Raw genomic sequence first — 41,715 nt, 5'->3', positions numbered from 1 at the left:
AGCGCACCACGTCGGGGCCGTTCAGGTAGTTCCAGATATCGACCACCGGCTTGCCCTTGGTGTCCAGATCCTTATAGGCGCCGTGTGGCGCGCACAGGATCAGCAGGTCGGCTCGCGCGATCACCTCGTCCAGCGGCAGCAGGTCGGGCAGGTTGGTGACCAGCGGATCGGTGACCAGCACGTCGCGGGCTTCCAGCGTCAGGTCCTTGCGCATCTTGAAGGACAGCGAGGCGCGGGTGTCGTCGCTGTTGGCCTTGAAGGCCATGCCCAGCAGGCCGACGGTCATCTGCTTCAGCGGATAGGTGTTCCTGAGCCGCTCGATGATGTGCAGGATCAGCCCTTCATTGACCAGCATGGCCGAATGGCCCATCGGGAACGAGTTGCGGGCGAAGGCCGCCAATTGCATGGTGTCCTTGAACAGGCACGGCCCGGCGGTGAAGCCCGCCGACGGCATGTCCTTGGCCCGCGGGTAGTTGTGGGTCATGGCATGCAGGATGCGGTAATAATCGACGCCCGCCTGGTCGGCGATCATGTAGAACTGGTTGGTGATCGCAAAGCTCATATAGCGGTAGGCATTGTTGAACAGCTTGGCGAACTCGGCCTCCATCGGCGGCAGCTCGATGATCTCGGGCACCACCTTGTCGAACAAGGCCCGCGCCCGGGCCAGCGCTTCCGGACTGGTGGCGCTGACGATCTGTGGGGTGGTGGCCAATTCCTTGATGGCCCAGCCCTGCACCACGCGCTCGGGGCAGAAGGCCACCAGGATGGATCGATTGCGGTCGGCCAGGGTGCGGTGCAGCCAGTCGGTGGTGCCGGGATAGACGGTCGAGCGCAGGATCAGCAACTGGCCGTCGCCGATCCACGGCAACAGCGAATCGATGCACTGCTTGACCGCCTTGTGGACGGGGTTCAGGAATTCGTCGACCGGGGTGCCGATGGTGATGATGACGGTTTCGGCACGCGCCACCGACGAGATGTCGGCGTCCAGCGTCAGCCGGCCGGTGTCCAGCGCCTCGCGCAGCAAGTCGTCGGAACCGTGTTCCAGGAAGGGCATGCGGCCGGCGCGAATCTCGGGGAAGATCGCCTCGTTCAAGTCATGGACCAGGACCTTCAAACCGGCGTGGCAGAAGGACAGGGCCAGGGGCAGGCCGACATGGCCGGCGCCGCCGACGATGCACAGGTCGAATTCCTTGCTGACGGTGGTCTGCATGCGTGTGTGATCCCAAGGCCTTAGGTCGTTTCATCCCCTCGCGGGCGCGCCGATCATAGGGCGATCTGTGGTACTGTCAATTGTTGCGGTTTTGCTGTCGGCTTGCCGTAAAGCCTTGCCAGAGCGGCCGTCACGCCGTAAGAACAGACCGTCCAGCGCATGGGATAAGTAGGCATGAAGTACGGTCGCAAGCGGGTTTTGGTGACAGGTGGCGCAGGCTTCCTGGGGTCGCATCTGTGCGAGCGGCTGCTGGCCGACGGCGCCGATGTGCTGTGTGTCGATAATTTCTTCACCGGCACCAAGGAAAACATCGCCCACCTGATCGGCAATCCGTATTTCGAGCTGATCCGGCACGACGTCACCTTCCCGCTTTATGTCGAGGTGGACGAGATCTACAACCTCGCCTGCCCGGCCTCGCCGATCCATTACCAGCGCGATCCGGTCCAGACCACCAAGACCAGCGTGCATGGCGCCATCAACATGCTGGGGCTGGCCAAGCGGGTGAACGCGAAGATCTTCCAGGCCTCGACCTCGGAAGTGTATGGCGATCCCGAAGTGCATCCCCAGACCGAGGATTACCGCGGTTCCGTCAATCCGATCGGCCCGCGCGCCTGCTACGACGAGGGCAAGCGCTGCGCCGAGACGCTGTTCTTCGATTATTGGCGCCAGCATGCCTTGCGCATCAAGGTGGCCCGCATCTTCAACACCTACGGCCCGCGCATGCATCCCGACGACGGCCGGGTGGTTTCGAACTTCATCGTCCAGGCGCTGGAAGGCCGCCCGATCACCATCTATGGCGACGGCAGCCAGACCCGCTCGTTCTGCTTCGTCGACGATCTGATCGAGGGCTTCGTCCGCCTGATGAACTCCCCCGACGACGTCACCGGTCCGGTCAACCTGGGCAACCCCTACGAGATGACCATCCGCCAGCTGGCCGAGTTGGTGATTTCCATGACCGGGTCGAAGTCCGAGCTGATCACCAAGCCGCTGCCGGCCGACGACCCGCTGCAGCGCCAGCCCGACATCAGCAAGGCCAAGGCGCTGTTGGGCTGGACGCCTGGTGTGGCGCTGGAAACCGGCCTGACCCGGACCATCGAGTATTTCCGCGCCCGCGTGAACTGACGCCCCCCCTTTGTACGTTTCCGTTGCGAGGTTCCGCATGAAGCTGTCCATCGTCATTCCTTGTTACAACGAGGAAAAGACCCTTGAAGCCATCGTCGACCGGGTTCTGGCCGCCGACCGCTGCGGCCTGGACCTCGAGATGGTCATCGTCGACGACGGCTCACGCGATCGCTCGGTCGAGGTGATGAAGGAACTGGCCGCCAAACATCCCGAGATTTCCACCCAGTTCCACGGTGTCAACCAGGGCAAGGGTGCCGCCTTGCGCACCGGTTTCAAGCAGGCTACCGGCGATATCGTGCTGGTCCAGGACGCCGACCTCGAATACAACCCCAACGATTACCCCAAGCTGCTGCGGCCGCTGATCGACGGCCGCGCCGACGTGGTGTTCGGCTCGCGCTTCAAGGGCGGCGAGGAAAGCCGGGTGCTGTATTTCTGGCATTCGATGGGCAACAAGCTGCTGACGCTGGCGTCCAACATGTTCACCGATCTCAACCTCACCGACATGGAAACCTGCTACAAGGCCTTCCGTCGCGAGGTCATCCAAAGCGTCGACATCGTCGAGAACCGCTTCGGCTTCGAGCCCGAAATCACCGCCAAGATCGCCCATATGCGCCCGCGCCCGCGCATCTACGAGGTCGGCATCTCCTATGCCGGACGAACCTACGAAGAGGGTAAGAAGATCGGCTGGCGGGACGGCGTGCGCGCCTTCTACTGCATCGTCCGCTACAACCTGTTCTCCTGATCGGCCATGTGCGGCATCGCGGGATCGACCAGACCCGATCCGGCGGTGCTGGAGGCGATGGCCGCCCGGCTGGCCCATCGCGGGCCGGACGGACAGGGTGTGTGGACCGGTGACGGGATCGGCCTGGTCCATACCCGCCTGGCGGTGATCGACCTGTCCACCGGCGGCACCCAACCGATGCGCAGCCCGTGCGGACGCTGGACCATCGCCTTCAATGGCGAGATTTATAATTACCGCGAATTGCGGGCCGAACTGGAAGCGGTGGGCGAGGGGTTCGCCACACACAGCGATACCGAAGTGCTGCTGCGTCTGCTGATGCGCGACGGGCTTGACGCCCTTGCCCGTCTGGCCGGCATGTTCGCCTTCGCCTTGTGGGATGCGCAGGCGCGCGAGCTGCTGCTGGTGCGCGACCGCCTGGGGGTCAAGCCGCTGGTCTATGGCCGGCTGGCCGATGGCGGTATCGCCTTCGCGTCGGAGATCGACGCCCTGCGGGCCCATCCCGGTCTGGATTTGGGCCTGGACCGTGTCGCTCTGTCCGACTATCTCGCCTGCCTGTATGTTCCGGCTCCGCGCACCATCCATGCCGGCATTTCCAAGCTGCCGCCCGGCCACTGGCTGCGTTGGCGGGGTGGCGCCATCGAGACCGGGCGCTGGTGGCGCCCCCAGGTCACCGGCGATCGCCGCCCCAGCCTGGACGAGGCGGCCGAAGAGGTGCTGCCGCTGTTGCGCCAGGCGGTGGCCGCCCGCCTGGTCGCCGATGTCGAGGTCGGTTGTTTCCTGTCGGGCGGCATCGATTCCTCGGTGATCGCCGCCTTGATGGCCGAGGAACGCAAGCGCCAGGGCGGGCCGCCGCCCAAGACCTTCACCATGACCTTCGCCGAGGCCGCCTATGACGAGCGCGACGCCGCCCGCGCCGTGGCCGACCATATCGGGGCCATCCATACCGAGCTGCCGGCCCAAGCCGAAACCGCCGGCTTCCTGGACGACATGGTCCGCCATTTCGGCGAACCGTTCGGCAATCCCACCGCGCTTCTGATCCGCGACCTGTCGGGGATGGCGCGCCGCCATGTCACCGTGGCCCTGGCCGGCGACGGCGGCGACGAGGTGTTCGCCGGCTATCCGCGCTACCAAGGGGGCGTATTGCAGGCCCGTCTGGCCCGCACCATACCGCGCCCACTGCGCCGTCTGGCTGCCGGCGCCGCCGGGCTGATCCCTGAAAACAGCGCCGGCCGCCATGTCTGGCGCCGGGCGCGCGAATTCCTGTCCGCGCTGGGGCTGGAACCGGCCGAGGCCTATGCCTCGTGGGTGGAGTATTTCGATCCGGGCGAGCGGGCGGAATTGCTGGGCCAAGACGGCGTTCCCGGCCGGCCGCTGGCGCAGGTCTATGGCGCCGCGCCGTCGGCGCATCCGCTGGATTCCATGCAGCAGACCGACCTGGAAACCTTCCTGCCCGGCAATCTGCTGGCTTATGGCGACGCCATGAGCATGGCCGTCGCCCTGGAAGTTCGTCTGCCGTTGATCGACCATCGGTTGGTCGAGGCGGTGGGGCGGATGTCCGCCGACCTGCGCATGGCCCAGGGCAAGAAAACCATCCTGAAGGCGGTGGCGCGGCGCCTGTTGCCGCAGTCGATCGTCGACCGGCCGAAGCTGGGCTTCAATCCGCCGATGGGAGTGTGGCTGGGGACCTCGCTGGCGCCGTTGCTGCGCGACCGCCTGACTCCGGCACGGATGGGCGAATTGGGTCTGGCCTGGGCGCCGGTTCGCCGCCTGCTGGATCAACAGGCCGGCGGCCGCCGGGACCATTCGCTGAAATTATGGTCGCTCTTGGTGCTGGAAGCGTGGGAACGCGGCGCTACAGCGCCGCGCTGAGAACCTGGGCGATCCGTACCGCCGCCCGGCCGTCCCACAATTCCGGCGCCCGGCCAGCCTTGCCGCCGGTGGCCAGCACGTCCTTGAACGCCGACATGATGGCGGCGGAATCGATGCCGACCAGGGTGTTGGTGCCGTCGGTCACGGTGATCGGCCGTTCGGTATTTTCGCGCACGGTCAGGCAGGGCACCCCCAGGGCGGTGGTTTCCTCCTGCAGGCCGCCGGAATCGGTGACCACCACCTTCGCCGCGCTCATCAGGCCCAGCATGTTCAGGTAACCCTGCGGTTCCAGCAGCACCACGCGCGGGCCGGTCAGTTTGGCCATCAGGCCGGCCGCCTCGATGCGGGCGCGGGTGCGCGGATGGATCGGGAAGACGATCGGGGTGGCGGCGGCTATCTCGGCCAGGCAGCCGACCAGGCGGGCCAGCACCTCGGGCACATCCACGTTGGACGGCCGGTGCAGGGTGACCAGGGTGTAGCCGTCGGCGAAGGCGGCATCCTTCAAGGTCACCGCCGCCGGCACCGAGCGGCCGACATGGGCCTTCAGGGTGTCGATCATCACGTTGCCGACGAAATGCACCCGGGCCGGGTCGATGCCCTCGCGCTCCAGGTTGGCCAGCGCCGAGCGTTCGGTGGTGAACAGGAAATCGGAAATCTGGTCCGTCAACACCCGGTTGACTTCCTCGGGCATGGCGCGGTCGTACGAGCGCAGGCCGGCCTCGACATGGACCACCTTGATGCCCTTCTTGGCGGCGACCAGGGCGCAGGCGATGGTCGAGTTGACATCGCCGACCACCAGAACGGCATCGGGCTTGATCTCGTCCAGCACCGGCTCGAAGCGCTGCATGATCATGGCGGTCTGCACCGCATGGGTGCCCGAGCCGACTTCCAGGTTGACGTCGGGGCGCGGCAGGCCCAGGTCGGTGAAGAAGCTGTCGTTCATCGCAGCGTCGTAATGCTGGCCGGTGTGAACCAGCGGAGCCTTGATGCCGGAAGCTGTCAGGGCGGCGATCACCGGGCCGATCTTCATGTAGTTGGGCCGGGCGCCTACCACGCACAGGACGGTTTTCACGGCCGGGTCTCCATCAAAACTTCCGCACGGCCACCAGCTCGGGCGGCATGCGGACCTGGCGGATATATTGGGCCAGGGCATGCATCACCGACTGGTGGGCATCCTCGATCACGCCGTAATTGTCGGCGCTCACATGGACGTTGACGTCGGCCAGCCGGCCCGACCGGCCGCCATTGAACCCGGTCAGCGCGATGGTGCGCATATGATTGTCCTTGGCCCATTGGACGGCGCGGACGATGTTTTCCGAATCGCCCGAGGACGAGATGGTGATCAGCACGTCGCCGGGCCGGGCGAACAGCCGCAACTGGGCGGCGAATACTTCGGCGTATTCCTGGTCGTTGCCGATGGCGGTCAGGATCTCGACGGTGGCCGACAGCGAATGGACGCGCGGGCGCAGGCCGGTATCGGCCGAGATGCCGCGGGCGTGGTCGCAGACCAGATGGTTGGCGATGGCCGCCGAGCCGCCATTGCCGCAGGCATAGATGGCGCGGTCCTCGGCCAGCGCCTGGCCCAGCAGGCTTTGCGCCCCGTCCAGGCGGTCACGCGGGATCGAGGCGAGCGCGCCGCCGATCTGCACAGCATAGGCGTCGAAGAAGGCGGCGATCGAGGGGAAAGGCTGTTCGGGAAAGGTCATGGCGGCTCGTATAGCAGAAAATCAGGCGTGCGGCAGCAGGGATGGCGCCTGGGCCAGGCTGTCGGGCGTACCGATATCGATGAAGGTGCCGCTGGCCAGGTGGGCGTGGATCGAGCCGGCCGGCAATGCGGCCAGGAAATCGCGTTCGATCGACGGTCCGCTCGAACCGGCCAGCAGGGCCAGCGCCTCCTTGGAAAACAGCACCGCCCCGCCATTGATCCAGCCCGAACCAGCGAAGGCGGGGTCCTTTTCGACGAAGGCGGCCAGGGTACCGTCCGGGCCGATCTCGACCCGTCCATAGCGCGACACGTCGGGCACCTCGACGCACAGGATCGAACACAGCCGCCCATGGCTGCGGTGGGCGGCCAGGAAGGAAGCGAAATCGACCTCCAGCCAGGTGTCGCCGTTCAACAGCATCACCGGATCGGTCGTCAACCGGGGGGTGACAAGGCGCATGGCGCCGCCGGTTCCCAGCGGCTCGGTCTCGACGATGGTGTCGACCGGCAGCGGCGGCGGGTTGGAATCCAGGTGGGCGGTGACCTTGTCGGCCAGATGGCCGAGCGACAGCACCGCGCGGCCGGCGCCCAGCCGGGCCAGATGATCGAGCAAATGGTCCAGGAACGGCCGGCCATTGATGGGGGCCAGCACCTTCGGGGTGTCGCCCAAAACCCCCCTGATGCGGGTGCCCAGGCCGCCGGCCAGCACCACCACCTCGATTCCGTCCAGACCCACCATGTCGCGCTTATCCCGGGAACTCGGATGGCGGACCCTAGCAGATGCGCCGCCCGGCTTGAAGAGGGGCAAAGTCCGCATTATTCCCTTATGGGTTCATTTCGCATCCAAAGGGGTGACTTTCATGGGCATGGCGCGTACCGCGATGCTTCTGGCCGCGATGACCGGCCTGTTCCTGACGATCGGCTGGCTGGCCGGTGGTTCCGGCGGCGTGGTGATCGCCTTCCTGATGGCGCTGGGCATGAACGCCTTCGCCTATTGGAATTCCGACAAGATGGTGCTGTCGATGTACGGCGCCACCCAGGTCGACCGCCATTCGGCCCCGGGGCTGGTGGCCATCGTCGAGCGATTGGCCCTGCGGGCCGGCATGCCGATGCCGAAGGTGTTCATCATCGATTCCGACCAGCCCAATGCGTTCGCCACCGGGCGCGACCCCGAGCACGCCTCGGTGGCCGCCACCACCGGCCTGCTGGACCGCTTGAGCCCGGAAGAGGTCGAGGGCGTGATGGCCCACGAACTGGCCCATGTGAAGAACCGCGACACCCTGATCATGACGGTGACCGCCACCATCGCCGGCGCCATCGGCATGATCGCCAACATGCTGGCTTTTTCCTCGATGTTCGGGGGAGGCCACCGCGAGGAAGGCGAGGAAGGCGGCGGCGGCCTGGGGCTGATCGGCGGCATCGTCATGATGATCCTGGCGCCCCTGGCGGCCAGCCTGGTGCAGATGGCCATTTCGCGCACCCGCGAATATGCCGCCGACGCCGAAGGGGCGCGAATCTGCGGCAACCCGCTGTGGCTGGCCAGCGCGCTGGAAAGTCTGGAACGCGGCGCCAGCCAGACCCCCAATTGGCAGGCCGAGCGCAATCCCGCCACCGCCCATCTGTTCATCGTCAATCCGCTGTCGGGCCAGGGCGCCGACAATCTGTTCTCGACCCATCCGGCCATGGCCAACCGCGTCGGTCAATTGCGCGCCATGGCCGCCGAGATGGGCATGACCTGGGATGGGCGCATGGGCGAGCGCGGGCATGGCGGCGGCTCGATGATTCCGCCGGCCGGCAATCCGTGGGGCGGCAATGGTTCCGGCAGCAAGGGTCCGTGGGGATGATGGCATCGGCCAAGGATTTGCTGTAAGGGAGGGGGATGCGACAGCCTTCCTCCTCCTCCGCCGATCCCCGCGCCGTGGCGCTCGATCTTCTCGACGCCGTGCTGGTGGGCAAGCGCCTGCTGGACGAGGCACTGGACTCCGAAAAGCGCCTTAGTCCGATGAGCGAGCGCGACCGCGGCTTCACCCGCCTGCTGGTCGCCACCACCTTGCGCCGGCTGGGCCAGATCGACGACGTCATCGGCCGCTGCCTCGACCGTCCGGTCGGGGCCAAGGCCCAGCGGGTGCACGACATCCTGCGCATCGGCGCGGCCCAATTGCTGTTCCTGAAGACGCCGCCCCATGCCGCCATCTCGACCTCGGTCGATCTGGTCAAGGGCGGCAAGCTGAACGGCTTCGCCAAGCTGATCAACGCCGTGCTTCGCCGCATCGACCGCGACGGCCGCGACTGGCCGAAGACGCAGGATGCCGGCCGTCTCAACAGCGCGGCCTGGATGTGGGAATCGTGGGTCGCCACCTATGGCGAGGACATGGCCCAGGCCATCGCCGGCGCCCATCTGACCGAGGCCCCGATCGACATCACCGTCGCCGGCGATCCGGCCGATTGGGCCGAGCGTCTGGGGGCGGTGCTGCTGCCGACCGGCTCGTTGCGCCGGCCGTCCGGCGGCGACATCACCGTGCTGCCCGGTTTCACCGAGGGCCAATGGTGGGTGCAAGACATGGCCGCCGCCATTCCCGCCCGCCTGCTGGGCGACGTCAAGGGCCAGAATGTGGCCGATCTGTGCGCCGCCCCGGGCGGCAAGGCGCTGCAATTGGCCGCTGCCGGCGCGACTGTCACCGCGGTTGACAAGTCGGCCAAGCGGCTGGTGCGTTTTCGCCAGAATTTGAAGCGCCTGGGCCTGGATGCCGCCATCGTCGAGGCCGACGCGGCGGCGTGGCGGCCCGATCAGCCTTTCGACGGGGTGCTGCTGGACGCGCCCTGCACCGCCACCGGCACGCTGCGCCGCCATCCCGACGGGCTGTGGCTGAAGGGGCCGGGCGACGTCGCCTATCTGGCCGACCAGCAGCGCGCGCTTCTGACCAACGCCCTGGCCATGCTGAAGCCGGGCGGCATCCTGGTCTATTGCGTCTGCTCGCTGGAGCCCGAGGAAGGCCCGGCCCAGATCGCCCGCCTGCTGGCCGAGCGCACCGACCTGGCGCGCCGTCCGATCGCAGCCGCCGAATTGGGCGGGCTGGCCCAGCTGATCACCGCCGAGGGCGATCTGCGCACGCTTCCTTGCCATCTTGCCGAACAGGGTGGCATGGATGCATTCTTCGCCGCACGCCTGTACAAGACCTCGTGACGAAAGGCCGCCGATGACTCCCGCCCAATTCCTGCTGGCCCAGATGGACGAGCATGCCCAGGTCCTGGCCGCCACCCGCGACGCGGTGGCCCAGCCGTTCGAGCGCCTGGTCGAAGCCTGTGTCAAAAGCCTGGGAGCCGGCGGCAAGATCTTGTTCTTCGGCAATGGCGGCTCGGCCGCCGACGCCCAGCACCTGGCTGCCGAGATGGTGGTGCGTTATCGCATCAACCGCAAGGCGCTGGCGGCCATCGCGCTGACCACCGACACCTCGACCCTGACCGCCTGCGCCAACGATTATTCGTTCGAAGGCATCTTCTCGCGCCAGGTCGAGGCGCTGGCCCGGCCGGGCGACGTGTTGATCGGCATCTCGACCTCGGGCAAAAGCCCCAACGTGGTCAAGGCGCTGGAGGTCGGCAAGGCGATGGGCTGCATCGCGGCCGGTTTCGCCGGTGGTGACGGCGGCGTGATGAAGGATCTGTGCGAGCCTTTGCTGGTGGTGCCGTCCAAGATCGTCGGCCGTATCCAGGAAATGCACATCCTGATCGGCCACGCCCTGTGCGACCGCGTCGAAGTGCTGGCCGGCGGTCCCGGCACCCAGGCGCATTGACCATGGCCAGGAAATTCGCGCTGATCGACCGCGACGGCACCATCAATGTCGAGAAGCATTATTTGTCCGATCCCGATCAGCTGGAGCTGTATCCCGGGGTCGGCGCCTCCATCCGGCGTCTGAACGAAGCCGGCTGGGGGGTGGTGGTGATCACCAACCAGTCCGGGATCGCGCGCGGCTATTTCGATATGGCCCGGCTGGATGCCATCCACGCCCGCCTGACCGAGCTGCTGGCGGCCGAGGGTGCGCGCATCGACGGCATCTATCTGTGTCCGCACGGCCCCGACGACGATTGCGATTGCCGAAAGCCGTTGCCCGGCATGGTCGAGCAGGCGGTGGCAGAACACGGTTTCGACCCCGCCCAAGCGGTGATGATCGGCGACAAGGAAGTGGATGTCGAGCTGGGCCTGGCGGTGGGGGCCGACACCTTCCTGGTCCGCACCGGGCACGGGCACAAGCATGTGGACGGGACCAAGGCGGCCCATGTGGTGGACGATCTGGGCCAGGCGGTGGCGGTGATTCTGGGGGGATGACGTGTGGGATCAAGCGGCGCTTGAACGGCACCTGGCCGCCCTCGGCCTGACGGCGGGGGACCATGTGCTGATGCGGGCGTCGCTGCGGCGCCTGGGCGCCGTCGCCGGCAACCGCGCCGACATGCTGATCGATGCCACCTTGCGGGTGATCGGGCCGACCGGCACTCTGGCGGTCCTGGCCTTCCATCCGGTGGTCCCCTTTCCCAGTCTGCGGCGCGGCCTGGCGGCAATCGCGCCGGATGCCCCGCCCACCAGCGGCGGCTTGGCCATGGCCTTGGCGGCGCGGCCCGAGACGCGGCGCAGCACCCATCCCGCCTGTGCCTGGGCGGCCATCGGCGCCGGTGCCGAGGCATTGCTGGCCGGTCACGACGCGGATGCGCCCTGTTTCCACCCCATCGCCGCCTTGCTGGAGATGGGGGGCAAGTTGGTCAATGTCGGCAACGTCGCCGACAGTCCCGGTTTTTCCACCGTCCACTACGTTCAGGACCAATTGGGTCTGTCGCGCCGCAACGTGCTGGCCGGGCGGATCGGCCTGCGCACGGCGTCCGGGATTTACCATCTGCAGGATTTCCCCGGGTGCAGCCAAGGGTTCGGGCGGCTGTACGGCGCCTATGTCGAGGCCGGCATCCTGCGGGCCGGGCCGGTCGGCGACGCTTACGCCATCGCCGCCGCCGCCCGCGACCTGATGGCGGTCGAGCGGCCGCTGCTGCAGGCCGACCCCACGGCGCCCCTGTGTCGCGATCCCGGCTGCATGCATTGCCGCGGCCTGGTCACCTACAACAAGCGTGACTGGCCGGCCTTCTGGGCCGGCTGGGCCTGGCGCAAGCTGACGGGGAAGCGATGACGCGGGACGCCTATCTCGCCCGGCTGGTGGGGCTGTGGCTGGGACTGCCGGCCGACCGCGAGCCGCCCGCCCTGCCCGACGATCTGGCGGCGCTGCTGCTGCGCGACGAGGAACGTCGCTCGGCCCATCGCGATTCGTCGGGCTGTTGGGAATTTCCCTTTTCCGACAACTTCCATCGCGGCCGTCTGTTCGAGCCGGAAATCGACGCGTGGTTGGCCGACCAGCGTCGGCGCCTGTCCTCGGACGGGGTACGGCTGGAGCCATTGTGGCCGGGCGGCCACGCCTTCGCCCTGGCGCTCAGCCACGATGTCGACGAGTTGTCGCATCAGGTGACGGTACGCCAATGGCTGCGAGCGACGCGGCTGCGGCTGGCGGTCGATGGCGGGCGTACCCGGTTGCGGGCGGTCGTGGCGGGATTGCCGGTCAGCCTGTGGCAGTTGCGTCAGGTCAGGCCGGCCCCCGACCTGACGGCGACGATCGAGCGCGCCTTGGCCGTCGAGGCGGAGTTGGGTGTACGGGCCTCGTGGTTCTTCACCGTGTGGCCGTGTCGGCGGCCGCACCCGGTCGACTGCGTCTATTCCCTCGACGAGCCGTGCCGGTTCGAAGGGCGGGTTCAGTCGGTGCGGGATGTGGTCGGCGCGGTTGCCGACCGTGGCCACGAGGTCGGGTTGCACGGCAGCTTCGCCAGTGCGCTCGAGGCGGATCTGCTGGCCTGCGAGGCGAAAGCGCTCGCCGCCGCCAGCGGCCGACCGATCCGTTCGACCCGGCAGCATTGGCTGCATTGGCGCGTGGACCACACGCCAGCCCTGCAGGAGAGCGCCGGCCTGGCCGTCGACGGGACGCTGGGGTTCAACAATTCGCCCGGTTTCCGCGCCGGGACCAGCCTGCCTTTCCCGCTGTGGGATGGCCGGCACGAACGGGAGGTGGATGTCCTTGCGGTACCAATGAGCATGATGGACGTCGCATTGTTCCGTCCCGGCGCCATGGGCTTGGACCTGGCGCTGGCGCTTTCCCTGGCCGATCGTCTGCTGGACCGCGTTGCCGGCTTGGGCGGCCTGCTGTCGCTGCTGATCCATCCCAGCCATCTGATCGATCCGCGGGTCGAGGCCCTTCTGCGCCACGTTGTGGCGAAAGCCATGGGATCCGGCGCCTGGGTCGCCACCCACGGCGAAATTCGCGATCACTGGGATCGGCGGGCAGCGATGCTGGGTTATTGACCGCCCAGACGGCAGCGTTGGGGACGGAATCGCAAGGGGATGGTGCGGCCGGTTTCCGCCGCCTCATAGATGGCGTTGATCAGTTCCAGCGAGCGTCGTCCGCCCAGTCCGTCGACCAACCCGGCCCGGCCTTCGCGCAGGGACGTGATGACGCCGCGCAGATATTGTTCCAGGTTCCAGGCCGGCAGGGCCGGGGTGGTGCCGAAACGGTCGAACACGGTGGAATCGTCGGGCATTTCCGTGGCGAAGTTCCAGGTCTTCAGTTCGTTCATGAAGAAGCCGCCGATCTCGACGGCGCCGTTTTCACCCAGCAGGCTCAGCGAGCCTTCAAGGTCGCGCGGGCGGGCGCCGGTGGTGGCCTCGATCACCCCCAGGGCGCCCGAGGTGAAACGCAAGACGGCGATTCCGGTATCCTCGGCCTCGATCTTGGCCAGTCGGGTCGTGGTCATCGCCTGCACCGATTCGACCTCGCCCATCATCCAGATCAGCATGTCGATATGGTGGGCCGCCTGATTGGTCAGGACGCCGCCATCCTGCGCCCAGGTTCCGCGCCACGGCCGCTGGTCGTAATAGGGTTGGTGGCGGGCCCAGCGCACCCGCACGGTCCCCATGACCATCTTGCCGAATCGTCCACTGTCCAGCGCCTGGCGGGTGGCGACGACGGGCGGGTTGTAGCGGTTCTGCTTGACCACGAAGATCTTGGCACCGGCGGCGTCGCAGGCGGCGATCATGGCATCGGCGTCGTCGATCCGTAAAGCCATCGGCTTTTCGATGACGAAGTGGCGGCCGTACCGCGCTAGGTCCAGCACTTGAGCGGCGTGGTCGCCTGACGGCGTGAGAATCGTGAAGGCGTCGAAGACGACCTTTGTCGCCATCTGGTGGACATCGGCGAAGAACGGCACTCCCAACCGCTCGCCCATCCGGCGGGCGGCCTCGGCGTCGCGGTCGCACACGGCGACGATGGCGGCGTCGGGAATGCGGCTGACCGCCTCGACATGCTTGGCGGCGATGGTGCCGCAGCCGACCAGGGCGAAACGGACGGTCATCGGTTTCTCCTTACAAAACGGCGAGGAGCCGGTCGCAGACATAATCGATCTGGTCGTCGGCCAGTTCCGGATACATCGGCAGGCTGAGCACTTGGTCTTGATACGCCGACGCGACCGGGAAGTCTTGCGCTTGGTGGCCAAGACGGGCATAGGCGGTCAGGTTGGGCAGGGCGATGGGATAATGGATTCCGGTGGCGATCCCGGCCTCGGTCAATGCCGCCTGAACGCGATCACGCTCCTGAAGCCTGATCACGAACAGATGATAGACATGCCGTCCCCCCGCCGGGTCGGACGGCAGCGGCAGCCCGCTGCCGGCGAGGTTCGCCGTGTAACGGGCGGCGACGCGGCGGCGGGCTTCGGTCCAGGATTCCAGATGGCGCAGCTTGACGGTCAGGATCGCCGCCTGCAGTCCGTCAAGGCGGCTGTTGACGCCCTCGAATTCGTGGTCGTACTTCGACATGCGGCCGTGGTTGGCGGTCATGCGCACACGTCGTGCCAGTTCGGCGTCGGTGGTGACCACCGCCCCGGCATCGCCGTAGGCCCCCAGATTCTTGCCGGGGTAGAAGCTGAAGCAGGCGGCGTCGCCGAACGTTCCCACCATGCGGCCATCCAGGCTGGCCCCGTGCGCCTGGGCGCAATCCTCGACGACCTTCAGGTCGTGTTCGCGCGCGATGGCCATGATCGCCGTCATGTCGGCCGGACGCCCGTACAGGTGAACGGGAACGATCGCTCGGGTACGGGGCGTGATGGCGGCGGCCAGCCTGGACACATCGATATTGTAGGTGTCGGCGGCGCAATCGACGAAAACCGGGGTGGCGCCGGCGTTGGAAATAGCCTCGGAACTGGCGATGAACGAATTGGCGACGGTGACCACCTCGTCGCCGACGCCGATATCCAGGCCGCGCAGGGCCAGGGTCAGGGCGTCGGTGCCGTTGGCGACGCCGATGCAGTGGCGGCTGCCGACGAATGCTGCGAAGGCGCTCTCGAAGGTGGCGACCGCCTGGCCACCAATGAAGGCGGCATTGTCCAGAATGGTGGCGATGGCAGCGTCGATGTCGGACTTGATCGAACCGTACTGTGCCTTGAGATCGACAAACGGGACCTTCATGCCTTACCGTCCTTTCCGCCATTCTTCCAAGACGGTGGCCACCAAGCTGCCAAGCCGTTGTTCTTCTCGCTCCCAACCGACAGCGTCCGCCAGCAAGGCGAGTTCCTGACGGATATGCCCCATGGCTGGACGGTTGTCGATCAACCATTGCACATTCAAGGCGATTGAGGCCGGATCCAATGGATCGATCCGTCGCCCAACCTGTCGGGTTTCGATAATCCTTTCCAACTCGGGCAGCGCGGGCCACAGCAGGGGCAGGTTGGCGGAAACGCTCTGGAAAAACCCGTTGGGCAGGATGTTGCGATAGTTGCCGGTCTCGGGCCAATAAAGGATCAGCGCGGCGTCGGCCGAGCGGATGAAGGGGACGACTTCCTCGGGGGCGACCGGACCGACGGCGTGGACCCGGTCGGCGACGCCCAGGCGACGGGCCGTGGCGACGGCGTCATCGTAGAATCGGCCGACGAAGGCCAGATGGACATGGCTCGGAAGCCGATTCAAGGCCTCGATCGCTTCGTCGACCGCCTGCCCGGGTTTGCGGTTTCCAACGGTCACCAGAAGCAAGGAGCTGTCGTCCAGTCCGACCATCTCTCGCAGTGATCGCGCCGGAGCCCGTTCCAGTCGACTATCGTGGGCGTTGCGGAGGATTTCCGGGCGGACGCCGTAGGTCGCCTCGAACAGGTCGGCCACGCCGCTTCCGACCATCACCACCCGATCGGCGCGGCGGGCGACCCATCCCTCCCATGACGACAGCAGCGGCAGGAAACATCGCCGCCAGAAGGTGGAAAGTTCGCGGGCTCGCCATACCTCGGGATAGAAATCGTGGGCGTCGTAAATGATCGGTGCCGGTCGCAGGATCTGGAGGAGGCGAACCAGCGGAAACATACGGTATTCGTGCAGGTAATAAAGCTCGCCGCGCGGCGCCCGTGCCAGGCCTTGCAGCGGCCGCACGACGAAATATCCGCCAAGCATGATCGCCAGATGCATGATTTCGGCGACGAGGCGGGGCAGGCGGGCGCGCAACCACACCAGAGGTCCGCCACCGCCTTCGGTCGAGACGGCCGAGCCTGCCCGGCCATGATCGGCTGGCCGGCCGCCCAGGGGAACCACCGCGACGGGCAAGCGCTCGGGCTGTCGCGACGGCAGGCTTTCGACCGCGATCGATCGATAGCCGAGTCGTGCCAACGACGCCGCGATCTTCAGCGACCGACTGTCCTTTTCCAGCGCCGTCGGCACGACGGAAACGACGGTGATCATCCGGTCACTCCAAAGGCTCGGCCCCAGGCGGCGAAACTGACGATGCGCCACAGGGTGAAGTCGAACGGTCGCCGCCCGGACAGGACCTCGTCCTTCAGATGGGCCAGTTCCGCCGGGCGGAAAAGGTCGGGGAATCGGGAGCTTGCTTCGGCAATCATCGTCTCCACGATTGCCCGCGATGGCCCGGCCAGCCAGGACTTTTCCGGGGTGGCGAAGCCGATTTTGTCCTGGCGGTCGCGAATGGCCGGCGGCAGGATGTTCTGCATGGCGCGGCGCAGAAGCCATTTGGTCTCGCCATCGACGATCTTATGGCGTTCCCCCAGGCCGACGGCCAGTTCGACCAGCCGGTAATCGAGGAACGGTAACCGCGATTCGATGCCGTGCGCCATGCTGTTGCGGTCCTCGTAATGCAGCAGCATAGGCAGGCTGGTTTCCTGCATCTGACTTTCGATCAGGGTTTCGAGGCCGACGGTCGCCGGCAACGGATCATGGCTTGAGCGGCAGGCCTCGCCACGCAGCCAGTCAGGCCGACCAAGCCCGCGCAGCCGGCGCAACGCCCGCCGGCCGACGTCGGGCAACAGCGCACGCGCGAGCACGGCGGCCTGCCAGGCGGCGGTAACGCCGTGGCGCCGACGCTGCGCCGCCAGTTCGGCCACCAGCGTCCGCATCCGGCCGTGTCGCAGCAGTCCGGAATGATAGGCGGTGAAGGCCGGATGATAGCCGGCCAATTGTTCGTCGGCGCCCTGGCCGTCCAACATCACCGGCACGCCCTCGCGGCGTGCGGCGGCGAATACGCACCATTGCGCGAATACGCTGGTGCTGGAGAACGGGCCGTCTTGGTGGAAGGCCAGTCGATCCAGTAAGTGCGACAGCGCAGTGCCGTCGGGGTGAACGGCGATCGGACGGGTCGGGACCGCCGCGTTGACGATGTCAATGAAGCGGCCTTCGTCGATGGCCTGGCCGTCATAGCGGGCGCTGACGGTGACGATGGGCGAGGCTGTTCTGTTGGCGGCCAGGCAGACGATGGCGCTGGAATCCAAGCCGCCGGACAGACACGCCCCGACCGGCACGTCCGAGCGCAGACGCAAGGCCACGGAATCATCGATCAGTTCGGCGAAGCGCTCGATGGCCGTTTCCGGGCCAAGGCGCAGGGTGCCGGCTCGCGGCAGGCTGTACCAGCGCCGTACCTGCAATGCGGGGGGGGACGACGCTAGGCTGACGGTGGCGCATTCGCCGCCGCGCAGCTGACTGACGCCGGCAAACATGGTCCTGGCTGAATGGTCGAACACCCCCCAGGTGAGGAAGTCGTAGGCGGCGACATGGTCCAGTCGGGTGGCGAAGCCGGGCAAAGCCAGGAATTGCTTGATCTCGGACGCTACCGCCAGCCCGCCGTCGGGCGATTGCCAGAGATACAAGGGCTTGACGCCGAAGCGGTCGCGGGCCAGGAAAAGACGGTGTTCGGCGCTGTCCCATAAGACGAATGCGAACATGCCGTTAAAGCGGTTCAGGCAGGATTCGCCCCATTGCGCATAGGCGGCGATCAGCACCTCGGTATCCGAGCAGGTGTTGAAGCGGTGCCCCGCCGCCGCCAACTCGAGCCGCAGCTCGGGGTGATTGTAGATCTCGCCATTATAGACCACGGTATATCGGCCATCGCTCGAGGTCATCGGCTGGGCGCCATCAAGCGAGAGGTCGACGATGGCCAGTCGGCGGTGTCCCAGCACCAGTTGGCCGGCTGGGGTGATCGCCTCGCGCCAGCCCTCGCCGTCCGGGCCGCGATGGGCGACGGCGTCAATGACCGCACGGCTGACGGTGAGGCCGACGGAGGCCCAAATTCCGCACATAGGCCTATTCTCCCTTCAGCACGCGATCGACCGCGTCGGTCAGGCGAACCTGTTCGGACTCCCAGCACAAGCTTTCGGCAGCGGCCAGCGCGTTTTTCTTGCAAGCGTCGACACGGTTCCGGTCAAACGAATTCACCGCCGCGGCGATTGCGTCGGGCGTCGAGGCGGCGATCACCGCGCCAAGGTCATGGCGGTGGAGCAGTGTGCTCATTTCGGCCGAGTCGGTCACGCACAGCGCCAGCCCAGCCTGGAGATATTCGAAGAATTTGTTGGGCAGGCAAAAGCGGGTCTGGTTTGAAGTGGTCGGAATGGGGTGGATGCCTATATCCGAGGAGTTGGCAGCGGCGACCATTTCCAAGGGGCTGACCGGCGGGTCGAAGTGGATTCGTGGGCCAGCAGCCGAAGCCGCCGCCCGTGCCTTCAGTGCGTGCAAGACCGTCGCATCTCCGGGTCCGCGGATGCGCAGGCTGAATTCTTGCCGCCACAGCGGCACGCTGTCGATGAGGGCCGTGAGGCCGCGATCGTCGCGCAGCAGGCCCTGATACAGCACTTCGATCGTGGTTCCGCAGGGGCGAAACGGCTGTAGGGCTCGGGGCACGGTGTTGCGGACCACCGTGGGGCGTTCCTTCAGGCAATGGTTTCGTTGCAACAGGTCGGCAATGCCGTCGCCGACCGTCACCACCGCGTCCGCGCGCGCGATGTGTCGTGCCTCGATGGCGCTGACATAGGGGGAGACCAGCATCATCCAGCCCGGTCGGTCGGCACCTTCCTCGATCGCGAATTCGTGGCTGTCATAGACGTATGGCACCTTCCAATCGGCGGCCAGGCGCGCAGCGATCGGCAATGTCAGCCAGTCATTGGCAATCACCAGATCCGCCGGCCTGATCGAAGCGACCCGGTACATCGCCTGGTGCAGGGTTTGTCGCCAATAGATTTGTCGGGAAAGGGCGGGCACGACACGGCAGGCCGCCATGGCGCCGAGGCGCAAGGCACGGTACAGCGGGCGCAGCCGGCCTTCTGGTGGTGGCAAAGTGATGTCGTGCACGGCCCATGCGGGGGGGGTGGCCCGTCCGCCGGGCAGACCGATGGCGGTCACCTGATATCCGGCCGCCGCCAAGGCGTCGCCGTGCCGACGGACGCGGGCGTCATCGGGAATGGGCGAGAAGGACAGCAGGCAGATTCGGCGGATCATGGCATCATTCTCTTCGCCGTCCTAACCGTGATCCGAGGTGGTGAAGCGGTCGAGAATGGCCTGGATGATCCGGTTCGCGGCCCGGCCATCACCGAAATCGTCGATGTCTCGACGCGTTTGGTAGTCCGGTGCCTTCCATAGGCGATTCCATCCACATTCAATGGTTTCGGGCCATTCGGTTTCGTCACGCAAGGTGACGCACGGGACGCGATGGAAATAGGCCTCCTTTTGTAGGCCGCCGGAATCGGTCATGACCAGGGCGGACGATGACACCAGGCGCGTCATGTCGAGATAGCCCAGCGGCTCGCAGACGGTCAGGTCGTCAAGCCCCAACCCGAAAAGCTCGCAGGTCTGGCGGGTGCGCGGGTGAAGCGGTAACACCACCGGCATGACGCGGGCCCGGTCACGCAGGAAGTCCAGGGCTTGCGAAAGCTTTTCGGCGCTGGACGTGCCCTCGGCCCGATGAAGAGTGGCCACGGCGTAGTGTCCAGGTTCGAGCGCCAGTCGGGCGAGGATCGTGGACTCGGCCTGAGCGCGTGAGGACATGGCCAGGGCGACATCGTACATCACGTCGCCCACATGGATGACGCCATCGACGATGCCCTCGTCTGCCAGGTTGGCGACCGAGCGCAGGGTCGGGCAGAACAGCAAGGTCGACAGATGGTCGATCAGCACCCGGTTGACTTCCTCGGGCATGGCGCGGTTGAACGAGCGCAGGCCGGCTTCGACATGGACGAGCGGCAGGCCCAGCTTGGCCGCCACCAGGGCGCCGGCCAGCGCCGAGTTGGTGTCGCCGTAGACCAGGGCGACGTCAGCGCGCGAATCGGCCAGGATCGGCTCCAGTGCCACCATCATCCGCCCGGTCATCGCGCCATGCCCGCCGCCGTGGATGCCAAGGTTGGCGACGGGCTGTGGCAGGCCCAACTCGTCGATGAACGTGTCGGACATTTGGGGGTCGAAGTGCTGGCCGGTATGGATGATCCGCTCTTCCACCCCTGGTGTCGCCGCTATCACCGCGCTGACCGCCTTGGCCTTGACTAGTTGCGGACGCGTGCCGAGGATGGTGACGATCTGCAGGGGCTTCGGTCCTGGGACGAACGCGGAGATGCCTACCATAGGCGGGTGCCCCAGCGGGAATCAATCGTCGCCAGCAGGTGGCTCGCCACCCGCGACGGTTCATGCCAGCGTTCAGCGAACGCCATGCCGCGCGCTCCCAGCTCGGACAGTCCGTCGCGGTCGGCGATCAACTGACGTAATTTTGCGGTCAGTCCGGCTGGCCCGGTGGCGACCACCGGCAACTCGTCGGCGAAAGCGGGCGGCGTCAGGGCGAGATGCTCGGGATTGATGAAGGCGACGACCGGAATCCCCATGCGCATGACTTCGACAGACACGCCGCCGTACCATCCGGTCAGCATCTGGTCGATGAAGATGTCGGCCGTCGCATAAATCCGGCGGGCTTCCCGATAGGTTACCCCCGAGACCAGGGTGAAGCGCAGTCGGTCGCCCATCTCTTCCCTCAGCGTGGCGATGGCCGACAAAATGTGGTCCGTTCCCTTGCAGATCCGATCGGTGGGGGCGTGCACGATATGGACGGTGTCGTTCGGGCAGAACGGCCCTTCCTTGGGGGTGATGGCGTGGTAATCGGCGACCGCATAGGGCAGGAAGCTGCTGGCGCCCGGCGGCAGGACCATCAACAAGTCGGGATTGACCGCGAACATATGGTCGGCGTGGCGGGCGGCGGCGGCGATGGATCGGCGGCGAATATCGTCCTGGCGCGGCCCGCACCGTCCGCCGCCACAGCGGGGGTCAATGCATGAGCTCACCGCCGACTCGCCTTGGCGCTCGGCGATTCTGGCGACGGTGGTGTCCCGCTGGCGCGCGTCGCAGCCCTGCCAGGTGAACACCCGTTTGGCGCCTGATCGGTAGAGCGGCAAGTCCCGATAATAGAGCCCGCGGTCAGGAAAATGCAGGAGCGAACTGCCGAAATTGAAATTGTAGACGTCGAAGGAGCGACAAATCCTCGTGAGCGTCGCTGCGTAGGTGAACAAACGCCCGACGCGCGAGCGTTGGTCCAGATCGAGGCAGTATTCAGTCGGGAATCCGAATTTGGGCCTGGTCAGAGTCAGGATGCGCGAGTCGTGGCCCAGCCGCCTTTCTCCCTCGGCCAATCCGGCCGGCATGCCGGCGACATCCGCGGGGAGGTGCAGGATGCGCATCAGCGGAGGTGATCGGCGACTGCCGCCACCACGGCGTCCATTTGCAGCTCGGTCAATTCCGGATAGATGGGGAGCGCCAGCGTCTCGCGGGCGGCCGCCTCGGAATGCGGCATCGAGCTTTCTCCATAGCCCAGGTCAGCGAAGCATTCCTGGCGATGCAGGGGAACCGGGTAATAGACCTCGCAGCCGATTCCCACCTTGCGCAACGATTCGAGCAGGCGGTCGCGCTCGGGGACCCGGATGACGAACTGGTTGTAAACGTGCCGCCACGGTCCCGGCTCGGGCAGGAACGCGGTTTCCGGCCGCAGGTGACCGAGTTTGCGGCGATAGGCATCGGCGTTGCGCTGGCGGCCGGCCGTCCACGAATCGAGGTGGCGCAGCTTTACCCGCAAAACGGCGGCCTGGATCGCGTCGAGACGGAAATTCCCGCCCACTATTTTGTGGTGGTATTTCGGCTTCGAACCGTGAACGCGCAACACGCGAATGCGTTCGGCCAAAGCGTCATCGTTGGTCACCACCATACCGCCGTCGCCCATGGCGCCGAGATTCTTCGACGGAAAGAAGGACAGGCATCCGGCCCGTCCCATGCTTCCGGCCCGCCGCCCGTTCCATTCCGCTCCAATCGCCTGGGCAGCGTCCTCGATCACCGCCAGACTGTGGCGTCGGGCAATGGCGTCGATGGCGTCCATATCGGCGCATTGGCCGAACAGGTGCACAGGGATGATGGCGCGGGTCCGCGAGGTCACTGCGGCCTCGATGCGCGCCGGATCGATGTTGTAGCTGGCGGGATCGATGTCGACGAAGACCGGCCGAGCGCCAAGGCGGGAGATGGCGCCGGCGGTGGCGAAGAAGGTGTAGGGCGAGGTGATGACCTCGTCGCCGGGCTTGAGGTCGATGGCCATCAGCGCCACCAGCAGGGCGTCGGTTCCGCTCGAGACACCGATGCCGTGGGCGCAGCCGGAATATTCGGCGACTTCGCGTTCCAGGGCCTCGACCTCTGGGCCCATGATGAAATGCTGCGAGGTCAGCACCCGATCAACCGCGGCTCGCACCTCGTCTTCGATGGAACGGAACTGGGCTTTCAGGTCCAGGAGCGGTACGCCGCCCCCAACGATGGCCGTCATAATGCGATCTCCTCGACGATACCGCGTTCCTGGCGGTAATGGGTGTCGCAGCTCGGACAGACCGCGTGGGTCCAGTCGTCGCCGCCTGGCAAGCGCTCGCCGCAGCGGCAGATCCAACCGATCCGGCGCGCCGGATTGCCGGCCACCACGGCAAAATCCGACACGTCGCGGGTCACCACCGCCCCGGCGCCGACGAAGGCATGGCGTCCGACGGTGTGACCGCACACGATGGTAGCGTTGGCGCCGATGCTGGCTCCGCGCTTGACCAAAGTCGGCCGGTATTCGTGCTTGCGCTCGATTTCGGCCCGCGGGTTCATGACATTCGTGAAGACCATGCTGGGGCCGCAGAACACCCCGTCTTCCAGGGTGACGCCGGTGTAGACGCTCACATTGTTTTGAATCTTGCAGCGGTCGCCGATGGTGACGTCGGGGCCGATCACCACGTTCTGGCCGACATTGCATCCCTGGCCGATGGTCGAGCCCTTGAGGACGTGGCTGAAATGCCAGATCTTGGTGCCCGCGCCAATGGTGCAGGGCTGGTCGACCACCGCCGTCTCGTGGGAGAAGTAGGCTTTGGCTTCGCTGGGCGGGGACGGGGCGGTCACAACGATCCGCTTGCCCGATTCCATCGATTTCTGCGCGAAGTCGAGAACCCGGAGGACCGCCAGGCCTTCGCGGCCGTCGGTCAGGGGCTGCTTTGATCCGGCGATGCATTCGAGGAAATGACCGCATTCCAAGGCCAGCGGCTCGCCCGGTTCCACTGGCAGTTCGACGGCCTCGGCCTTGCTCGCTTCGGGGATACCGTTCTGCCACTCGACTTGGTGGGGATACAGCCGCAGCTTCGACGCCCATGGCAAGGTGTCTTCAAGGACGGCCATCCCGCGGTCGCCGACCACGACCAGGCGCTGCTCCTTGAACGGATTGAGCCATGAGACGAATACATGCGCGGCCTGTCCGTTCTCGAAGGTGATATGGGTGGTGGTGACGTCGGCAATGGTCCGGTGCAGATAGCAATGGCCGACCGCTTCGACTTCCGAGACCTTGCCGCCCATCAGGGCCAGGATCATCGAGATGTCATGCGGAGCGAAGCTCCACAGGCTGTTTTCTTCGGTGCGGATTTTTCCGAGGTTGAGGCGGTGGGAATAGATGTACTGAATACGGCCCAGTTGTCCGCTGTCACACAGTCCCTGCAGCGCGCGAAACGCCGGGTGGTAGCGCATCAGATGGCCGACCATCAGGATCAGGCCGCGTTCTTCGGCCAATTCGCAAAGTCGGGCAGCGGCCTCGACATCCAGGGCCAGCGGCTTTTCGACGAACACGTGCTTGTCCGCCGAGAGCGCCTCGCGCACGAGCGCGGCATGGGTTTCCGCCGGGGTGGCGATGATGATCCCGGTGATGCTCGGGTTGGCCAGGATCTCGGCGAAGGTCAGGGCTGGCACGCCGAATTCGGCCCCCTTGGCGGCTGCGGCGGTGCGATTGGCATCGCAGACTGCGGCCAGGGCGCCCAATTGGGCGAAATTGCGGACGAGATTGCGCCCCCAATAGCCGCAGCCAACCACTGCAACCTGCTTTCCAGTGTCGGCAAAATCCGGCATGTCCTTCTCCTTAGCGCTCGGCACACTGATTTAGCCTGAGCGGCGGAGGACAGCAATAGTCTCGGCAGCCGCGGCGGCCCGGCCGGGTGCATCGCCGCCCCTTGTGCAAGGGCCTTGTCTCGGTCGGCAGATTTTGGCATCGTCGGCCGGCAGTCCCGTTTCCCTCCAATGGTGTGCGCCTCCGGCTGGTCGTCGGCCGCGCTTTGAGACGTTGATGGTCTTTCGGCATACCGTGGTTCGATCCCCCTCTGCTCGTTTGCGTAGGCTTGTCGCCCTGCTTGGACGTGACCTTGCCGCCGAGTACCCGACCGCCGCCTGGATGGCCGGTGGCGCTGTGGTGGCGGCGTTGGCGCTGCTTCTCACCCGCAATCTGCTCAACGTGGCCTACGGGCTGGCGATCTTCACGGTGGTCGTAGCGCTGAGCCGGACGATGTGGGTGCGGCGTGCGGCCCTGGCTTTCCTGGCGGCGACGACCTTGGTGTCGTTCGACATGCCGCTACCGGAAATGAAGCGGCTGAACAATTTGATGACGATGACGCCCCTTCCTCCCGGCGAGGTCAGGCTGTTCCGATTCGATTTGGTGAATTTCGCCGCTCATCAGCGCGAATGCGGTTCGCTGCAGGGGATGGTGTTGGTGCAGGGGCGTGACCTCGACGGGTTCGACATTTCGATCAACGGGGGTGAATTGACCCCGGCGAAGGCTGAGGGCATGTATTCCTATCAACGCCTGCCGATGCGGCTGACGGCGACCTCCGAGGTGGTCGAGCTGCGATTCCGCGCAAGGCCCGGGCATAAACCGGAATTCCTGCTTGGCGCCGAGGTGAAGGGCTTCGAGCCATACCCTCAAGCGGTCTATCTGAGCTTCAACAATTCCCGCTGCCGTCTGGTTTATCACGCCAAGCCGGAATCGGTGCGGGAGGGAGGTCCATGATGGCCACCGCCACCATGCATCGTACCTTGTTTTCGGCGATCCTGGCCGTGGTGATGGTGTGGGCTTTCGTCAGCAATGTCGGCAGGGACAACGAAACCCTGAATTCGATGCCCTATTTCTCCGACGAGAGCCTTTATTACGGGGGCGGCATCGAAGATGCCTTCGTCACCGAAACTGGACTGGTGCCGGTCATGGTCGAAAAGCTGGACCTGTTCGTCAACGCGCATGTCCTGGTCCGCGATCTGAGCCGTCAGCCAAGCCAAGTTGGCACTTACGTCTCGCAATTTACCGCCGACCGTTATTTTTCGTCGTCCTATCTGGCCAGCCTGTGGGCCAGGGCGACGTTCGGCCAGGTTCCCATTCGGATCCTCTATATCGCCGTCAATGCCGCTTTGTGGATCACCGCGATCGCCGCCACATACCGTCTGGCGCAGGTGTGGTTCGAAAACCACCTGGCCGCACTCGGTTCGGCGACGCTGGTCGCGGCCTGGCCCTTGTTCACCTTGATGTTCCAGTCGATGAAGGTGCAGTACGGCGCCTTGGTCTACTTCCTGGTCGGGATGTATTTCTACGAGTGCCACGTCAGGAAATTCAGGCCGGCGCGCCAGGCCTTTTTCGCCCTTCCCTTCTGGTTTATCGGCCTGAATTGTTCGGGTGGCGCGGTCTATTTGCTGATCTTCATCCTGATTCGGGCGACGTTCCGCTGGCGGGAGACCAATTGGCTGGGGGTGGCGGCCATCCTGGCGATGATTCCTCCGGCGGTTCTGATTCAGGGCCAGTTGCTGGATTTCTATCGCCTGCGCTCGCTGCTTCAGACCTTCAGCTATGGTGCGGTGTTGAAGGAAAGCCTGGCGACCCTCTTGCACGCCTTGCGGGGCGAGGACGTCTCGACACGACAGTTCCTGCATTTTCCGGGGTTCACCTACCTGACCGGCCAAATTCCCCGCTCGGCGCTCAGCCTGTGGCATGGCAACGCCCTGGTGGTGACGCTGGGTGTCCCCGGTCTGTTGCTGACGCGCCATCGCCTGTGGCTGCTGGCGACCACGGCCATGTGCCTGATCGCCGGGTTTCTGCCGATTACGTTTGCCGGGAATGCCTATTTCTATGCCGGCTTTGGCGCCCCGGCGATGATTTTCCTGATCTTTGGGACGGGGCTGCTATTGGCCCGGGTGGCAGAGGCCTCGCCACGAATAGGAACACTGGCAAGCTTAGCTGGACTTGGCCTGGGGCTATGGTTGTTCATGTCCAGCTATGTCGACGCCCTGGATTATTTCTATGGCGATCTGGGCTTCCTCAATCTTTCCGATCGAGTCTACGTCTATCACGGTGACGTCGTAGACGTCTATTAATGGACACCAGATTCCATGCCGCAGTGGCGGCATGTCGGTCCCTGCCGCATCACCTGGGTCGTCCAGAACCGTCGACCCGAGGCATGTTTGACCCTAGGGGGCGATCTCCTTGGCATCCTGGCTGGCGATGTTGACCCGGTCGGCCACCTCGCGACGGCTATCGGCGTTCTGGAAGAAGCTGACCGATCGCAGCACGCTTTTCAGGATCGCTTTCGCACTGCGCGGATGGGCGCCGGGGAAGACCTTGGTGCTCAGCATCCAGGTCACGAACACATATCCGATGAAATTGTAGAATCGTGTCAGCGGCAATTTGACAGCCGCCCTGAGGATGGGCTCGAACGACGCGGGAAGGTGGCAGAATATCCCGCCGAGATAGGCAAGATGCAGCTGCTGCCGCTTTTCCGCCGGGGTGTAGTTGTTCAGCATCGATTCCGTCGAGACCGAAACGATGTTGAAGTCGTAATCCTTGTCGAGCACGCCAAGCTCGATGGCGTAGTCGGTCAATTCCGTGCCCGGGTATGGCGAGAAGATCCCGAAGGTCGGCGCGGCCGGGTCCATGCGCTTGGCGAAGCGCCAGGACTGGAAGTCCTCCTCCAAGGTGGTCCCAGGGACCGCCAGGATGGTGTTGGCGAAGGCGTTCAGCTTGTACTTGCGGCACAGGCGGAAGGCGTTCTCCATCACCTCGTCGGGCATGTTCCGCTTCAAAATCTCGTTGCGGACGCGGGGTACGCCGGATTCCAGTGACATGCCGACCGACCGGCAACCGGCCTTGGCCAGCAATTGCGCCACCTTCTCGTCCAGCGCGTTGGCGCGGATCAGGCAATAGAACGGCAGGCCGATCTCGCGGGGGAAACGCTCGGCGAATTCTTCCAGCCATTCGTCGGCGTCGCGAATGACGAACACGTCGTCGCCGAAGCGGATGAAGCGAACCACCGGGTAGTTGGCGACCACGCTTTTCAGTTCGGCGATCACGCTGTCGACCGAGCGCCGCCGGATGATCTTGCGGCCGCCGCCCTTAAACATGCGGTTATAGGCGTGGTTGAAGCAATAGGTGCATTTGTGGGGGCAACCGCGCATCGTCTGCACCGACCGGATGCCGACCAATTGCAGTTCCGGGTCGGCATCGTAGAGGATGTCGCGATCCAGCCATGGCAAATCGTCGAGATCCTCGACGATTTCCTTTTCCGGGGTGGGGTGCGTTGGGGTCGCGATGTTGGGGATACCGTCGACCGATTCGCCGGCGGCTACACGGTCAAGCACGCGCAGAATAGCGTTGTCGCCGTCACCGATGCAGATCGCGTCCAGATTCATCTTCTGCAGGACCGCCGGGAAATAGGTGGGATGCGGGCCGCCCATGATGCGGAACACGCGCCGTCCCCGCCGTTCGCACCAGGCCAACACCGTGCGGTCGGCGATCTCGAACTTGGCTTCGTGTGGCGACATGGTGCTGTAGGCCACAACGTCCGGCTGGAACTCGTCCAGGATCGTGGTGAGATTGTGCTTCGACAGCACCGCCAGGCGGCTGCGGTGGCCAGCTTTCTTCACGATGGCGCTCAGTTGCATGATGCCGAGGGGTTCGCTAAAGAAAACGTCGGGGGCGACGAACAGAACCTTCACGGGGTTACCTCATATCAAGAACGCCCGGCAATGCGGGAGAACCCTTCGGCGCCGGGGCCGCGGACAAGGCGACCATATCACCTGTGGCGCTTTCGGAACCAGCTTCATCGTAGTTTCGACGACGTTTGGCCAGTCGATAGCGGTGGCGATAAATTGGAGTTGCCCTGCTCGAAGAGACTGTGTTATCTGGCCTTCAATCGGTGACCTGCGCTTACGTCTCCGTGTCGCCCGCTTGTGCCAGGGAGTAGTTGGTGAAGAGTATGGAAAAAACTGCTGAAGGCGAGACCGTCAGCTACGGGTTGCGTCCGGAGGCAGTTGAGTTCCCGATGATGCTGGTGCTTTCGTTCGTCTATCCGTGTAACGCAAAATGCCCGCACTGCCCCTACACCAATTCAAACATCCGTAAGAATTATAAGGATGTTCCTTACATGCCGCCCGAGATCTTCCGCAAGATCGCGGACGAGGCCGGCCCCTATAACGCCTATCTGCGCATTTCCGGCGGGGGCGAGCCGATGCTGCACCCGCAGGGCGTCGAGCTGCTGGCCTATGCCAAGTCGGTCGGTTGTCGCATCGGCCTGATCACCAACGGCTCGAAGTTCACCGCCGAGAATTCCCGTGCCCTCCTTGCCGCAGGCGTCGACATGATCGAGTTCTCGGTGGATGCTTGCCGGGAAGAGGACTACAAGATCGTCCGGCGCGGACTCAAGTGGAAGACCCTGGTCGAGAACGCGCGCAGAATGGTGGCGTTGCGGGCGGAGCTGGGCAGTACGTCGAAGATCATCGCCTCGGGCGTCAACCAGAAGGGCATCGATATCGACGAGGTCGAGGCCTTCTGGGTCAACGAGGTCGGAGTCGACAATTTCATCAAACGAAAGTTTCTGACCTGGGGCGCCAACACGAGCTTGACCGGCGACCGGTCGGCCGACCCCAGTCCCTATCTCGATACCGAGACGACGCCGTGCCCGTTCATCTTCGAGCGCCTGAACATCGATTCGCGCGGGAATGTGATGGTTTGCGGATACGACATCGCCGCCAACACCTGCATGGGCGATGTCGCGGTGCAGACCATTCGCGAAATCTGGCACGGGCCCGAATTCCAGCGTTACCGCCAGATGCATCTGGCCAATCGCGGCAGTGAGATGGAGTTGTGCGCGTCTTGCCCTGACTGGAAATATCGGTCGTGGACCCATAATTATTGGCGGGTCGTCAAGAATGCCGAGCGGCGCCGTGCCGAGCGCCTGGGGGAACACGACGACTTCCTGACCCAGGAAGAGACGTCCGTATCTTCCGGCGAAGTTCTGCCGTCCAGTTAACCAGCTCGTCCGGCGTGCCGTCTTTTTTTAGGAAGCGATCGTCATGATCCTAGGTGTGCATTTCGGCTCGCACGATACCAGTGCTGCCATCGTCCATGATGGCGAAGTGCTGGCGATGATGGAGCAGGAACGTTTCGACCACCGCAAGCACAGCACGGACTTTCCCCACGATGCCATCCGGTGGTGCCTGGATCAGGCCGGGATCACGCGGGACGATTTGACCTGTGTCGCCTATGCCAACGATGTCGACGTCACCAACCACTTCAAGCGCCAATTCCTCGCTCAGGCCTATCCGGGCGCGATGCAGCCATCCTTTCACACCCAGTCCGGGGTCGAGGAGGTCTTGCGCCGCGAGATCGGTAATGTCGCGCTGTTCCGGACCGACCATCACTTGGCGCATGCGGCCTCGACCTTTCTGACCTCGCCATTTTCGGAAAGTGCGATCTTCACAGTTGACGGCATGGGCAACTGGGTGACCACCACCCTGGGTGTCGGCCGCGGCGACCGGATCGAGACCCTGGTCCAGGTTCCTCATCCTCATTCGGTGGGATTGTTCTACGGCGCAGTGACCCAGTTCCTGGGCTTCCATGCCGCCTGCGACGAAGGTAAGACCATGGGCTTGGCCCCGTATGGCAAGCCGACTTTTGCCGATGCGTTCCGCCAAATTTGCCGTGTTCATGGTGGCCAACTGCAACTTGACCTGCGGTATTTCACCTTCCATACCCAACCGCTGATGGACGAAAGCGGTTCGCCGCGATTGTGGTATTCCGGCGCCTTCGTCGAGCGATTCGGCCTGCCCCGCACCGCCGAGGCCGCCCTGACCGAGCGTGACGCCGACATCGCCTGCAGCGCGCAAGTGGTGCTGGAGGAATGCTGCTATGACCTGTTGCGCCATCTCCACGGCCTGACCGGCTGCGATAATGTCTGCGTCGCCGGTGGCGTCGGGCTCAATTGCAGTATGAACGGCAAGATACGTGCCAACACCCCGTTCCGCGACGTCTTCGTGATGCCGGCGGCCAATGATGCCGGGTTAAGCATTGGCGCGGCACTGCTGGCCAGCAGGAACGTGCAGCCGGGTTTCCGGCGGCGGCCGATGACCCAGGCCTATCTGGGAAGCGAGCACCAGATCGATGAGATCGAGGCCGCCCTGAAGGAGGTGCCGCCCGATATCGATGTCGAGCGTCCTGACGATTTGGTGGCGGCTGTCGCCACTTTGCTGGCCGACTACGCCATCGTTGGATGGTATCAGGGGCGCATGGAGTTCGGCCCGCGGGCTTTGGGCCATCGCTCGATCCTGGCCAACCCGACCCGTGCCGACACCAAGGATATTGTCAACGGGCGGGTCAAGTTCCGCGAAATGTTCCGCCCGTTCGCGCCGGTGGTGCCGCTGGAAGACGTGGCGACCTATTTCGCGCCCGCCCATGAAACGCCGTTCATGCTGCAGGTGGTGTCGGTGCTGCCTGATAAGCGCGAGGTCATTCCGTCGGTTACCCATGTTGACGGCTCGGCGCGGGTGCAGACAGTCACGCCCGAGCAGAACGCCGACCTCTATCGCCTGCTCAAGGAGATGCAGGGGCGTAATGGCGTGCCGGTGCTGCTCAACACCAGCTTCAACGTGCGTGGCGACACCATCGTCCGGACGCCCCAAGATGCCGTACGCTGTTTTCTCGGCACCGGCATGAACGCGGTGGCCCTCGGCCCCTATCTGCTGCGCAAGCCCGGGAAGGCGGATGGGAAATGACCTTTGCTGCCGATTACCATGTTCATCTTCGGCGTTCGCCATGCACCGCGAACGAGATGACGGTGCCGGCAGTACTGGAAGCCGCATTCCGGTGCGGCCTGCGGGAAGTGGGGGTGGTCAACCACCTGCACCCCGACACTGATCTGGACATCTTTCGCCAGGCACGGGCCGAAGTCGGGTCCTATGACGGACCCCGTCCGCCAAAGGTGTTGATCGGGGCCGAGATCGATCTGCTCGACCAGGACGGCAACTGCTCGTGGCGAGATGGTATCGACGGTCTGGTCGATTTCGTGACGCTGGCGCCGGGTCATCAGCAACTGGAATGGGTGACAGGCGACTTCTCGCAATCCCCTGAAGAGTTTCTCGAAAATGACACGAGGTCGATTATCCAGGCGCTGAGGCGCCATCGGTATCATGTCCTTGTTCACCCTTTTATTTATGTGGCTTTTCCGAAATTGGCGCGGCACTACGTAGAAACCCTTCGTCCAGGTTCCTTGCCGTCGGCTTTGATTGATGAACTGGCTGCGACTCTAGTCGCATCGGATACCGCATTCGAGTATCATTGCCGAGACATCGTCGTCCGTCCCGAGCGATTGGGCGGTGCGCCGTTCGTGGAGTCGTACATGAGCCTGGTCGAAGCTCTCCGCAGAAAAGGGGTTCGTTTCGTCGTTGGGTCCGATGCCCACCGTCTCGACCAGATTCCTCGCAGCGCTGCCGCGCCCGACTGGGCACGCAATGCACTTTTCAACACTTGAGCATGGTAAGCACAAGATGATCGTGAAGCCTGGCGCCTCTGGCACTCCGACCGACACCCTGCCCCCGGTGAGCGACATGCCCATCGCGAAGCAGGAATATCTTGAATCCTATGCGCTCACCTACAATGCGACAGACTTGAACTTCATCCGGAGCCAAGAGCCGAAAAGCCCGGAAGAAATCTACCAGCGGCTGCGTTACTTCCCCAATCAGGTCCTGTTGGAAACCTCGTCGTTCTGTCAACTGCAATGCGTCATGTGCGCACGCCAGTTCAATCCCCGCAAATGGGGAAAGATGGACGACGCCCTGGCCAAGCGGATCATTGACGAAGTGATGGAAAAGGCGCCCTGGGTGCGGATGTGGTTCTGCTATTTCGGCGAGCCTTTGGTGTCGCGGAAGCTGGGCCTTTACGAACGCATTCGTTACGCCAAGGCGAAGGGGCTGAAGCGGGCGGCGATCAACACCAACGGCAACCTGCTGGACGACGAGACTCTTGATCGTCTAATGGAGGCCGGTCTTGACGAGATCTATATCGGCATCGACGCCACCACCAAGGAAACCTATGAGCAGAAGGTTCGGATCGGCGGCAATTTTGATGTTCTGATGCGCAACATCCACCGCGCCATCGAGCGGTCGCAGGGGCGGCTTCAGATTTCCGTGCAGTTTGCCGTGTTGGATGTCAACCAGCACGAGGTCGAGGACTTCAAGGCGTACTGGTCCAATTACCCGGTCCAGATCTATGTCAGGCCGAAGATGACGTGGATCAATTATCTTTCGGATGAAATACACGCCGATATGACCAAGCGTCATGCCTGCGCCTGGATCTTCGATTCCATCAATGTTAACGAGGATGGCCGCGTTCCCTATTGCATCAACGATTGGGAAGGCAAGCATGTTCACGGTGACCTGAACAATGAGTCGATTTTCGACGTGTGGCAGAACAAGGTCTATCCGTTCCTGGTGGCACATGCGACCAAGCAATGGGACAAATTACCGGGCTTCTGTCAGACCTGCCCAGATTGGCAAAGTAAGCGACCGCATAACCTTGACGCCATTGCGCTGTTCGCTGCGAATGCTGAAGCGGACTTGATGACGTGATTCGGCGGGCTCTCGTTACCGGAGCTCGTGGCTTTCTGGGCCGGGCCGTGGTTGCCGCCCTGCGGCGCCGGGTGCCGGGTTGCGAGATCGTCGCGGTTTCGCGTCGAGCACCGGGGCCGGGTGACGTGGCCGGCCCGGTTCTTGACCTTGGCCTTCGCTCTGGATGGGATCAGCTCGACGGATCGTTCGAGTGGGTCTTTCATTTGGCTGCGGCGATTCCTGGCCGGAAGGATGCCGCGGCGGATCCGGACGTCTTTTCCGACAACACCGCGCCATGCCTTGAACTGTTGCGGGCCTGCGGCAGGCTTGGCGTTCGTCGTCTGGTCTACGCCTCCTCGATCTCGGTCTACCCCATGGGGGCGGCTCCGGTCCTGCACGAGGATCTGACCCCCCGGCCCAATACGCTTTACGGTGCCGCCAAGCTGGCTGGCGAGCACATCGTCGCGCAGGCGTCCGTGCACGGCGCGGGGGTGATCGCCTTGCGCCTGTCATCGCTTTACGGCCCGGGGCAAAACGCCGGTTCGGTGCTTCCGTTCTTCATCGAGCGCGCCCGTGCGGGGCAGGCGATCGAGGTGATGGCCGGCGGTGCTCGGACGCAGGATTTCCTGCATGTCGATGACGCGGCCGAAGTGATGGTCGATGCCGCAGCGTCGACCGCGACGGGTGTTTACAACCTGGGTTCCGGAAACGCGACCTCGATGCTTGAACTGGCGAGGACAATTGCCGGACTGCCGCGCTGGAACGTCGCGGTAGTCGATCGCGGCGGGCAGGAATCTGCCCCATCGGTCGTGCTCGACCTTGGCAAGGCGCGGCGGGACTGGGACCATCGACAAAGAATTTCCCTGGCTGAAGGGCTGAAGCACTACCATGACGTCTTGCTGGAAAGGGAGCCCTGAGGGGTGCCTGCGCGTGCTCGTCACCGGGGTGGGGGGCAATGTCGGCCAAGGAATATTGAAGGCGCTGGCGGTATCCGGGCTGGCGTCGTGGGTCGTTGGCGTCGATCTGCTGGGGGCGGCGGCGGGGCTTTACCGGGTCGATCGCGGTTACCGGGTGCCGGCGGCCTCGGCTCCTGAATTCCTTGATGCCTTCTGCGCCATCATGGTCGACGAGCGGATCGATGTCGTTCTGGTGGCCGCCGATGCCGAGACAGTCCACCTGGCCCGTCTGCGCCGGTCGATCGAGGAGCGCACCGGGGCGCAGGTCCTGGTGGCCGACGCCGAACTGGTCGAATTGTGCCATGACAAGTGGCTGACATCGCGGTGGTCTGCCACCGCGAATTTTCCGCATCCGGCCACCGTGCTGGCCGACGATGTCGAGGGTGTGCGGCGATTGTTCGCGGAGTCGGACGGACGATTGGTGATCAAGCCGCGGCGAGGCTACGGATCGCGCGGGGTGGTCACGGTCTGCAGCGAGGCCGAGGCCTTGGCGGCGGCGGCGGCCCTGGGCGGCGACGGCATTGCCCAACACTATGTCGGAGCCGAAGACGGCGAATATACCGGCGCGGTGTTGTGCGACCGATCGGGTGTGCCGTTGGTCGCCCTGGTGATGTGGCGCGAGCTGAATTCCGGCACCTCCTATCGGACCTATCCGGTGGCCGATCCGGCATTGGATGCGGCGGTTCGCCGGTGGGGGGCCAGCCTGGGCGCGGCCGGACCAGTCAACTTCCAGTTCCGGCTGACCACCGACGGCCCGGTCTGCTTCGAGATCAATCCGCGCTTCTCCGGGACGACCGGGCTGCGGCACCTGTTCGGCTTCAATGACGTCGCCCTGGCGCTACGCCATTTCATCCTGGGCGAGGTGGTCGAACAGCCGGCCATGCGGAGGGGGGTGGTGATGCGCTATTGGGACGAGATATTCGTTCCCGACGTGTCGTGGGAGGACATCTCCCAGGTTCAAAGCGTCATCGACGGAATCCCGGCGATACCGCGATTGGGGGGGTGAGGACGAGCCATGTGTGGAATCGCCGGATTTTCCGGGGGTCCGGATCCGCGGCGGATCGCGGCGATGTGCGATCTTCTCGCGCACCGCGGACCGGACGACCATGGATATTACACCAGCCCCTGCAACGAGATGACGCTTGGGCATCGGCGTCTTTCCATCATCGATCTCGGCACCGGGCATCAGCCGATGTCCAACGAGGACGGCTCGATCTGGGTCGTCTTCAACGGCGAAATCTACAATTACAAGGAATTGATCGAGGAGTTGCGACCCCGCCACCGCTTCGCCACCCACTCCGATACCGAGGTGCTGGTGCATCTCTACGAGGAACTGGGGCCGGACATGGTCCACCGGCTGAACGGCATGTTCTCGTTCGCGCTGTGGGATGAACGCCGCCATCGTTTGTTGCTGGTGCGCGATCGCCTGGGGGTCAAGCCGCTTTACTGGGCTCAGGTGGGCGGTCGGCTGGGTTTCGCCTCGGAAATGAAAGCGCTGTTGTCTTGGCCCGAGCTGGACCGTGCCGTCGACCCGGCGGCGGTGTCGCATTACCTGTCGCTGCGCTATGTCCCCGAGCCGGCCACCATCTGGAAGGGCATTCAGGCGTTGCCACCGGGGCATCTCATGGAATGGAGCCCTGGCGACAGGCCACAGCCGAGACGATACTGGACGCTTGACTTCACGCCGGCCGACTGGCCGGACGAGGACGCCTTGTGCGACCGGGTCGAGGAGCTGCTCCTTGACGCCACCCGTCTGCGCATGCGTTCCGACGTCCCGGTGGGGGCCTATTTGTCGGGAGGGGTCGATTCCTCGCTCATCGTCGCGATGGTGCGCCGGCATTTCGGCGGGCAGTTGCACACCTTCACCCTGGGTTACGCGGATCAGCCGGCCGACAAACAAGATTTGTTCTATGCGCGCCGCCTGGCCGCCAAATATGGAACCGATCATCATGAATACATCATGGACGCCCGTGAGCTGGCCGATGCCGCCCTGGACGTCGCTCGGTTCTTCGACCAGCCGTTCGCGGGAGTGGTGTCGACCTATTTTCTGACCGGCCTGGTCCGAAAGCATGTCAAGGTCGTGCTTAGCGGCGACGGCGCTGACGATCAGTTCGCCAGCTATGGTCATCACCGCCTAGTCTGGCCGCTGGAAAGGTTGGCCGCCGAGCGTGCCCTGAACCCCGAAGCGCCGCTGGAGGCGGTGGACCTGTCGCCCCTGGCCGACCGGCCCGATTATGTCCGCCGTTTCGCTGGCATGACGCCTTGGCAGATGCGAGCAAATTTTGGCGCCTTTCCCCCGCCCCTCAAGGCGGAATTGCTGGCGACACCAGCCGGGCGGGTGGTGGCGGAGCACGATACCGTCGCGTGGCTACACCAGGCGTTTCGGTCCAGCAGGGCGACCGATGGCCTCAACCGCATGCTTGATGTCGATATCGCGACGTCGCTGCCGGGCGAGATCCTGGCCTTCTGCGACCGCCTGTCGATGGCACATTCGGTCGAGGTTCGTGCGCCGTTTCTGGATTATCGGCTGACCGAGCTTGCCGCCACCATTCCCGGCACGCTCAAGATCAAGGCCGGGACGCTCAAATATATACTGAAGAAGACCGCGCAGCGTTACCTGCCGGCCGAGATTCTCGATCGCCCGAAGGAAGGCTTCATCCAGCCCAATCATGTCTGGCTGCGCGGACCGCTCGATCCGTTGATCGACCGTATGCTCTCGCCCGCAGGGTTGGACCGTCACGGATTGTTCGACCCGTCGGTTGTTGGCCGGCTGGTTGCCGAACACCGAAGCGGGACCGCCGACCATGCCTTCCGCATCTGGGCGCTGGTGATGTTTCAGGCATGGTACGAAACCTATCTGGGCCAGTCGCCCTGGCCGGCGACTCTATAGAGCAGATTTCGATCAATCGAAACCTGCTCTGCTTTGCATGATGCGCCCCGTGCCGGGGCCGCTCTATCGCCGTGCGGGCTTGTCGCGGATTGAAATCTAATCCAGATCGTTCGAAATCCGCTCTAGCAGCCGTATCGTCCGCACCGCCTCGGGACAGTCAAGCCGCCTCGGCGACCAAGACCAGGTACCACGCGTAGTCGGGCATTTCGGTGGCCATCCAGCGCAATCCTTCGAGGATCCGGTCGATATCATACCGCTCGCCCAGATACCGGAGCTGCTCGGTTCCCAGGACCTTCATTCCGACGCCGGTAATCTCACGCACATGGTAGCCGTTTCGGACGAACAAGGCGCGCCAAGAGAAACGGTCGTAGATGTGGACGTTGAAGACGTTCTGGTCACGGTTATTGTGCCGGTCCGGCGCCAGTTCGAGGCCCATATAGGTCCCAAGACGGCGATGGAACGCTCGACAATTCGGAGTCGAGGCGATCACCACGCCGCCCGGTGCGAGCCAGGTCATCGCCTTGCGGACCAAAGCGTCGTCGTCGGGAACATGTTTGACGACACCCGACATCAAGATGGTGTCGTAAAGAGTGTCGGGCTGAAAGTCCTCGAACAAAGTGTGGAAGACGCGGACTCGTTCGGTTCGGGCCAGATCCTGGTTGGCACGATCGACGTGGCTGACTGCGGCTTCGACGATGTCGACGGAGCTGACACGCGAGTCGGCCAGCAAGGCGCGGGTCCAGATGTCGTTGATGTAGCCCAGGTCAAGGACGCGGCCAGGTCGAAGGTGGCGCAAGGCCTCCTCGATGACCCACACCTTCAGCTTGTCGTCGAACTCTTGGTCCGGGGAATAATAATATCCGCCGGAGGAATCCTCGATCGCACGCTGCTGTTGGTCGTGTGAAATGCCGTTTTGCAACGCCTGCTGCAGGTCCTTGTTTTTCAGCTCATAGGAAACCATGGTGCGTCTTCCCGTTTATGGTATGGCGTGCAAAGAAGGCGTGGCTGAGGTTGACCAAGCCTAGGCCGGGACCCTATCCAACTCGCGCCATGGGGGCAAGTGCCTGCCGGCCATAAGGTCGGGCTACCGCGCCTCGGCCAGAGCTTCTTCGAGCCTGCCGACAACCGCGTCGACATCCTCGGGCGGCATGGACGGGTAGAACGGCAGGGACAAGGTGCGCCGGCCCAATGCCTCGGCTACCGGAAAGTCGCCCGGTCGGTGGCCCAGCGTGTCTTGAAGATAGGTCAGAAGATGGATGGCTCGGTAATTGACCACGACCTCGACATTGCGGTGCTGCAAGGCGGCGATGACGGCATCGCGACGCTCGGTCCAGATCGGAAACAGGTGGTGAGCATGAATGCAGGTGTCCGGGGTTCCGGCGACCTGGGCCGGGATATCGACATCAGCGAGGCGGGTCAGTCGGTCGACATAACGCTCGGCCAAGGCCTGCCGACGAGCCAGCGTGGCCGGCAGGCGCGCGAACTGCGGTACCAGCAGTGCGGCGTCGATATTGCTCATGTTGTATTTCCACCCGAACACCGGCATGTCCCAATGGGTATAACCTTCGCGCGCCCTATCGTTGGCGGTCTTGTCCATGCCGTGAACGCGCAGCAGTTTGAGCCGCTGGTAAAGGGCGGTATCGTTGGTGACGATTGCGCCGCCCTCGCCGCAGGTAAGGTTCTTGGTGGCATAGAAGCTGAAGCAGGCCGTTTCTCCCAGCCCACCGGGGCGAATCCCGTCACGGCGCCCTTCGACGCAATGGGCGGCATCCTCGACGATGGACAGCCGATGGCGATCGGCGATTGTCCGCAGCCTTTGCATGTCGGCCATCAGGCCGTAAAGATGGACCGGCATGATGGCGCGGGTTCGTTCGGTGATCGCGGCCTCGATTTTGGCAGGGTCGATATTGCCGGTCTCGGGTTCGACGTCAACGAACACCGGCTTCGCACCGGCTTCCATGATGGCGGTGGCGGTGGCGATGAAGGTCATCGGCGTGGTGATGACCTCGTCACCCGGCCCGATGCCCAGGCCCAGCAGTGACAAATGAAGCGCCCCGGTGCAACTGGTGACACACAGGGCGTGTTTGACGCCCAGATAGTCCGCTAGCAGCGCCTCGACCCGTTCGGTATAGGCCCCCGTCGTCAGGATGCGCTGGCCCAGGACCTCCGCCAGCATCTCAAGCTCAGGCGCGCCAAGGTCATGCTGGAACAAGGGGATTTTGGGATATTGCGCGGTCTGGGTTGACAAGGCTCGGTTCCGGTTGGGTTGGGGCGACGGCGAGCTTAGGAACAAGGTCGTCCGGGCGTCAAGGTATCAATCCCGGCGCTATTCCGGCGGAGTCAGAATCCGGCGCAACCCGTCGGCCAGAGTCACGAAGCGGTCGGTGTCGACCAGTTGCCGGAGCCGGGTCAGGTCTGGTATCAGCGGCAGCGCCGGCTGGCGACCGGTCCAGGCAAAGTGAGGGGGGTGCCCGACATTCGCCCCGATCAGCTCGGCCAACTCGCGAATGGAAACCGCGCGATTGCCGCCGACATCGATGATTCCGTGCCAGTCGGGGGACATGATCGCGGCCTCGAGGCAATCGACCACGTCGTCGATATAGGTCGGCGTGAAGACGATTCCGTCGTCGCCATCCAGGCTGACCGCCTCGCCTCGGCGCACCCGATCGGCGATACCGGGGATCATCCGGTCGATCTGGCCGGGTCCATAGGGCGTCCACAGCCGAAGGATGGCGATGCGCAGCAAGTCGGCGTAGGGCGCGGCCACCGCTTCGGCGGCCAGCTTCGAGGCGGCGTAGAAACCCGGCGGCGGGGCCGGAGCCACGCCGTCCGTCGGCACCTGCCGGGCGGTGCCGGTCGAGGTCAGGATGAAGGCCCGGGCCTTGGCGGACACCGCGTAATCCAGCAATCGCGCCGTCGCATCGACGTTGACGGCGAAAATGTCCGCCGCCCCGTCCGGGAACTGGCGATACCGTGCGGATTGGGCCAGGTGAACGACGGCGTCGACCGTGGCGGGCAGGGCCTCGACCGGCAGGGGGACGCGGTGTCCCAAATCGGCCTTGACCCAGTGGATTCCGGCCGGCCCCGGCCGCCTTGCCAGCGCCCACACGTCGTGCCGCCCGGCGAGTTGCCGGACCAGCGAGGCGCCAATGAAGCCGGTGGCTCCCGTCAAGACTATGGTCGCCACGTTCCGTCACCATTGCCATTGCGATCCGTGATCGACCAGATACGCGTTATGCCCCGCCCTGTCTAGCGCCGGCGCAGGGGGGCGGCGACGCGACGGTGGACGGGCCGGGTCGAACACGTCTAAGGTTCGCGCGGTTCCCACCGTCGGGCAGGGCGGCGGGCAGGCCGCCAGGTCCGAAATTCGAGAGAGGGAACATGCCGGCATCCTTTCTAAGCCAACGCCAATCGGCCGCCGTCGAGCTTCTGCGGGCGCTGGTCCGCTGTCCCGGCGACGGTCGGTCGGCCATGACCTTGATGGAACAGGAACTGGAGCGGCTGGGCCTGCGGGTCGAACGCATTCCCGGGGCCGACCCGCAGGCGCCGCCGATGGCCGTGGTGGCGCGGCTGCGGGGGCGGTCGCCGGATCGGCACCGCTCGCTCGCCCTCAATGCTCACACGGACGTCGTCCCGGTCGATGAGCCGCAAAGCTGGCGGTTTCCCCCCTATGCGGCCGTCGAACAGGACGGCTGGCTGTGGGGCCGCGGTGCCCAGGACGATCGCGCCGGTCTGGTGGTGATGATTCTCGTCGCCGAGGCGATCTCGTCTCTTGGACTTGAACTGGGCGGGGACCTCGTCCTGCAGGTGGTGGACGGCGAGGAGACCAGTGCCGCCGGGAGCAAGGCGGTGGGGGCCGCCGGCCATGTCGCGGACGGCACGGTGATCATTGACGGCACCTGGCCAAACCGCATCATCCACGCCCATCTTGGCCAGGCGGCGGTGACGGTGACGGCGACCGGAACGCCGGGCGCCGCAGGCAACGTTGCCCGGTTGGGCAATCCGTTCGACGCTCTGGTCGATCTGCTGGTCGAGACCCGGGCCTTCGTCAACGGGCGTCTTGCGTCGGCACCGCCGTTTCCAGGCCTGGCGAGCAACAGCTATCTGAATATCGGCCGGATCACCGGGGGGGCATGGTGTGGGGCGGTGCCCGCACAGGCGCGCGCCGAATTGATGATCGGCTTCGCGCCGCCATGGACCAGCGCCGCCGTTCTGGCCGAGATCACGGCGTTGGCGGCAAGAGTTTCGCCGATGCTGGAGGTCGCGCCCGGTGCCGTCATTCGCGAACCCTATTGCGGCGATCCCAACGGCGAGCTGATTAGCCGCCTGAAGCCGATCACCGAACGGGTGACCGGGAACGAGACCCGCCTGGTTTCAATCACCGGCTATTCCGATATGGCGTTCGTGGATGGCGGCGAGGTGTGCCTGTACGGGCCAGGCGGCGGTGAGAACGCGCATGGCCGTGACGAACGCTATCGTTTGGCTGATCTTGTCCCGGTCGCCCACTCCATCATCGAATTGGCGGTCGATTGGTGCAACCGCGAGCGGGGTGGCGCCTGACGGCGCCGCCCCGGCGGTTCGGCTGGATCGACAAGGCGTGGCGGGTTAGACCATCGAGCCTTTAATCTGGTTCATACTCTCTGCCGTCACCCCCGGACTTGATCCGGGGGTCCATGCTA

At 64.7% G+C, this 41,715-nt stretch carries 36 protein-coding genes; 19 read left to right on the top strand and 17 right to left on the bottom strand.

The window, feature by feature from the left end:
* The coding region (locus MTBLM5_RS09340) for a nucleotide sugar dehydrogenase (RefSeq protein WP_173975843.1) at window positions 1–1,210 on the bottom strand (1,210 nt) is incomplete at its 3' end.
* 174 nt (window positions 1,211–1,384) lie between these two features.
* On the opposite strand from MTBLM5_RS09340, the gene MTBLM5_RS09335 reads away from it, so the two are divergent.
* Genes MTBLM5_RS09335 through asnB (MTBLM5_RS09325) form a run of 3 tightly spaced genes read left to right on the top strand, consistent with a single transcriptional unit; the run spans window position 1,385 to window position 4,943 of the window.
* Complete coding sequence (locus tag MTBLM5_RS09335) at window positions 1,385–2,332, top strand: UDP-glucuronic acid decarboxylase family protein (protein WP_173975841.1); 948 nt, start codon at window positions 1,385–1,387, stop codon at window positions 2,330–2,332.
* A 37-nt stretch (window positions 2,333–2,369) separates the two neighbouring features.
* A complete protein-coding gene (locus MTBLM5_RS09330) occupies window positions 2,370–3,074 on the top strand; it encodes a glycosyltransferase family 2 protein (RefSeq protein ID WP_173975839.1) in 705 nt (234 codons plus the stop codon).
* A 6-nt stretch (window positions 3,075–3,080) separates the two neighbouring features.
* On the top strand, window positions 3,081–4,943 hold the full coding sequence (gene asnB / locus MTBLM5_RS09325) for an asparagine synthase (glutamine-hydrolyzing) (protein ID WP_173975837.1): 1,863 nt from the start codon (window positions 3,081–3,083) through the stop codon (window positions 4,941–4,943).
* Here asnB (MTBLM5_RS09325) and wecB (MTBLM5_RS09320) read toward each other — a convergent pair.
* Genes wecB (MTBLM5_RS09320) through MTBLM5_RS09310 form a run of 3 tightly spaced genes read right to left on the bottom strand, consistent with a single transcriptional unit; the run spans window position 4,927 to window position 7,384 of the window.
* On the bottom strand, window positions 4,927–6,015 hold the full coding sequence (wecB, locus tag MTBLM5_RS09320) for a non-hydrolyzing UDP-N-acetylglucosamine 2-epimerase (protein ID WP_254430971.1): 1,089 nt from the start codon (window positions 6,013–6,015) through the stop codon (window positions 4,927–4,929). The two genes, asnB (MTBLM5_RS09325) and wecB (MTBLM5_RS09320), sit on opposite strands and share 17 nt — an antisense overlap.
* 13 nt (window positions 6,016–6,028) lie before the next feature.
* Window positions 6,029–6,649 carry an SIS domain-containing protein gene (locus MTBLM5_RS09315; RefSeq protein ID WP_173975833.1) on the bottom strand — a complete coding sequence of 207 codons (621 nt, stop codon included), beginning with the start codon at window positions 6,647–6,649 and terminating at the stop codon, window positions 6,029–6,031.
* 21 nt (window positions 6,650–6,670) lie between these two features.
* A complete protein-coding gene (locus MTBLM5_RS09310; protein WP_173975831.1) occupies window positions 6,671–7,384 on the bottom strand; it encodes a nucleotidyltransferase family protein in 714 nt (237 codons plus the stop codon).
* Window positions 7,385–7,505: 121 nt separating this feature from the next.
* On the opposite strand from MTBLM5_RS09310, the gene htpX reads away from it, so the two are divergent.
* From htpX to MTBLM5_RS09280, 6 genes are read left to right on the top strand one after another with little or no spacing between them, the layout of a single operon-like run.
* Complete coding sequence (gene htpX / locus MTBLM5_RS09305; protein WP_173975830.1) at window positions 7,506–8,489, top strand: zinc metalloprotease HtpX; 984 nt, start codon at window positions 7,506–7,508, stop codon at window positions 8,487–8,489.
* 35 nt (window positions 8,490–8,524) lie between these two features.
* On the top strand, window positions 8,525–9,829 hold the full coding sequence (locus MTBLM5_RS09300) for an RsmB/NOP family class I SAM-dependent RNA methyltransferase (protein ID WP_173975828.1): 1,305 nt from the start codon (window positions 8,525–8,527) through the stop codon (window positions 9,827–9,829).
* Between the two features lie 13 nt (window positions 9,830–9,842).
* Window positions 9,843–10,436 carry a D-sedoheptulose 7-phosphate isomerase gene (locus MTBLM5_RS09295; RefSeq protein WP_173975826.1) on the top strand — a complete coding sequence of 198 codons (594 nt, stop codon included), beginning with the start codon at window positions 9,843–9,845 and terminating at the stop codon, window positions 10,434–10,436.
* Window positions 10,437–10,438: 2 nt separating this feature from the next.
* Window positions 10,439–10,969: a D-glycero-beta-D-manno-heptose 1,7-bisphosphate 7-phosphatase gene (gene gmhB / locus MTBLM5_RS09290; RefSeq protein ID WP_173975824.1), complete on the top strand. Its 531-nt coding sequence runs from the start codon at window positions 10,439–10,441 to the stop codon at window positions 10,967–10,969.
* A gap of 1 nt (window position 10,970) precedes the next feature.
* On the top strand, window positions 10,971–11,813 hold the full coding sequence (locus tag MTBLM5_RS09285; protein ID WP_173975822.1) for an AAC(3) family N-acetyltransferase: 843 nt from the start codon (window positions 10,971–10,973) through the stop codon (window positions 11,811–11,813).
* Window positions 11,810–13,030: a hypothetical protein gene (locus MTBLM5_RS09280; protein WP_173975821.1), complete on the top strand. Its 1,221-nt coding sequence runs from the start codon at window positions 11,810–11,812 to the stop codon at window positions 13,028–13,030. Before MTBLM5_RS09285 ends, MTBLM5_RS09280 begins: the two co-directional genes overlap by 4 nt.
* Here MTBLM5_RS09280 and MTBLM5_RS09275 read toward each other — a convergent pair.
* The 9 genes from MTBLM5_RS09275 to MTBLM5_RS19125 are packed head-to-tail and all read right to left on the bottom strand — an operon-like array spanning window position 13,024 to window position 24,409.
* Entirely contained in the window at window positions 13,024–14,076 is a 1,053-nt protein-coding gene (locus tag MTBLM5_RS09275; RefSeq protein ID WP_173975820.1) for a Gfo/Idh/MocA family protein, read from the bottom strand. The genes MTBLM5_RS09280 and MTBLM5_RS09275 overlap by 7 nt on opposite strands.
* Window positions 14,077–14,086: 10 nt before the next feature.
* Window positions 14,087–15,184, bottom strand: a complete 1,098-nt coding sequence (locus tag MTBLM5_RS09270) for a DegT/DnrJ/EryC1/StrS aminotransferase family protein (RefSeq protein WP_173975819.1) — start codon at window positions 15,182–15,184, stop codon at window positions 14,087–14,089.
* A gap of 3 nt (window positions 15,185–15,187) precedes the next feature.
* Complete coding sequence (locus MTBLM5_RS09265) at window positions 15,188–16,438, bottom strand: glycosyltransferase (RefSeq protein ID WP_173975818.1); 1,251 nt, start codon at window positions 16,436–16,438, stop codon at window positions 15,188–15,190.
* Entirely contained in the window at window positions 16,435–18,282 is a 1,848-nt protein-coding gene (asnB, locus tag MTBLM5_RS09260; protein ID WP_173975817.1) for an asparagine synthase (glutamine-hydrolyzing), read from the bottom strand. The genes MTBLM5_RS09265 and asnB (MTBLM5_RS09260) overlap by 4 nt, the downstream gene beginning before the upstream one ends.
* 4 nt (window positions 18,283–18,286) lie before the next feature.
* On the bottom strand, window positions 18,287–19,474 hold the full coding sequence (locus MTBLM5_RS09255) for a glycosyltransferase (RefSeq protein WP_173975816.1): 1,188 nt from the start codon (window positions 19,472–19,474) through the stop codon (window positions 18,287–18,289).
* 21 nt (window positions 19,475–19,495) lie between these two features.
* Window positions 19,496–20,590, bottom strand: coding sequence for a non-hydrolyzing UDP-N-acetylglucosamine 2-epimerase (wecB, locus tag MTBLM5_RS09250; protein WP_173975815.1), 1,095 nt, complete (start codon window positions 20,588–20,590; stop codon window positions 19,496–19,498).
* The gene (locus tag MTBLM5_RS09245; protein WP_173975814.1) at window positions 20,584–21,690 is read right to left on the bottom strand and encodes a hypothetical protein; all 1,107 of its coding nucleotides are present in this window, start codon (window positions 21,688–21,690) and stop codon (window positions 20,584–20,586) included. Before MTBLM5_RS09245 ends, wecB (MTBLM5_RS09250) begins: the two co-directional genes overlap by 7 nt.
* Window positions 21,690–22,814: a DegT/DnrJ/EryC1/StrS aminotransferase family protein gene (locus tag MTBLM5_RS09240; RefSeq protein ID WP_173975813.1), complete on the bottom strand. Its 1,125-nt coding sequence runs from the start codon at window positions 22,812–22,814 to the stop codon at window positions 21,690–21,692. Before MTBLM5_RS09240 ends, MTBLM5_RS09245 begins: the two co-directional genes overlap by 1 nt.
* Complete coding sequence (locus MTBLM5_RS19125) at window positions 22,811–24,409, bottom strand: Gfo/Idh/MocA family oxidoreductase (RefSeq protein WP_173975812.1); 1,599 nt, start codon at window positions 24,407–24,409, stop codon at window positions 22,811–22,813. Before MTBLM5_RS19125 ends, MTBLM5_RS09240 begins: the two co-directional genes overlap by 4 nt.
* Before the next feature lie 214 nt (window positions 24,410–24,623).
* On the opposite strand from MTBLM5_RS19125, the gene MTBLM5_RS09230 reads away from it, so the two are divergent.
* Window positions 24,624–25,340, top strand: coding sequence for a hypothetical protein (locus MTBLM5_RS09230; protein ID WP_173975811.1), 717 nt, complete (start codon window positions 24,624–24,626; stop codon window positions 25,338–25,340).
* Complete coding sequence (locus MTBLM5_RS09225) at window positions 25,337–26,689, top strand: hypothetical protein (RefSeq protein WP_173975810.1); 1,353 nt, start codon at window positions 25,337–25,339, stop codon at window positions 26,687–26,689. Before MTBLM5_RS09230 ends, MTBLM5_RS09225 begins: the two co-directional genes overlap by 4 nt.
* A 93-nt stretch (window positions 26,690–26,782) precedes the next feature.
* Here MTBLM5_RS09225 and MTBLM5_RS09220 read toward each other — a convergent pair whose 3' ends face one another.
* Window positions 26,783–28,306: a B12-binding domain-containing radical SAM protein gene (locus tag MTBLM5_RS09220; protein WP_256367167.1), complete on the bottom strand. Its 1,524-nt coding sequence runs from the start codon at window positions 28,304–28,306 to the stop codon at window positions 26,783–26,785.
* A 260-nt stretch (window positions 28,307–28,566) separates the two neighbouring features.
* On the opposite strand from MTBLM5_RS09220, the gene MTBLM5_RS09215 reads away from it, so the two are divergent.
* From MTBLM5_RS09215 to asnB (MTBLM5_RS09185), 7 genes are read left to right on the top strand one after another with little or no spacing between them, the layout of a single operon-like run.
* Complete coding sequence (locus tag MTBLM5_RS09215; protein ID WP_173975808.1) at window positions 28,567–29,619, top strand: radical SAM protein; 1,053 nt, start codon at window positions 28,567–28,569, stop codon at window positions 29,617–29,619.
* A gap of 43 nt (window positions 29,620–29,662) precedes the next feature.
* The gene (locus MTBLM5_RS09210; RefSeq protein WP_173975807.1) at window positions 29,663–31,360 is read left to right on the top strand and encodes a carbamoyltransferase C-terminal domain-containing protein; all 1,698 of its coding nucleotides are present in this window, start codon (window positions 29,663–29,665) and stop codon (window positions 31,358–31,360) included.
* Window positions 31,357–32,115 carry a hypothetical protein gene (locus tag MTBLM5_RS09205; RefSeq protein WP_173975806.1) on the top strand — a complete coding sequence of 253 codons (759 nt, stop codon included), beginning with the start codon at window positions 31,357–31,359 and terminating at the stop codon, window positions 32,113–32,115. The genes MTBLM5_RS09210 and MTBLM5_RS09205 overlap by 4 nt, the downstream gene beginning before the upstream one ends.
* Window positions 32,116–32,131: 16 nt before the next feature.
* Complete coding sequence (locus MTBLM5_RS09200) at window positions 32,132–33,211, top strand: radical SAM/SPASM domain-containing protein (protein ID WP_173975805.1); 1,080 nt, start codon at window positions 32,132–32,134, stop codon at window positions 33,209–33,211.
* Window positions 33,208–34,107 carry an NAD(P)-dependent oxidoreductase gene (locus MTBLM5_RS09195; RefSeq protein WP_173975804.1) on the top strand — a complete coding sequence of 300 codons (900 nt, stop codon included), beginning with the start codon at window positions 33,208–33,210 and terminating at the stop codon, window positions 34,105–34,107. The genes MTBLM5_RS09200 and MTBLM5_RS09195 overlap by 4 nt, the downstream gene beginning before the upstream one ends.
* Before the next feature lie 13 nt (window positions 34,108–34,120).
* Window positions 34,121–35,152, top strand: coding sequence for an ATP-grasp domain-containing protein (locus MTBLM5_RS09190; protein WP_173975803.1), 1,032 nt, complete (start codon window positions 34,121–34,123; stop codon window positions 35,150–35,152).
* A 9-nt stretch (window positions 35,153–35,161) separates the two neighbouring features.
* Entirely contained in the window at window positions 35,162–37,036 is a 1,875-nt protein-coding gene (asnB, locus tag MTBLM5_RS09185; RefSeq protein WP_173975802.1) for an asparagine synthase (glutamine-hydrolyzing), read from the top strand.
* 157 nt (window positions 37,037–37,193) lie between these two features.
* Here asnB (MTBLM5_RS09185) and MTBLM5_RS09180 read toward each other — a convergent pair whose 3' ends face one another.
* The 3 genes from MTBLM5_RS09180 to MTBLM5_RS09170 all read right to left on the bottom strand — a co-directional run bounded on the left by MTBLM5_RS09180 (window position 37,194) and on the right by MTBLM5_RS09170 (window position 40,223).
* Window positions 37,194–37,997 (bottom strand): bifunctional 2-polyprenyl-6-hydroxyphenol methylase/3-demethylubiquinol 3-O-methyltransferase UbiG, encoded by an 804-nt coding sequence (locus MTBLM5_RS09180; protein ID WP_173975801.1) that lies wholly within the window; start codon window positions 37,995–37,997, stop codon window positions 37,194–37,196.
* Between the two features lie 123 nt (window positions 37,998–38,120).
* Complete coding sequence (locus tag MTBLM5_RS09175) at window positions 38,121–39,248, bottom strand: DegT/DnrJ/EryC1/StrS aminotransferase family protein (RefSeq protein ID WP_256367168.1); 1,128 nt, start codon at window positions 39,246–39,248, stop codon at window positions 38,121–38,123.
* A 114-nt stretch (window positions 39,249–39,362) separates the two neighbouring features.
* A complete protein-coding gene (locus MTBLM5_RS09170) occupies window positions 39,363–40,223 on the bottom strand; it encodes an NAD(P)-dependent oxidoreductase (RefSeq protein WP_173975799.1) in 861 nt (286 codons plus the stop codon).
* A 194-nt stretch (window positions 40,224–40,417) separates the two neighbouring features.
* On the opposite strand from MTBLM5_RS09170, the gene MTBLM5_RS09165 reads away from it, so the two are divergent.
* Window positions 40,418–41,596, top strand: coding sequence for a M20 family metallopeptidase (locus tag MTBLM5_RS09165; protein WP_173975798.1), 1,179 nt, complete (start codon window positions 40,418–40,420; stop codon window positions 41,594–41,596).
* Window positions 41,597–41,715 lie beyond the last annotated feature (119 nt).

Source organism: Magnetospirillum sp. LM-5, assembly GCF_902729445.1.
Lineage (GTDB): Bacteria > Pseudomonadota > Alphaproteobacteria > Rhodospirillales > Magnetospirillaceae > Magnetospirillum.
The sequence above is the reverse complement of the archived record's forward strand: the minus strand, read 5'-3'. Positions and strand labels throughout refer to the sequence as shown.

What these genes read in the sequence shown, in the direction of transcription:
- MTBLM5_RS09335 (WP_173975841.1), top strand. Translation starts at nt 1,385, where the DNA reads ATGAAGTACGGTCGCAAGCGGGTTTTGGTGACAGGTGGCGCAGGCTTC.
- MTBLM5_RS09330 (WP_173975839.1), top strand. Translation starts at nt 2,370, where the DNA reads ATGAAGCTGTCCATCGTCATTCCTTGTTACAACGAGGAAAAGACCCTT.
- asnB (WP_173975837.1), top strand. Translation starts at nt 3,081, where the DNA reads ATGTGCGGCATCGCGGGATCGACCAGACCCGATCCGGCGGTGCTGGAG.
- MTBLM5_RS09315 (WP_173975833.1), bottom strand. Translation starts at nt 6,649, where the DNA reads ATGACCTTTCCCGAACAGCCTTTCCCCTCGATCGCCGCCTTCTTCGAC.
- MTBLM5_RS09310 (WP_173975831.1), bottom strand. Translation starts at nt 7,384, where the DNA reads ATGGTGGGTCTGGACGGAATCGAGGTGGTGGTGCTGGCCGGCGGCCTG.
- htpX (WP_173975830.1), top strand. Translation starts at nt 7,506, where the DNA reads ATGGGCATGGCGCGTACCGCGATGCTTCTGGCCGCGATGACCGGCCTG.
- MTBLM5_RS09300 (WP_173975828.1), top strand. Translation starts at nt 8,525, where the DNA reads ATGCGACAGCCTTCCTCCTCCTCCGCCGATCCCCGCGCCGTGGCGCTC.
- MTBLM5_RS09295 (WP_173975826.1), top strand. Translation starts at nt 9,843, where the DNA reads ATGACTCCCGCCCAATTCCTGCTGGCCCAGATGGACGAGCATGCCCAG.
- gmhB (WP_173975824.1), top strand. Translation starts at nt 10,439, where the DNA reads ATGGCCAGGAAATTCGCGCTGATCGACCGCGACGGCACCATCAATGTC.
- MTBLM5_RS09280 (WP_173975821.1), top strand. Translation starts at nt 11,810, where the DNA reads ATGACGCGGGACGCCTATCTCGCCCGGCTGGTGGGGCTGTGGCTGGGA.
- MTBLM5_RS09275 (WP_173975820.1), bottom strand. Translation starts at nt 14,076, where the DNA reads ATGACCGTCCGTTTCGCCCTGGTCGGCTGCGGCACCATCGCCGCCAAG.
- MTBLM5_RS09270 (WP_173975819.1), bottom strand. Translation starts at nt 15,184, where the DNA reads ATGAAGGTCCCGTTTGTCGATCTCAAGGCACAGTACGGTTCGATCAAG.
- MTBLM5_RS09265 (WP_173975818.1), bottom strand. Translation starts at nt 16,438, where the DNA reads ATGATCACCGTCGTTTCCGTCGTGCCGACGGCGCTGGAAAAGGACAGT.
- asnB (WP_173975817.1), bottom strand. Translation starts at nt 18,282, where the DNA reads ATGTGCGGAATTTGGGCCTCCGTCGGCCTCACCGTCAGCCGTGCGGTC.
- MTBLM5_RS09255 (WP_173975816.1), bottom strand. Translation starts at nt 19,474, where the DNA reads ATGATCCGCCGAATCTGCCTGCTGTCCTTCTCGCCCATTCCCGATGAC.
- wecB (WP_173975815.1), bottom strand. Translation starts at nt 20,590, where the DNA reads ATGGTAGGCATCTCCGCGTTCGTCCCAGGACCGAAGCCCCTGCAGATC.
- MTBLM5_RS09245 (WP_173975814.1), bottom strand. Translation starts at nt 21,690, where the DNA reads ATGCGCATCCTGCACCTCCCCGCGGATGTCGCCGGCATGCCGGCCGGA.
- MTBLM5_RS09240 (WP_173975813.1), bottom strand. Translation starts at nt 22,814, where the DNA reads ATGACGGCCATCGTTGGGGGCGGCGTACCGCTCCTGGACCTGAAAGCC.
- MTBLM5_RS19125 (WP_173975812.1), bottom strand. Translation starts at nt 24,409, where the DNA reads ATGCCGGATTTTGCCGACACTGGAAAGCAGGTTGCAGTGGTTGGCTGC.
- MTBLM5_RS09230 (WP_173975811.1), top strand. Translation starts at nt 24,624, where the DNA reads ATGGTCTTTCGGCATACCGTGGTTCGATCCCCCTCTGCTCGTTTGCGT.
- MTBLM5_RS09225 (WP_173975810.1), top strand. Translation starts at nt 25,337, where the DNA reads ATGATGGCCACCGCCACCATGCATCGTACCTTGTTTTCGGCGATCCTG.
- MTBLM5_RS09215 (WP_173975808.1), top strand. Translation starts at nt 28,567, where the DNA reads ATGGAAAAAACTGCTGAAGGCGAGACCGTCAGCTACGGGTTGCGTCCG.
- MTBLM5_RS09210 (WP_173975807.1), top strand. Translation starts at nt 29,663, where the DNA reads ATGATCCTAGGTGTGCATTTCGGCTCGCACGATACCAGTGCTGCCATC.
- MTBLM5_RS09205 (WP_173975806.1), top strand. Translation starts at nt 31,357, where the DNA reads ATGACCTTTGCTGCCGATTACCATGTTCATCTTCGGCGTTCGCCATGC.
- MTBLM5_RS09200 (WP_173975805.1), top strand. Translation starts at nt 32,132, where the DNA reads ATGATCGTGAAGCCTGGCGCCTCTGGCACTCCGACCGACACCCTGCCC.
- asnB (WP_173975802.1), top strand. Translation starts at nt 35,162, where the DNA reads ATGTGTGGAATCGCCGGATTTTCCGGGGGTCCGGATCCGCGGCGGATC.
- MTBLM5_RS09180 (WP_173975801.1), bottom strand. Translation starts at nt 37,997, where the DNA reads ATGGTTTCCTATGAGCTGAAAAACAAGGACCTGCAGCAGGCGTTGCAA.
- MTBLM5_RS09165 (WP_173975798.1), top strand. Translation starts at nt 40,418, where the DNA reads ATGCCGGCATCCTTTCTAAGCCAACGCCAATCGGCCGCCGTCGAGCTT.